Origin of the sequence: Klenkia sesuvii (genome assembly GCF_037083825.1) — a bacterium.
GTDB lineage: Bacteria > Actinomycetota > Actinomycetes > Mycobacteriales > Geodermatophilaceae > Klenkia > Klenkia sesuvii.
This window is the reverse complement of sequence record NZ_JBAPLU010000027.1, coordinates 1-51751: the sequence shown is the minus strand read 5'-3', so window position 1 is coordinate 51751 and position 51751 is coordinate 1. Positions and strand designations below refer to the sequence as shown.

General features: G+C 73.4%; 49 protein-coding genes and 1 riboswitch. Of the genes, 25 read left to right on the top strand and 24 right to left on the bottom strand.

Annotated elements, in window-relative coordinates; all coding sequences use genetic code 11:
- On the top strand, positions 1 to 973 hold a 973-nt coding region (gene ilvA, locus TEK04_RS19170), incomplete at its 5' end, for a threonine ammonia-lyase IlvA (protein ID WP_336405964.1).
- A gap of 122 nt (positions 974 to 1095) precedes the next feature.
- Here ilvA and TEK04_RS19165 read toward each other — a convergent pair.
- Positions 1096 to 3402, bottom strand: a complete 2307-nt coding sequence (locus TEK04_RS19165) for a transketolase-like TK C-terminal-containing protein (RefSeq protein WP_336405963.1) — start codon at positions 3400 to 3402, stop codon at positions 1096 to 1098.
- A gap of 203 nt (positions 3403 to 3605) precedes the next feature.
- Here TEK04_RS19165 and TEK04_RS19160 point away from each other — a divergent pair, with 203 nt between their 5' ends.
- Both TEK04_RS19160 and TEK04_RS19155 read left to right on the top strand, forming a co-directional pair.
- On the top strand, positions 3606 to 4577 hold the full coding sequence (locus TEK04_RS19160; RefSeq protein ID WP_336405962.1) for an AraC family transcriptional regulator: 972 nt from the start codon (positions 3606 to 3608) through the stop codon (positions 4575 to 4577).
- Positions 4578 to 4592: 15 nt separating this feature from the next.
- Positions 4593 to 5507 (top strand): SCO6745 family protein, encoded by a 915-nt coding sequence (locus tag TEK04_RS19155; protein ID WP_336405961.1) that lies wholly within the window; start codon positions 4593 to 4595, stop codon positions 5505 to 5507.
- A gap of 89 nt (positions 5508 to 5596) precedes the next feature.
- Here TEK04_RS19155 and TEK04_RS19150 read toward each other — a convergent pair whose 3' ends face one another.
- Both TEK04_RS19150 and TEK04_RS19145 read right to left on the bottom strand, forming a co-directional pair.
- Entirely contained in the window at positions 5597 to 6616 is a 1020-nt protein-coding gene (locus TEK04_RS19150) for a zinc-dependent alcohol dehydrogenase (RefSeq protein WP_336405960.1), read from the bottom strand.
- The gene (locus TEK04_RS19145) at positions 6613 to 7134 is read right to left on the bottom strand and encodes a DinB family protein (protein WP_336405959.1); all 522 of its coding nucleotides are present in this window, start codon (positions 7132 to 7134) and stop codon (positions 6613 to 6615) included. The genes TEK04_RS19150 and TEK04_RS19145 overlap by 4 nt, the downstream gene beginning before the upstream one ends.
- A gap of 193 nt (positions 7135 to 7327) precedes the next feature.
- Between TEK04_RS19145 and TEK04_RS19140 the strand changes: the two genes are divergently transcribed.
- From TEK04_RS19140 to TEK04_RS19130, 3 genes are read left to right on the top strand one after another with little or no spacing between them, the layout of a single operon-like run.
- Complete coding sequence (locus tag TEK04_RS19140) at positions 7328 to 8530, top strand: CaiB/BaiF CoA transferase family protein (protein ID WP_336405958.1); 1203 nt, start codon at positions 7328 to 7330, stop codon at positions 8528 to 8530.
- Positions 8531 to 9448: a hydroxymethylglutaryl-CoA lyase gene (locus TEK04_RS19135; protein ID WP_336405957.1), complete on the top strand. Its 918-nt coding sequence runs from the start codon at positions 8531 to 8533 to the stop codon at positions 9446 to 9448.
- Positions 9445 to 9978, top strand: a complete 534-nt coding sequence (locus TEK04_RS19130; RefSeq protein ID WP_336405956.1) for an NADPH-dependent FMN reductase — start codon at positions 9445 to 9447, stop codon at positions 9976 to 9978. Before TEK04_RS19135 ends, TEK04_RS19130 begins: the two co-directional genes overlap by 4 nt.
- Before the next feature lie 4 nt (positions 9979 to 9982).
- Here the strand turns inward: TEK04_RS19130 and TEK04_RS19125 are convergent, their stop codons facing one another.
- A complete protein-coding gene (locus TEK04_RS19125) occupies positions 9983 to 10222 on the bottom strand; it encodes a hypothetical protein (RefSeq protein WP_336405955.1) in 240 nt (79 codons plus the stop codon).
- 187 nt (positions 10223 to 10409) lie between these two features.
- Here TEK04_RS19125 and TEK04_RS19120 point away from each other — a divergent pair, with 187 nt between their 5' ends.
- The 4 genes from TEK04_RS19120 (at position 10410) to TEK04_RS19105 (ending at position 15115) form a co-directional block, all read left to right on the top strand.
- Positions 10410 to 11894 (top strand): aldehyde dehydrogenase, encoded by a 1485-nt coding sequence (locus TEK04_RS19120; RefSeq protein ID WP_336405954.1) that lies wholly within the window; start codon positions 10410 to 10412, stop codon positions 11892 to 11894.
- Positions 11895 to 11897: 3 nt separating this feature from the next.
- Entirely contained in the window at positions 11898 to 12380 is a 483-nt protein-coding gene (locus tag TEK04_RS19115; RefSeq protein ID WP_336405953.1) for a flavin reductase family protein, read from the top strand.
- Positions 12377 to 13669: a bifunctional 3,4-dihydroxy-2-butanone-4-phosphate synthase/GTP cyclohydrolase II gene (locus TEK04_RS19110; protein ID WP_336405952.1), complete on the top strand. Its 1293-nt coding sequence runs from the start codon at positions 12377 to 12379 to the stop codon at positions 13667 to 13669. The genes TEK04_RS19115 and TEK04_RS19110 overlap by 4 nt, the downstream gene beginning before the upstream one ends.
- A gap of 246 nt (positions 13670 to 13915) precedes the next feature.
- A complete protein-coding gene (locus tag TEK04_RS19105; protein ID WP_336405951.1) occupies positions 13916 to 15115 on the top strand; it encodes an LLM class flavin-dependent oxidoreductase in 1200 nt (399 codons plus the stop codon).
- Between the two features lie 109 nt (positions 15116 to 15224).
- Here TEK04_RS19105 and TEK04_RS19100 read toward each other — a convergent pair whose 3' ends face one another.
- Positions 15225 to 16283, bottom strand: coding sequence for a zinc-dependent dehydrogenase (locus TEK04_RS19100; protein ID WP_336405950.1), 1059 nt, complete (start codon positions 16281 to 16283; stop codon positions 15225 to 15227).
- Between the two features lie 260 nt (positions 16284 to 16543).
- On the opposite strand from TEK04_RS19100, the gene TEK04_RS19095 reads away from it, so the two are divergent.
- From TEK04_RS19095 to TEK04_RS19085, 3 genes are all read left to right on the top strand, one after another.
- A complete protein-coding gene (locus TEK04_RS19095; protein ID WP_336405949.1) occupies positions 16544 to 18556 on the top strand; it encodes a PTS mannitol transporter subunit IICBA in 2013 nt (670 codons plus the stop codon).
- A 142-nt stretch (positions 18557 to 18698) separates the two neighbouring features.
- The gene (locus TEK04_RS19090; protein ID WP_336405948.1) at positions 18699 to 19442 is read left to right on the top strand and encodes an SDR family oxidoreductase; all 744 of its coding nucleotides are present in this window, start codon (positions 18699 to 18701) and stop codon (positions 19440 to 19442) included.
- Between the two features lie 127 nt (positions 19443 to 19569).
- Positions 19570 to 20691, top strand: coding sequence for an NDMA-dependent alcohol dehydrogenase (locus tag TEK04_RS19085; RefSeq protein ID WP_336405947.1), 1122 nt, complete (start codon positions 19570 to 19572; stop codon positions 20689 to 20691).
- Positions 20692 to 20806: 115 nt separating this feature from the next.
- On the opposite strand, the gene TEK04_RS19080 is transcribed toward TEK04_RS19085, so the two are convergent.
- Together TEK04_RS19080 and TEK04_RS19075 are read right to left on the bottom strand one after the other, a co-directional pair.
- Positions 20807 to 21076: a DUF2277 domain-containing protein gene (locus TEK04_RS19080; protein ID WP_336405946.1), complete on the bottom strand. Its 270-nt coding sequence runs from the start codon at positions 21074 to 21076 to the stop codon at positions 20807 to 20809.
- 77 nt (positions 21077 to 21153) lie between these two features.
- The gene (locus tag TEK04_RS19075; RefSeq protein WP_336405945.1) at positions 21154 to 22344 is read right to left on the bottom strand and encodes an acyl-CoA dehydrogenase family protein; all 1191 of its coding nucleotides are present in this window, start codon (positions 22342 to 22344) and stop codon (positions 21154 to 21156) included.
- Between the two features lie 61 nt (positions 22345 to 22405).
- On the opposite strand from TEK04_RS19075, the gene TEK04_RS19070 reads away from it, so the two are divergent.
- From TEK04_RS19070 to TEK04_RS19050, 5 genes are all read left to right on the top strand, one after another.
- Positions 22406 to 22993, top strand: coding sequence for a TetR/AcrR family transcriptional regulator (locus TEK04_RS19070; RefSeq protein ID WP_336405944.1), 588 nt, complete (start codon positions 22406 to 22408; stop codon positions 22991 to 22993).
- An 83-nt stretch (positions 22994 to 23076) separates the two neighbouring features.
- Positions 23077 to 24210, top strand: a complete 1134-nt coding sequence (locus TEK04_RS19065) for a FecCD family ABC transporter permease (RefSeq protein ID WP_336405943.1) — start codon at positions 23077 to 23079, stop codon at positions 24208 to 24210.
- Positions 24207 to 25292 (top strand): FecCD family ABC transporter permease, encoded by a 1086-nt coding sequence (locus TEK04_RS19060; protein ID WP_336405942.1) that lies wholly within the window; start codon positions 24207 to 24209, stop codon positions 25290 to 25292. The genes TEK04_RS19065 and TEK04_RS19060 overlap by 4 nt, the downstream gene beginning before the upstream one ends.
- A gap of 16 nt (positions 25293 to 25308) precedes the next feature.
- On the top strand, positions 25309 to 26142 hold the full coding sequence (locus TEK04_RS19055; RefSeq protein ID WP_336405941.1) for an ABC transporter ATP-binding protein: 834 nt from the start codon (positions 25309 to 25311) through the stop codon (positions 26140 to 26142).
- A 54-nt stretch (positions 26143 to 26196) separates the two neighbouring features.
- Entirely contained in the window at positions 26197 to 26487 is a 291-nt protein-coding gene (locus TEK04_RS19050) for a DUF1540 domain-containing protein (RefSeq protein ID WP_336405940.1), read from the top strand.
- A gap of 22 nt (positions 26488 to 26509) precedes the next feature.
- Here the strand turns inward: TEK04_RS19050 and TEK04_RS19045 are convergent, their stop codons facing one another.
- From TEK04_RS19045 to TEK04_RS19035, 3 genes are all read right to left on the bottom strand, one after another.
- On the bottom strand, positions 26510 to 26932 hold the full coding sequence (locus TEK04_RS19045; RefSeq protein WP_336405939.1) for a hypothetical protein: 423 nt from the start codon (positions 26930 to 26932) through the stop codon (positions 26510 to 26512).
- A 61-nt stretch (positions 26933 to 26993) separates the two neighbouring features.
- Positions 26994 to 28826 carry a BCCT family transporter gene (locus TEK04_RS19040; RefSeq protein WP_336405938.1) on the bottom strand — a complete coding sequence of 611 codons (1833 nt, stop codon included), beginning with the start codon at positions 28824 to 28826 and terminating at the stop codon, positions 26994 to 26996.
- A gap of 217 nt (positions 28827 to 29043) precedes the next feature.
- Positions 29044 to 30072: an iron-siderophore ABC transporter substrate-binding protein gene (locus tag TEK04_RS19035; RefSeq protein ID WP_336405937.1), complete on the bottom strand. Its 1029-nt coding sequence runs from the start codon at positions 30070 to 30072 to the stop codon at positions 29044 to 29046.
- Between the two features lie 161 nt (positions 30073 to 30233).
- Here TEK04_RS19035 and TEK04_RS19030 point away from each other — a divergent pair, with 161 nt between their 5' ends.
- Positions 30234 to 31139, top strand: a complete 906-nt coding sequence (locus tag TEK04_RS19030) for a mechanosensitive ion channel family protein (protein WP_336405936.1) — start codon at positions 30234 to 30236, stop codon at positions 31137 to 31139.
- Positions 31136 to 31582 carry an Rv3103c transmembrane domain-containing protein gene (locus TEK04_RS19025; protein WP_336405935.1) on the top strand — a complete coding sequence of 149 codons (447 nt, stop codon included), beginning with the start codon at positions 31136 to 31138 and terminating at the stop codon, positions 31580 to 31582. The genes TEK04_RS19030 and TEK04_RS19025 overlap by 4 nt, the downstream gene beginning before the upstream one ends.
- A 179-nt stretch (positions 31583 to 31761) precedes the next feature.
- Here the strand turns inward: TEK04_RS19025 and TEK04_RS19020 are convergent, their stop codons facing one another.
- The 3 genes from TEK04_RS19020 to TEK04_RS19010 all read right to left on the bottom strand — a co-directional run bounded on the left by TEK04_RS19020 (position 31762) and on the right by TEK04_RS19010 (position 33730).
- On the bottom strand, positions 31762 to 32778 hold the full coding sequence (locus TEK04_RS19020; RefSeq protein WP_336405934.1) for an alcohol dehydrogenase catalytic domain-containing protein: 1017 nt from the start codon (positions 32776 to 32778) through the stop codon (positions 31762 to 31764).
- 153 nt (positions 32779 to 32931) lie between these two features.
- Complete coding sequence (tatA, locus tag TEK04_RS19015; RefSeq protein ID WP_336405933.1) at positions 32932 to 33267, bottom strand: Sec-independent protein translocase subunit TatA; 336 nt, start codon at positions 33265 to 33267, stop codon at positions 32932 to 32934.
- Positions 33268 to 33307: 40 nt separating this feature from the next.
- A complete protein-coding gene (locus TEK04_RS19010; protein ID WP_336405932.1) occupies positions 33308 to 33730 on the bottom strand; it encodes a MarR family winged helix-turn-helix transcriptional regulator in 423 nt (140 codons plus the stop codon).
- Between the two features lie 81 nt (positions 33731 to 33811).
- Here TEK04_RS19010 and TEK04_RS19005 point away from each other — a divergent pair, with 81 nt between their 5' ends.
- From TEK04_RS19005 to metX, 4 genes are all read left to right on the top strand, one after another.
- The gene (locus tag TEK04_RS19005; protein ID WP_336405931.1) at positions 33812 to 35611 is read left to right on the top strand and encodes an ABC transporter ATP-binding protein; all 1800 of its coding nucleotides are present in this window, start codon (positions 33812 to 33814) and stop codon (positions 35609 to 35611) included.
- A 20-nt stretch (positions 35612 to 35631) separates the two neighbouring features.
- A complete protein-coding gene (locus TEK04_RS19000; protein ID WP_336405930.1) occupies positions 35632 to 36090 on the top strand; it encodes a DUF6630 family protein in 459 nt (152 codons plus the stop codon).
- A 33-nt stretch (positions 36091 to 36123) separates the two neighbouring features.
- Positions 36124 to 36241: riboswitch (SAM riboswitch) on the top strand.
- Between the two features lie 45 nt (positions 36242 to 36286).
- Positions 36287 to 37573, top strand: coding sequence for a bifunctional o-acetylhomoserine/o-acetylserine sulfhydrylase (locus TEK04_RS18995; RefSeq protein ID WP_336405929.1), 1287 nt, complete (start codon positions 36287 to 36289; stop codon positions 37571 to 37573).
- 1 nt (position 37574) lies between these two features.
- On the top strand, positions 37575 to 38588 hold the full coding sequence (metX, locus tag TEK04_RS18990) for a homoserine O-acetyltransferase MetX (RefSeq protein ID WP_336405928.1): 1014 nt from the start codon (positions 37575 to 37577) through the stop codon (positions 38586 to 38588).
- On the opposite strand, the gene TEK04_RS18985 is transcribed toward metX, so the two are convergent.
- From TEK04_RS18985 to TEK04_RS18935, 11 genes are all read right to left on the bottom strand, one after another.
- The gene (locus TEK04_RS18985; protein WP_336405927.1) at positions 38585 to 40228 is read right to left on the bottom strand and encodes a GMC oxidoreductase; all 1644 of its coding nucleotides are present in this window, start codon (positions 40226 to 40228) and stop codon (positions 38585 to 38587) included. The genes metX and TEK04_RS18985 overlap by 4 nt on opposite strands.
- A 188-nt stretch (positions 40229 to 40416) precedes the next feature.
- The gene (locus TEK04_RS18980; protein WP_336405926.1) at positions 40417 to 40905 is read right to left on the bottom strand and encodes a hypothetical protein; all 489 of its coding nucleotides are present in this window, start codon (positions 40903 to 40905) and stop codon (positions 40417 to 40419) included.
- Positions 40902 to 41264 carry a response regulator gene (locus tag TEK04_RS18975; RefSeq protein ID WP_336405925.1) on the bottom strand — a complete coding sequence of 121 codons (363 nt, stop codon included), beginning with the start codon at positions 41262 to 41264 and terminating at the stop codon, positions 40902 to 40904. The genes TEK04_RS18980 and TEK04_RS18975 overlap by 4 nt, the downstream gene beginning before the upstream one ends.
- The gene (locus tag TEK04_RS18970) at positions 41261 to 41749 is read right to left on the bottom strand and encodes a chemotaxis protein CheX (RefSeq protein WP_336405924.1); all 489 of its coding nucleotides are present in this window, start codon (positions 41747 to 41749) and stop codon (positions 41261 to 41263) included. Before TEK04_RS18970 ends, TEK04_RS18975 begins: the two co-directional genes overlap by 4 nt.
- Complete coding sequence (locus TEK04_RS18965) at positions 41746 to 42129, bottom strand: response regulator (RefSeq protein ID WP_336405923.1); 384 nt, start codon at positions 42127 to 42129, stop codon at positions 41746 to 41748. Before TEK04_RS18965 ends, TEK04_RS18970 begins: the two co-directional genes overlap by 4 nt.
- Position 42130: 1 nt before the next feature.
- Positions 42131 to 42961: a CheR family methyltransferase gene (locus TEK04_RS18960; RefSeq protein ID WP_336405922.1), complete on the bottom strand. Its 831-nt coding sequence runs from the start codon at positions 42959 to 42961 to the stop codon at positions 42131 to 42133.
- Entirely contained in the window at positions 42958 to 44040 is a 1083-nt protein-coding gene (locus TEK04_RS18955) for a protein-glutamate methylesterase/protein-glutamine glutaminase (RefSeq protein WP_336405921.1), read from the bottom strand. Before TEK04_RS18955 ends, TEK04_RS18960 begins: the two co-directional genes overlap by 4 nt.
- 87 nt (positions 44041 to 44127) lie before the next feature.
- Entirely contained in the window at positions 44128 to 45036 is a 909-nt protein-coding gene (locus tag TEK04_RS18950; RefSeq protein ID WP_336405920.1) for a hypothetical protein, read from the bottom strand.
- A 63-nt stretch (positions 45037 to 45099) separates the two neighbouring features.
- Entirely contained in the window at positions 45100 to 46668 is a 1569-nt protein-coding gene (locus TEK04_RS18945; RefSeq protein WP_336405919.1) for a methyl-accepting chemotaxis protein, read from the bottom strand.
- Positions 46669 to 46742: 74 nt separating this feature from the next.
- On the bottom strand, positions 46743 to 47195 hold the full coding sequence (locus tag TEK04_RS18940; RefSeq protein WP_336405918.1) for a chemotaxis protein CheW: 453 nt from the start codon (positions 47193 to 47195) through the stop codon (positions 46743 to 46745).
- Between the two features lies 1 nt (position 47196).
- Entirely contained in the window at positions 47197 to 49572 is a 2376-nt protein-coding gene (locus tag TEK04_RS18935; RefSeq protein WP_336405917.1) for a chemotaxis protein CheA, read from the bottom strand.
- Positions 49573 to 50004: 432 nt separating this feature from the next.
- Between TEK04_RS18935 and TEK04_RS18930 the strand changes: the two genes are divergently transcribed.
- The gene (locus TEK04_RS18930) at positions 50005 to 51585 is read left to right on the top strand and encodes a peptide chain release factor 3 (protein ID WP_336405916.1); all 1581 of its coding nucleotides are present in this window, start codon (positions 50005 to 50007) and stop codon (positions 51583 to 51585) included.
- Positions 51586 to 51751 lie beyond the last annotated feature (166 nt).

Below are 51751 nucleotides of genomic sequence, written 5' to 3'. Positions count from 1 at the left end.
CGTCCGGGGCACGGTCGTCGTGCCGGGCACCACGCCCAAGCAGAAGCGGCAGCGCATCGTGGCCCTCGGCGGCGACGCCGTCACGTTGCGGGTCGAGGGCGACACCTACGACGACGCGGCCCGCACCGCCGCCGAGCTGGCCGCCACGTCGGGCGCCGTCGTCGTCCCGGCGTTCGACGCGCTCTCGACGGTCGCCGGGCAGGCGACCGTCGCCGTCGAGCTGCTGGCCCAGCTGCCCACCGCACCCGACGTCGTCGTCCTGCCCGTGGGCGGGGGCGGGTTGCTCGCCGGGTGTGCGACCTGGCTGCGCGAGTACTCCCCCGCGACCCGCCTGGTCGGCGTCGAACCCGCCGGCGCCGCCGGCATGGCTGCCGCGCTCACCGCCGGGGAGCCGGTGACGCTGGCCGAGATCGACACCTTCGTGGACGGCGCCGCCGTCCGGCGGGCCGGGGAGGTCACGTTCCCGCTCGTCCGGGACGCCGGGGTCGAGCTGGTCGCCGTCCCCGAGGGCGCCGTCTGCACCGAGATGCTCGACCTGTACCAGGTGGACGGCGTCATCGCCGAACCCGCGGGCGCCCTGGCCACCGCCGCGCTGGCCTCGGGTGCCGTGGCCGTGGAGCCCGGGCAGACGGTGCTCGCGCTGCTCTCGGGCGGCAACAACGACGTCAGCCGGTACGCCGAGGTGGTCGAGCGCTCGCTGGTGCACCGCGGGCTCAAGCACTACTTCCTGGTCGAGTTCCCGCAGGAGCCCGGTGCGCTGCGCCGGTTCCTCGACGAGGTGCTCGGCCCGGACGACGACATCGTGCTGTTCGAGTACCAGAAGCGGGACAACCGGGAGACCGGCGCCGCACTGGTCGGCATCGAGCTGGGTGCCGCGGCCGGGCTGACCCCGCTGCTGGCCCGCATCGCCGCCGGCCCGCTGAGGATCCAGCACCTGGCCCCCGGGACGACGGCCTACCGCTTCCTGGTCTGACGGCCCGGGCGACGTGGATCAGCTGGGTTCACGAATGGCCGTCCTGGATCACCGGCGTCGGTGAGCCAGGACCGACGCCGGTGAACCCAGCTGATCCACGCCCGGGCTGCAGCGGGCGGGGCCTAGTCGAGGAGGTCGAGGGCGGCGGCGACGACGGAGTCGGTGTCGATGCCGTGGTGGCGGTACACGCTGGCCAGGTCGCCGCTCTGGCCGAACCGGGTCACGCCCAGGTGCGCGGCGGGCACGCGGTGGACACCGGCCAGGAACGCCAGGGTGTGCGGGTGGCCGTCCAGCACGGTGACCATCGGCGCGGCCCGGGGGTGCGGGAAGACCTGGTCGAGCACGGCGGTGGGGGCGTCGTCCTGGCCGCGGCGGGCCTGCAGCGCGCGGAACAGCAGCCCGGGGCTGGTCACCACCACGACGTCGGCGGGGTGGCCGAGGCCGGTGAGCCGGTCGGCTGCCTGGAGCCCCTCGGTGATCAGCGCACCCATCGTGACCACGGTGACCGCGGGCTCGGCGACCCGGCGCAGCGCGTACGCCCCGGCCACCACCTGGCGACGGCGGCGCTCGCGGGCGGCCGGGTCGGCCGGGACCGCGGCCAACGTCTGGTCGACCGGGCGGGTCGACAACCGCAGGTAGGCGCTGGTGCCACCGGGCTTGCCGAGCCGGCCGAGCGAGGCCAGCAGGCACCACTCGGTGTCCAGCGCGAAGCCGGGCTCGTAGCTGACCACGCCCGGCTGCTCCAGTCCGATCGAGGGCGTGGTGATCGACTGGTGCGCCCCGCCCTCCCCGGCCAGCGTCACCCCCGACGGCGTGCCGACCAGGATCGACTGGCCCCCGGCGTAGACCCCGAAGCTCCACGGCTCCAGCGCCCGGGACACGAACGGGTCGTACATGACCCCGATCGGCAGCAGCGGCTGCTCCCACCGGCTCCAGGTGGCGCCGAGCTCGCCCATCAGACCCACCAGGTTGACCTCGGCGATGCCCAGCTCGACGTGCTGGCCACTGGGTCGCTCGCGCCAGTGCAGGATCGTCTCGGGGTCGTCGGAGAACCAGTCGCGGCGGTCCTCGGCCGACCACACGCCGACCTTGTTCACCCAGCCGCCCAGGTTGGTGGAGGAGGACACGTCGGGGCTGACCGTCACCACCCGGGCACCGGCCTCGGGCGCGGCGCGGTTCAGGTCGAGCAGGGTGCGGCCCAGCGCGGCCTGCGTGGTCGCCGTCCCGTTCGGGGTGCGACCCAGGTCGGTCGGGACGGCGGGGGCCGGCGCGCCCTCGTGCGGCGTCCGGCTCAGCCGGTCGGCCGCCGCGGACAGCAACCGGCCCGGCTCGGACGCCGGGTCGAAGCGGGCCCACGGGTCGGCCGGGTCGACACCCACCCGGGCGGCGAGCTCGTGCAGCTGGGCCTCGGTCAGCAGCGCGGAGTGGTTCTGGGGGTGCCCCTCGGTGGCCAGTCCGTAGCCCTTGAGCGTGTAGGCCAGGACGACCGTCGGGCGGGTGTCGTCGATCTGGGCGAACGCCTGCCGCAGCGCCGCCAGGTCGTGCCCGCCCAGGTTGCGCACCGCGGCGACCAGGTCGTCGTCGGACACCCCGGCGATCAGCCCGGCGATCGCGGCCGCGCCCGCGCCGTCCCCGGGCAGGTGCTCGCGCAGCTGCGCGGCGTCGCGGCGCAGCATGCGCTGGTACTCCGGGTTGGTCATCTCGTCGATCCGGCCCCGCAGCTGCGGACCGCCCTCGCGGGTGTACAGCTCCTCCAGCAGGGCGCCGTACTTGACGGTGAGCACCTGCCAGCCGGCCGCGGCGAACATGCCCTGCAACCGGGTGGCCCCGAAGGTGGGCACCACGCGGTCCAGCGACTGCCGGTTCAGGTCGACCACCCAGCAGACCTCGCCCAGCTCGGCCACCATCGGGTCGACCACGGCCTCCCACACCGCGCCCTCGTCCAGCTCCGCGTCGCCCACCAGCGACCACTGCCGGCCCGCGCCACCGGTGCCGAACTGGGTGTTGACGTACCGGCGCGCGATCGCGCCCCAGATCGGCGCGGTGGCCCCGATGCCCACCGAGCCGGTGGAGTAGTCGGCGGGCACCGGGTCCTTGAGCCGCGAGGGGTAGCTCTGCAGGCCGCCGAACTCCCGCAGCGTGGTGAGCGCGGAGGCCGGCAGCTGGCCCAGCAGGTACTCCAGCGCGTGCAGCACCGGCGAGGCGTGCGGCTTGACCGACACCCGGTCCTCGGGGCCGAGGGTCTCCAGCCACAGCGCGGTCATGATCGTGGTGATCGAGGCGCTCGACGCCTGGTGGCCGCCCACCTTGAGCCCGGTCGGGTTGGGCCGTACCCGGTTGGCGTGGTCGACGATCGCGCTGGCCAGCCAGAGCACGCGCTCCTCGACCTCGCGCAGGGCTGCATCGGGGCGGGTGGTGACGGCGGTCATGGGTCCAGGGTGGCCGACGGGTGCACCCCGGGCCAGCCGCTGCCCGCAGCACAGGATCCGCCAGGTGCGGAGCAGCACGACTGCGCTCAGCGGATACCCGGGCGCACGGAGCGGTTGGCAGATCGATCGCGCACCACCTAGATTCCGGGCGAGCTGTGGTCTGTGCCACAGAGCGAGACGCCGAGGTCCGTGCGGAGGTGCCGGTGATCGAGCCGCTGTCGCGGTTCCCCGTCGTGGGCACGCACAGCCTGGAGGAGGCCCAGGACGCCGTCACCCGCGTCTACCTCGAGCACGACCTCACGGCGCCGGCCGACCAGGTGGACATGCGGCTCAACGCCGTCTCCGACCGCAACTTCACCCTCGGCTACCTGACCTACGGCGCGCAGACCGAGCTGGTCATGCCGCCGACCGAGGACTGCTACCACGTCAACCTCACCACCGCGGGGAGCACCGACGCCGACCGCTCGGACGGCGCGCGCACCCGCACGCTGGCCCGGGTGTCGGGCGCCGTGCTCAACCCGCGCCAGCGCAACACGGTGCGCTGGACCGCGGACGCCGAGCAGCTGATCCTGAAGATCCCGCGCGCCAGCCTCGAGTCCCACCTCGGCGACCTGGTCGGTCGCTCGGTGGCCGAGGTGCTCGACTTCGACTTCGGGCTCGACCTCACCGCCCCGGCCGGGCAGTCGTTGCTCAACTCGGTGGAGTTCCTGGCCCGCGAGCTCGACCGCCCGGGCGGGCTCGCCGACATGCCGCTGGCCCGCGAGCAGCTCGAGGCGTTCGTGATGACCCAGCTGCTGCACGCCGGTCGGCACCAGTTCTCCGACGTCCTCGCCGCCCCGGCCCGGGCGCTGGAGCACGGCCGGCTGGCGCCCGTCGTCGCCTACCTGGAGGAGCACGCCGACCAGGCCCTGACCCCGCAGCAGCTGGCCCGGGTCGGGTGCATGAGCGTGCGCACCCTGCACGCGGCCTTCCAGCAGCAGTACGGCGAGTCCCCGATGAGCTACCTGCGCCGGGTGCGGCTGGACCGGGTGCGCGCCGAGCTGGTGCACGCCGACCCGACCACCGTGCGGGTCACCGACATCGCGATGCGCTGGGGCTTCTTCCACCAGAGCCGTTTCGCCCAGCAGTACCGGGACCGCTTCGGCGAGCTCCCGTCCGCCACCCTGCGCCACTGATCCGGGAGACCCACCGTGGACTACGACGAACTGTCGGCCGCCTTCCTCGCCGAGCCCGCCGCCGGCCGACCCGCCCCCCGGATCCCGACCGGCGCCGCGCGCTCGCTGCGCGACGCCGCCGAGCCGTTGGCCACCATCGGCTTCTGGGGCAAGCCCGCCTACGCCGCGATGGAGGCCCTCGGCCTGGAGTTCCTCACCGGCTACGTCTGGGGCCGCAGCGCGCCGATGGGCGAGCCGAGCGCACCGGTCGTGGTCGCGGCGTTCGGGGTGTTCGAGCCCGGGCTGGTGACCTCGCTGTACGACCAGGCCCGGGGCATCGCCTCGCGCGAGGACGTCCTGGCCGCCCGCGAGCGCGGTGCCGTCGAGTCGCTGCACGAGGTGCTCGGCGACGTCCCGACGTCGGAGGTCGAGACCGCCGTGGCCCAGCTGCGCCTGGCCACCGACGTGGCCGTCGCCGACGTGGCCGGCCGACCGCTGGTGGCCGGGCTGGCGTCGCTCCCGTGGCCGGCCGACCCGTGGGGCCAGCTCTGGCACGCGCTGAACATCCTGCGCGAGTACCGCGGCGACACCCACCAGGCGGCCAACGTCGCCGCCGGGCTGACCGGCGTCCAGATGAACCTGGTGACCGAGTACTGGATCGGCTGGGAGCCGCGCGCCTACGCCGGCACCCGCGCGTGGTCGCCCGAGGTGATGGACGCCGCCGACGCCGACCTGCGCGAGCGCGGCTGGCTGGCCGACGGCGAGCTGACCGCCACGGGCCGCGCCGAGCGCGACCGCATCGAGCAGGTCACCGACGAGGCCATGGCCCGGGTGCTCGCCCCCATCGGCGACGACGTCGGTGCGCTGACCGAGCAGCTGGACGGCTGGAGCAACCGCGTCGTGGCCGCCGGCGCGGCGCCGTCGGACCCCTACAAGCGCGTCTCGGGCTGACCCTGCCGCAGGCATGGGAGCCCATGCACCCACCCACGGTCCCCGTGCGCGGGTGCATGGGCTCCCATGCCTGCCGGAGCAGCAGACCGTCAGGGCTCCAGCAGCACCTTGATGGCGCCGTCGCGCTTGGTGCTCGCGACCTCGAACGCCTCCTCGGCGTCGTCGAGGGGGAACCGGTGCGTGACCAGTGGGCTCAGGTCGACCCGGCCGGCGCGGATGAGCTCCAGCGAGCGCTCGTACTGCCCGCGCCCGCCGTTGCCGCCGACCCCGAACACGGTGGCGGTCTTGAGCATCATCGGGACGACGGGGATGCCCGGCAGGTCGTTGGCGTAGCCGATGAACGACGCCTTGCCCTCCTTGCGCACCAGGTCGATCACCGACGCCGAGGCCGCCGGCGCACCCGAGGTCTCGACGACGATGTCCGGGCCGGTGCCGCGGTGCATCTCGCGGATGGTCTCCACCAGCCCTTCGGTGCGGCTGTCCAGGCAGTCGGTGGCCCCGAACGCCCGCGACACCTCGAACACCTCCTCCCGGACGTCGGTCACGGTCAGCCGGCCGGCACCGCTCAGCGCCGCGAACCGGGCCACGGCCAGGCCGATCGGGCCCTGGCCGAGCACCAGCACCGAGTCGCCCAGCTTGATCTGCAGCCGGTCGATGCAGTTGAGCGCCACGGCGAAGGGCTCCAGCAGCGCCGCACCCCAGATCGGCACGCCGTCCGGGATCGGCACCAGGTTCACCCGGGGGACGGCGACCAGCTCGGCGAAGCAGCCGTCGCTCCACAGCCCGATCAGCTTCTTGTTCGGGCAGTCGAGCGAGGGCCCGTCGACGCACGCGGCGCAGGTGCCGCACGGCAGCGAGGGCTTCACGGCGAACTGCCGACCCACCAGCGACTCGTCGACGCCCTCGCCGACCGAGACCACGGTGCCGGCGAAGTCGTGCCCGGGCACCCTCGGGAAGGGCGAGTCGATGCGGCCCTCGAACTGGTGCGCGTCGGTGCCGCACAGCGAGGCGACGTCGACGTGCACGACGACGTGCAGCGGGTCGGCGGTGGGGTCGGGCCGCTCCTGCACCTCCACCCGGCCGACCCCGGTCAGGACGACGGCCTTCACGCCGCGTCCTCGCCGGTGTACCCCTCGGGCACGACGAACCGCTCGGGCAGCTTGCCGCGCGAGGCCAGGACGGCATGCAGCTGGTCGCGGTGGTGCACCACGTGGCCGACGACGATCGGCAGCCACTCGGCCACCGTCATCCGGCCCAGCGTGGTGATCTCCACCGACCGCTCGAGGATCTCGGGCGTGTGCATCGGCAGCGTCGTCACCATGGTGCGGCGCAGGGAGGCGATCTTGTCGGCGGCCTCGGCGGCGGTGGGCGGGACCGCGCCGATCGTGTCGTGCCCGATCTCCTCCCGGTAGAAGAAGTCGAGGTCGGGGTCGGCCTGCAGCCGAGCGATGTCGGCCACCCAGAGCAACCCGGCCAGGGTCATGTGGCTGACCACCGTCGCCCCGGTCCAGCCGCCGCCGGGGTCGGCGACGTGCAGGTCGCCGTCGTCGATGCTGCGCAGCAGCTCCTCGACGGCGGTGAGGGTGCGGTCGGCGATCCGCGTCTGCGTCTCGACGATGTCGGACATGGTTCTCCCGTCGTCGTCGCCGGGCTGCGGTGCCCGGCGTCACACGGGAAGGTAGGGCGCAATGCATGTCTCGTCCAGGAGGTGCGGGCGACCGTGCACGGAGCGGATGGAGGTCCGCCGGGCGCGGATGGTCGACCACCTGACCCGCACCTAGCGTCAGGCCGGACCGCCGCACGACGACGTGAGGAGCTGCATGTCCGCCGGAGCGCTCGACGGCATCCGCGTGCTGGAGATCGGCACGCTCATCGCCGGCCCGTTCGCCGGGCGCCTGCTGGGCGACCAGGGGGCCGACGTCATCAAGGTCGAGGCCCCCGACCGGCCCGACCCGCTGCGCACGTGGGGTCAGGCGCACGAGGACGGCCGCGGCTTCTTCTGGACCGTGCACGCCCGCAACAAGCGCTGCATCACCCTGGACCTGCGCAGCGAGCGCGGGCAGGAGCTCTTCCTGGAGCTCGCCGCGGGCGCCGACGTGGTGGTGGAGAGCTTCCGACCGGGCACCCTCGAACGCTGGGGCCTGGGCTACGACCGGCTGTCCGCGGCCAACCCCGGCCTGGTGCTCGCCCGCGTCTCCGGCTACGGCCAGACCGGGCCCCTGGCGGCGCAGCCGGGGTACGCCAGCGTCGCCGAGGCCCGGGCCGGCCTGCGCTTCGTCACCGGCTTCCCGGGCCAGGCCCCGGTGCGCATGGCGCTGTCGATCGGCGACTCCCTGGCCGGCATGTTCGCCTGCCAGGGCATCCTGACGGCGCTCGTCGCGCGCGCCCGCACCGGGCAGGGGCAGGTCGTGGACGCCGCGCTCACCGACTCGTGCCTGGCGGTGACCGAGTCGATGGTGCCCGACTACTCCCGCGCCGGGCTGGTGCGCCAGCCCAGCGGCACCCGGCTGGACGCCATCGCCCCCTCCAACAGCTACGAGACCGCCGACGGCACCTTCGTGATCATCGCGGCCAACCAGGACACGCTCTTCCGCCGGCTGTGCGCGGCGATGGACCGGCCCGAACTCGCCGACGACGTCCGCTACGCCACGCACACCGCCCGGGCGCGGCACCAGGACGAGCTCGACGGCCTCATCGGGGCGTGGGCGAAGGACCTGCCGCCGGACGACGTCGTCGCCCGCTGCAGCGCGGCCGGCGTCGTCGTGGGCCCGGTGGCCACCGTGGCCGACGTCGTCACCGACGAGCAGTTCCTCGCCCGGGACATGCTCGTGCCCCACCACGACCTCGGGGTGGACGCCGACGTCCTGGGCCCGGGCGTGACCCCGCAGCTCTCGGCGACCCCGGGTGCCGTGAAGTGGGCCGGGCCGCCGTCGCCCGGCTCCCACAACGCCGAGGTCTACGGCGAGCTGCTGGGGCTGGCCGACGACGACCTGGCCGCGCTGGCCGCCGAGGGGGTGGTCTGAGTGGAGCTGCCCGCATCGGTCGACGTCCGCGAGGTCGGCATGCGCGACGGCCTGCAGCTGGAGGACCCGATCCCGCTGGCGGCCAAGCTCGCAGTGCTCGACGCACTGGTGGCCACCGGGGTGCGGCGCATCGAGGTGACGTCGTTCGTGTCATCGAGGGCGGTGCCGGCGCTGGCCGACGCCGACCAGGTGGCCGCCGAGCTGGGCCGGTACGACGGCGTGCACTTCTCCGCCCTGGTGGCCAACCTCCGCGGGGCGCAGCGGGCGGTCGACGCCGGCATCCCGCACCTGGAGTACGTGGTCAGCGCCGCCGACTCGCACTCCCGGGCCAACGCCGGCCGGCCCACCGCCGAGGCCGGGGCGGCGATCGCGGCGATCGCCGAGGTCTCGCACGCCGCCGGCGGCACGCTCGAGGTCATCATCGCCACCGCGTGGGACTGCCCGTTCGACGGACGGACCGATCCGTCCCGCACGCTGGACGTCGTCAGCACCGCGGTCGCCGCCGGCGCCGACCAGCTGTGCCTGGGCGACACCATCGGCACGGTCACCCCGAGGCGCGCGGTCGAGCTGCTCGACGCCGTCCGGACGGCGGCCCCCGGGCTGCCGCTCGGCGCCCATTTCCACGACACCCGCGGCACCGGCCAGGCCAACGCGCTGGCCGCCGTGCTGGCCGGGGTCACGCAGCTCGACGCCTCGGTCGGCGGCCTGGGCGGCTGCCCGTTCGCTCCGGGGGCCAGCGGCAACATCGCCACCGAGGAGCTGGTGTACTGGCTCGCCGACTCCGGCGTGGAGACCGGCATCGACCTGGACGCCGTGCTGGCAGCGGCCGCGGTCACCGAGCGGGCCGTCGAGCACCCGCTGCCCAGTTCGCTGTACCGCGCCGGCGGCGCCAGCCGGCCCCGGGGGGAGTTCTCGTGAAGGTGCTGGGGATCGTGGGCAGCCCGTCGGTCGGCGGCCGCACCGAGGCCGGGGTCGCGGGTGTGCTGGCCGGGTGCACCGGCGCGGAGACCGAGAAGCTGAGCCTGGCCGACACCGACGTCGCCACCGCGCTCGACGCCCTGGAGGCCGCCGACGCGGTCGTGTTCGGCAGCCCCACCTACCGGGCCTCGTTCTCCAGCCTGCTGCGCAGCCTGTTCGAGAACGCCGAGCGCGGCAGGTACACCACCGAGACGAAGGCGCACCTCGCCGGGACGACGGCGGCGATCGTGATGACCAACAACGCGCCCGAGCACTTCCTCGCCCAGGACTCGCTGCGCAGCCTGCTCGCCGGCTTCTACGGCTGCCAGGTGCTCAGCCCCGGTCTGGTGCTCACCCACCCGCACTTCGACGGCACCGAGCTCACCGCCGACGCCGCGGAGCTCGCCGCCTCCCACGGCCGCGCCCTGGTCGACCTCACCGCGGCCGTGCAGGGCTCGCCCGCGATCCGGGCGCTGCAGCCGCAGGTGTGAGCCCTCAGTTCGCGACGGCGTAGAGGATCGACCACACCAGACCGACCACGGCGATGGCCGTGAGCACGACGGCGGCCACCAGGCGCAGCCCGTGGCGGCCGCCGCTCGCGGGACGGACGCCCTTGCGGCCACGCCGGGCCAGGTTCCCCTGCGCCCGCGTCCACCGCAGGGTGTTGCCGATCCAGACGGCGGCCAGCACCGCCACGGCCGCGAAGAAGACGACCGCCCACCAACCCGTGTCCATGCGACTCCTCGAGGACGTGACCGGCGATCGCCTCGATCTGGACAGCACCGTCGTCCCCAGCATGCGCCGGGTGCCCGTCGTCCGCACTCTTCGGACACTCGTGCGCCGACAGCGGATGGTGACCGCCGGACGCCGTCCCTACCGTTCGACGTGACCGCCGCCACCCCCCGCACCTGAGGAGCCGTCGATGACGACCGCCACCGAGCTCGAGACCTTCGGACTGTTCATCGGCGGGGAGTCCGTCGCCGCGAAGTCCGGCAAGACCTTCGAGTCGCAGAACCCCTACACCGGGCAGGCCTGGGCGGTGCTCGCCGACGGTGCCCCCGAGGACGTCGACGTCGCGGTCGCCTCGGCCCGGGCCGCCTTCGACGGCGAGTGGGGTCGGATGACCGGTTTCCAGCGCGCCGCGATCATGCGGAGGTGCGGCGACGCGATCCTCGCCAACGCCGAGCGCCTGGCCCAGCTGGAGGTCAACGACTCCGGCAAGCTCATGCGCGAGATGCGCGGCCAGCTCACCGGCCTGAACCAGTGGTACTACTACTTCGCCGGGCTGGCCGACAAGATCGAGGGCCGCACCGTGCCCCCGGTGAACCCGAACTACTTCGGCTACACCGTGCGCGAGCCGGTCGGCGTCGTCGGGGCGATCACGCCGTGGAACTCCCCGCTGCTGCTGCTGACGTTCAAGCTGGCCCCGCTGCTGGCCGCCGGCAACACCTGCGTGGTCAAGCCCTCCGAGCACTCCCCCGCCTCCACCGTCGCCTTCGCCCAGGTGCTGCACGAGGCCGGGCTGCCCGCCGGCGTGCTCAACGTCGTCACCGGCTGGGACCGCGCCACCGGCGAGGCGCTGGCCTCGCACAGCGGCGTGGACAAGGTCGCCTTCACCGGGTCGACCGCCACCGGTGCCGCCGTCGCCCGCGCCGCGGTGAGCAACCTCAACCGGGTGACCCTCGAGCTCGGCGGGAAGAGCCCGCAGATCGTCTTCCCCGACGCCGACCTCGACGCCGCCGCCAACGGCCTCGTCGCGGGCGTGTTCGCGGCCACCGGCCAGACCTGCATGGCCGGCTCCCGGCTGATCGTGCACGCCGACGTGCACGACGCCCTGGTCGAGAAGATCGCCGCCCGGGCGAACGAGATCGTGCTCGGCGACCCCAACGAGGCCGACACCGAGATGGGCCCGGTGGCCAACCGGCCGCAGTACGAGAAGGTGCTGGGCTACCTGCAGGGCGCGGCCGCCGAGGGCGCGACCTTCGCGTGCGGCGGGGAGCCGGCGGCCGAGCTCGGCGGGTTGTTCGTCAAGCCCACCGTGGTCACCAACGTGACGCCGGAGAACACCATCGTGCGCGAGGAGGTGTTCGGCCCGGTGCTGGCCGCCTACACCTTCACCGACGAGGACGAGGCGCTCAAGCTGGCCAACGACACCCCCTACGGCCTGGCCGGCGCCGTGTGGACCAAGGACGTGCACCGCGCGCACCGGGTCGCCGCCAAGCTGCGGGCCGGCACGGTCTGGGTGAACGCCTACCGCGTGGTCGCCCCGAACATGCCCTTCGGCGGGTTCGGCAACTCCGGCATCGGCCGCGAGAACGGCGTCGACGCCGTCAACGAGTACACCGAGAACAAATCGGTGTTCATCGAGCTGACCGGTGGCACCCGCGACCCGTTCCAGCTGGGCTGAGCCGTGCTGGCGGAGCACTTCCGCGAGGTGATGGCCGGGGTCGCCACCCCGGTCTCGGTCATCACCGCGGTGTCGGCCGACGGCGTCCCGCACGGGACGACGGTGTCGGCGTTCGCGTCGCTGTCGATGGACCCGCCGATGGTGCTGGTCTCCCTCGACCGCGGCTCGGACCTGCTGGCCCTGGTGCGGGAGACCGGCCGGTTCGGCGTCAACGTGCTGGGCTCGACGCAGTCGGCGCTGGCGCTCTCCTTCGCCCGCAAGGGCCCGGACAAGTTCGCCGACGTCGACTGGGCCGGCGACCACGGCCTGCCCCGGCTGCCCGACGCGCCCGGGTGGCTGGCCTGCGACGTGGACTCCCTCGTCGCGGGCGGTGACCACGTGGTGGCCCTCGGGCTGGTGCGGGCCGCCGCCACCGTCGACGGCGCACCGCTCACCTACCACTCGAGGGTGTTCGGCACCCACGCCGCCCTGGAGGCCATCTCGTGAAGCGCACCCCCAGCGAGGCCGTGCAGACCGCCGTCGCCGCCCTGGCCGCCGGCGGCATGGTCGTCGTGGTCGACGACGCCGACCGGGAGAACGAGGGCGACCTGGTCGTGGCCGCCGAGCTGTGCACCCCTGCCCAGATGGCCTTCCTCGTGCGGCACACCACCGGCATCGTCTGCGCCCCGATGCCCGCCGCCCGGGCCGCGGAGCTGCAGCTGCCGCTCATGGTCACCGACAACACCGACGCCCACGGGACGGCGTTCACCGTCACCGTCGACCACCTGTCCACCTCCACCGGCGTCTCGGCCGCCGACCGCGCCGCCACCGTGCGCGCGCTCACCTCGGCGCCGGCCGGCGAGTTCCGCCGTCCCGGGCACGTGTTCCCGCTCATCGCCCGCGACGGCGGGGTGCTGGTGCGCGCCGGGCACACCGAGGCCGCCGTCGACCTCACCCGCATGGCCGGCCTGTCCGGGGTCGGGGTGATCGGTGAGGTCGTCGACGAGGACGGCTCCATGCGCGCCGGCGCGTCGTTGACGGCGTTCGCGGCCGAGCACGGGCTGCCCGTGCTGGCCATCGCCGACCTCGTGCGGCACCGCCGGGCCACCGAGAGCCTCGTCGAGCTGGTCGGCTCGGCGCAGATGCCCACCGAGTTCGGCGACTTCCGGGCGCTGGCCTACCGCAGCACCCTCGACGGCACCGAGCACCTGGCCCTGGTGATGGGTGACCTGGCCGCCGCCTCCCGCACCCCCACCGGCGCCCTGGTGCGGGTGCACTCGGAGTGCCTGACCGGCGACATCCTCGGCTCGCTGCGCTGCGACTGCGGCGGCCAGCTGGAGACCGCGCTGGCCACCATCGCCGCCGAGGGCGCCGGCGCGGTGGTGTACCTGCGCGGTCACGAAGGGCGTGGCATCGGGCTCGGGCACAAGATCCGGGCGTATGCGCTGCAGGAGGAGGGCCTGGACACCGTCGACGCGAACACCGCCCAGGGCCTGCCCGTCGACAGCCGCTCCTACGGCGTCGGCGCGCAGATCCTCGGCGACCTCGGCGCCACCCGCATCCGGCTGATCACCAACAACCCGGCCAAGTACGGCGGCCTGGAGGGCTACGGCCTCACCATCACCGGCCGGGTGCACCTGCCCACGGCGGAGACCCCGCACAACGTCCGCTACCTGCGCACCAAGCGGGAACGGATGGGTCACCTGGGTGCGGCGGCACCAGGGGCGTCCGGGTCGTCGTCCGGGTCGTCGTCCGGGCTGTCCGCCGTCCTGGACCTGCCCGTCGCCGGCACCTGACCGGCGCACTCCACCCGCACCCCGATGATCACGGACCTGGGGCCCCGACACGCCGTCCACGGGTGTCCCCAGGTCCGTGATCATCGGGGTTCGTGCTGTTCAGGGGCCCGCAGTCAGGTCTGCGGCGAGCGGTCGCTCAGGTGCGCTGGGCGGCTGTCCCGGGCTCCCGCGCGCTCCTAGCGTCGTCGTCGAACGTGGCCCAGGGCACACCGCGCCCCGGGCCGACGACCTGCTGAGGAGCCCCGCGTGACGACCACCGACGACCGTCCCACCCAGCGCGCCAACGAGCGGCTGGGCCTGGCCCCGACCGACCCGCGGCCGCCGGCCGAGACGAAGCCGCAGGCCGACCGCACGACGACCAACCCGCTGTTCAACGACCAGGGCATGAAGCTCGGCCTGTTCGGCACCAACTGCTCGTACGGGCTGATCATGAGCCACGCGGCCAGCAGCTACGAGATCACCTGGGAGCACACCAAGGCGATCGCGCAGAAGGCCGACCGGCTCGGCTTCGAGGCGATGATCCCGGTCGCCCGCTGGAAGGGCTTCGGCGGCTCCACCAACTTCAACGGCAACTGCTTCGAGACCTACACCTGGGCCGCGGGCCTGGCCGAGGCCACCGAGAACATCGCGATCGCCGCGACCTCGCACCTGCCCACCATGCACCCGATCGTCTCGGCCAAGCAGGCCACCACCATCGACCACATCTCCGGCGGTCGCTTCGCGCTGAACCTGGTCATGGGGTGGGTGACCCCGGAGATGGAGATGTTCGGCCGCGAGCAGCGCGAGCACGACGAGCGCTACGCCTTCGGCCAGGAGTGGCTGGACTTCGCGTTCAAGCTGTGGGCCGAGGAGGGCAGCTTCGACGTCGACGGCAAGTACTTCCACGGCATGGACGTCGAGGCCTACCCCAAGCCGGTGCAGGGCCCGCGCCCGGCGCTGATCAACGCCGGCAACTCCCCGGCCGGCATCGAGTTCTCCGCCCGCAACGTCGACGTCAACTTCGCCTCGCTGGACACCCTCGAGAACGTGAAGAGCTACACCTCGTCGCTGAAGGAGAAGGCGAAGAGCGAGCACCAGCGGTCCATCCAGACCATGACCTACGGGCTCATCGTCTGCCGCGACACCGAGGACGAGGCCAAGGCCGCGTTCCAGAACGTGATCGACGAGGGCGACTGGGGCGCCGCCGGCAACGTCATCAAGATCGCCAGCTCGGGTGCCTCGCAGTCCTTCGACCACGTGGTGAAGGAGTACCAGGAGCGGTTCATCGCCGGCTGGGGCGGCTACCCGATCGTCGGGACGCCCGAGCAGGTCGCCGAGGAGCTCGTGAAGCTCAACCAGGCCGGCATGGACGGGATGATCATGGGCCTCATCGACCCGCTCGAGGAGCTCGGGATGTTCGAGAGCGACATCCTCCCGCTGCTGGTGCAGGCCGGCGTCCGCCACTAGCCGTCCGCGGCGTGGATCAGCTGAGTTGATCCAACTCCGTCCTGGCTCACCGACGCCGGCGAGCCAGGACGGCCTCTGCTGAACCCAGCTGATCCATGCCGGGCACGGGTCACGGCTCGACGGTGACCTTGATGGCCTTGCCGCTCTTGACGATGTCGAAGGCCTCGAGCGCGCGCCCGAGCGGGATGTGTTCGGTGATGAGGTCCTTGACCGGCACCTGACCGGTGGAGATGTACTCCAGCGCCCGCTTGTTGTGCGAGGGGGCCGAGCCGTTGGCGCCGTGGATGTGCAGCTGGCGGTAGTGCACGACGTTGGAGTCGCAGGTGATGGTCGGGTTGGTCTTGGGCAGCCCGCCGAAGAAGGAGATGCGGCCGTTGCGGGCGGCCATCGCGATGGCCTGCTCCTGGGTGACGTTGGCCGCGGTCGCGGTGATGACGACGTCGGCCCCGCGGCCGCCGGTGAGCTCCATGACCCGCTCGACGACGTCGACCTCGGCGCCGTTGATGACCTCGTCGGGCTGCACGGCGTCGGCGCTCATCTGCAGCCGCTCGGCGTTGACGTCGACCAGGAAGACCTTGCCGACCTTGTGCACGCCGCGGGCGATGCGGATGTGCATGCACCCGATCGGGCCGGCGCCGAAGACGACGAGGGTGTCGCCCTCCTCGATGCCCAGCAGCTCCTGGGCGTTGATCGCGCAGGCGAAGGGCTCGGCGGCCGAGGCCTCGTCGTAGCCCACGTTGTCCGGGATGCGGTTGAGGCCGTCGACCTTGAGCACCTGCTGCGGCACGACCATGTACTCGGCGAAGCCGCCGTCGTACTGGTAGCCGACCGACGTCTGGTTCTCGCAGACGGCCATCCAGCCCTTGCGGCACTCGTGGCACTCACCGCACGGGACGGCGGCGATGACCTGCACGCGGTCACCGGGGGCCCAGCTGCTGCCGTAGGTGCTGTTGACCTCGGCGCCGACCTCGACGACCTCGCCGGCGACCTCGTGGCCGATGGTGCGCGGCGGCGTCAGGTTCTGGTGCCCGTTGTGGAAGATCTTGACGTCGGTCCCGCAGGTGGAGCAGTTCTTGACCTTGATCTTGACCTCGCCGGGGCCGCACTCGGGCTCGGCGACGTCCTCCTGGCGGACGTCCTCGGGGGCGTAGAAACGCAGGGCCTTCATGTGTCCTCCACGGGGTCTCGACCGCACCGGTGTGCCCGGAATCACTGTAGTGACGGGCGCCTTCTCATCGAATCGTACGCATCCGGGTCCACTCGGGCCCTTCCTGACCCGTCAATCCAGGCTTGACCGGGCGAGAAGCGACGTATACAAACGAATTCACAGATCCGTGACAGCTGTCACAGGCTGTGCCTACGATCCGAACCAGAACCGTCCGCACGGGGTCGGTCAGGTCCACCCCCTCACCACGAAGAAGGTCCTCGATGGCCACCACCACGGACGGGGCGCCACGCACCAGCGCCCGGCTGCGGGTCCAGCGGTTCGGCACGTTCCTGTCGAACATGGTCCTGCCCAACATCGGCGCGTTCATCGCCTGGGGCCTGATCACGGCCCTGTTCATCCAGACCGGCTGGATCAAGCTGATCGGCGACGCCTTCGGGTACGAGGGCAGCTACGGCTTCGTGGCCCAGCTGGGCAACTGGTCCAACCCCGACGGCACCCCGATGTTCGAGAACAACACCGGGATCGTCGGCCCGATGATCACCTACCTGCTGCCGCTGCTCATCGGCTACACCGGCGGTCGGATGGTCTACCGGGACACGATCCGCGGCGGCGTCGTCGGCGCCATCGCCACCATGGGCGCCATCGCCGGTGCCAGCGTCCCGATGTTCCTCGGCGCCATGGTCATGGGCCCGCTTGGCGGCTGGTCGATGAAGAAGCTCGACGCGCTGTGGGCGCACAAGATCCGCCCCGGCTTCGAGATGCTCGTCAACAACTTCTCCGCCGGCATCTGGGGTGGCTTCCTCGCCGTCGTCGGCTTCGTGGTGGCCGGCCCCTTCGTGCAGGGCTTCAGCAACATCGCCAGCAACGTCGTCGACTTCCTGGTCGAGCGCAACCTGCTGCCGCTGACCTCGATCTTCATCGAGCCGGCCAAGGTGCTGTTCCTCAACAACGCGATCAACCAGGGCATCCTGACCCCGTTGGGCACCACCCAGTCCCAGATCGACGGCCAGTCGATCCTCTTCCTCCTCGAGGCCAACCCCGGCCCGGGCCTGGGTCTGCTGCTCGCCTTCGCCGTCTTCGGCCGCGGGGCCGCCAAGTCCTCGGCCCCCGGCGCCATCCTCATCCAGTTCATCGGCGGCATCCACGAGATCTACTTCCCCTACGTGCTCGCCAAGCCGAAGCTGATCGCCGCGGTGATCCTCGGCGGCATGGCCGGCGTCGCCACCAACGTCGCGTTCGGCTCGGGCCTGCGCTCCCCCGCCTCGCCCGGCTCGATCATCGCCGTCTGGGCCGCCTCGCCCCCGAGCAGCCTGCTCGGCGTCACCGCCTCGGTCGTCGTGGCCGCCGCGGTCTGCTTCCTGGTCGCGGCCGTGCTGCTCAAGACCGACAAGAGCGGTGACGACGGCGACCTGTCGGCCGCCACCGCGCAGATGGAGGCCAACAAGGGCAAGAAGTCCTCGGTCTCCGGCATGCTCGGCGGCTCGGCGGCGGCCTCCACCGGCCCCATCCAGTCCATCGTGTTCGCCTGCGACGCCGGCATGGGCTCCTCGGCCATGGGCGCCTCGGTGCTGCGCAAGAAGGTGCAGGGCGCCGGGTTCTCCGACGTCACCGTCGTGAACAAGGCCATCTCCAACCTGACCGACGACGTCGACCTGGTGGTCAGCCACCGCGACCTCACCGACCGGGCCCGCCAGAAGACCCCGTCCGCCGCGCACGTCTCGGTCGACAACTTCATGGGCAGCCCCCGCTACGACGAGATCGTCGAGCTGCTCCGCGAGCGGAACACCAGCGGCGCCGCCGAGGGTGCCGCCGCCGCGGAGGCGGCGCAGACCGGCGGCACCGCCGGCCTGCTGGCCCGCGAGTCGATCGTGCTCGACGCCTCGGGCGACCGGGCCGGCGCCATCCAGCAGGCCGGTGAGCTGCTCGTGGCCGCCGGTGCCGTCGACCACGACTACGTGCGCGCCATGCACGAGCGCGAGACGTCGGTGTCGACCTACATGGGCAACCTGCTGGCCATCCCGCACGGCACGAACGAGGCCAAGCCCTCGATCCGCCGCTCGGCGATCTCCTTCGTCCGCTTCCCCCAGGGCGTGGACTGGAACGGCAACCAGGTGCGCTTCGTGATCGGCATCGCCGGCGCCGGCGACGACCACCTGGCGCTGCTGTCCCGCATCGCCGAGGTGTTCAGCGACTCCAGCCAGGTCGCCCGCCTGGAGCAGGCCCGCACCGCCGACGACGTCCTCGCCGTCCTGGGGGCCATGCAGCCCGCCTGAGGCACCGCGCAGCGGCCCCCGGTTCCCGAGCGGAACCGGGGGCCGCTGCCGTTCCCCCACCGAGGCAAGGGATCCCTTCCACACCGTTCGGCAGCCACCCGGTCAGGAGGGGCTCCCTTGCCTCGACAGGAGGATGGGCGCCATGACCTCGCGACCACTGACCGTCGTCACCGGGGGGAGCCGCGGCATCGGGGCGGCCACGGTCGCCGCGCTCGCCCGGGCCGGGCACGACGTCGTCGTGGGCTACCGCACCGACGCCGTCGCGGCGGCCCGCGTCGTCGCCGACGCCGCGGCGGTCGGCGCGCGGGCGGTGGCGGTGCAGGCCGACGTCGCCGACCCCGACGACGTCGACCGGCTCTTCGCCACCGACCTCGGGACGCCGACCGGGCTGGTCGCCAACGCCGGCCTCACCGCCCACCTCGGCGACCTGGCCGACACCCCGGTCGACGTCGTCCGCACCGTGCTGGACACCAACCTGCTCGGCGTGGTGCTGTGCTGCCGCCGGGCCGCGCAGCTCATGTCCACCGACCGCGGCGGGGCCGGCGGCGCGGTCGTCTGCGTCTCGTCGTCGGCGGCCACCCTCGGGTCGCCCCACGAGTACGTGCACTACGCCGCGGCGAAGGCCGGCGTCGACGCCCTCGTGGTCGGGTTGGCCAAGGAGCTGGCCACCTCCGGCGTCCGCGTGAACGGGGTGGCCCCGGGCCTGGTGCGCACCGACATCCACGCCGGCGCGGGCGACCCCGGCCGCCTGGACCGGGTCACCGCGCGGGTGCCGATGGGTCGGGCGGGCGAGCCCGCCGAGGTCGCCCCGGCGGTGGTCTGGCTGCTCGGGGCCGACGCCGGTTACGTCACGGGCACGGTGCTCCGGGTGGCCGGCGGGCTGTAGACCGTTGCGGCACGTTGCACGGGCGGAATTGGTCGTGACCGGGGTCACCATCGTCTGACCAATGCGTTTATGGTCACACCGGCACGTGACACCAAGTGCCGTCAGGCCGAGCGAAGCAGGAGCAACGATGCCCACGACCACCCGCGCCTCGATCATCCGCCAGTCCCCGGGCGAGTACGAGACGGTCACCCTCGAGCTGGACGACCCGAAGAAGGGCGAGGTCCAAGTCAAGATGGCCGCCTCGGGCCTGTGCCACTCCGACGACCACCTGCAGACCGGCGACCTCCAGGTCATGACCTACCCGTTCTGCGGCGGCCACGAGGGCTCCGGCGTCATCACCAAGGTCGGGCCCGACACCCCGGGCTTCGAGGAGGGCGACCACGTCGTCTTCTCGTTCGTGCCCTCGTGCGGCCAGTGCTCCGCCTGTCGACGCGGCGACTTCAACCTCTGCGACAAGGGCGCGCTGCTGCTGGTGGGCTCGCGGGCCGACGACGCCGAGGACTTCCGGATGAAGCTCGACGGCCAGAACGTGGGCCAGATGTGCGGCATCTCGACGTTCTCGGAGTACACCACCGCCGACGTCGCCTCGGTCATCAAGATCGACAAGGACATCCCGCTCAAGTCCGCCGCTCTCGTGGGCTGCGGTGTCCCGACCGGCTTCGGCACCGCGGTCAAGGCCGGCGGGGTCAAGCCCGGCGACGTCGTCATCGTCATGGGCATCGGCGGCATCGGCATCAACGCCGTCCAGGGCGCCGCGCACGCCGGCGCCACGCGCGTCATCGCCGTCGACCCCACCCCGTTCAAGCGCGAGATGGCGCAGGAGTTCGGCGCCACCGACGTCTTCGAGAACATGGAGCAGGCGACCGAGTTCGCCCAGTCGATCACCGAGGGCCAGGGGGCCGACGTCGCCCTGGTCACCGTGGGCGTGCTCGAGGCCGACCACCCGGCCCAGGCCCTGGCCTCGATCCGCAAGGGCGGCACCGTCGTCGTCACCGGCCTGGGCAAGATGACCGAGCTGACGCCGATCTCGGCCTTCGACCTCACCCTCATGCAGAAGAGGCTGCAGGGCGCGATCATCGGCGCGCAGTCGCCGCACTCGGACATCCCGAAGCTGCTGCGCATGTACCAGGCCGGTCAGCTCAAGCTCGACGAGCTGATCACCAAGGAGTACACCCTCGACCAGGTCACCGAGGCCTACAAGGACATGCACGAGGGCAAGAACATCCGCGGCGTCATCGTCTTCGACTGATCGGCCACGGCGTCGATCAGCTCAGCTGATCGAACTCCGTCCTGGCTCACCGGCGTCGGTGAGCCAGGACGGACATCGGTGAACCCAGCTGATCCATGCCGCGGGCGCGGTGCGGTCAGCGGGCGTAGCGGGCGGCGGCCTTCTCGCGCGCACGGGCGGCGAGCACCTCGCGGTCGCGCGGGGGCGCCGACGTCACCAGGTCCGCCAGCAGGTGCCTCGTGGCGTGCGCGATCTCGGCGACCGCCCGGTCGAAGGCCTCCTGGTTGGCCTGCGACGGCTTCACCGACCCGCTCACCTTGCGCACGAACTGCAGCGCGGCGGCGTCGACCTCGTCGGGCGTCGTCGCCGGCTCGAGGTTGTGCAGGACCCTGATGTTGCGGCACATGCCCGCAACGCTAGGTGCGCCGCACCCCCGCAGGCCAGAGCTCAGGCCAGAGCTCAGGCCAGAGCTCAGGCCAGAGCTCAGGCCAGGGCGAACTCCGCCGGGGCCACCGCCGTGGTCACGGCACCGCCCTTGGCCAGCGCCCGGCTGATGACCAGCCGCTGGATCTGGTTGGTGCCCTCGAAGATCTGCATGACCTTGGCCTCGCGCATGTACCGCTCGACCGGGAAGTCGCGGGTGTACCCGTACCCGCCCAGCACCTGGACGGCGTCGGTGGTCACCTTCATCGCGTTGTCGGTGGCCACCAGCTTGGCGATGGAGGCCTGCTGGGAGTAGGGCAGGCCGGCGTCCTTGAGCCGGGCCGCGTGCAGCGTCATCGCCCGGGCGGTCTCGGTGCCGGCGGCCATGTCGGCGAGCAGGAACGCCAGGCCCTGGTGCTCGACGATCGGCACGCCGAACGTCTCGCGCTCCTTCGCGTAGGCCAGCGCGTCCTCCAGCGCCCCCTGCGCCAGCCCGACGGCGACGGCGGCGATGCCCAGCCGGCCGGCGTCCAGCCCGGCGAGCGCGATCGGCAGGCCCTCGCCCTCCTCGCCCAGGCGCCGGTCGGCGTCGACCCGTACGCCCTCGAACCGCATGAGCGCGGTGGTCGAGCCGGTGAGCCCCATCTTCCGCTCCGGCGGGTCGGCCACCAGTCCGGGGGCGTCGGCCGGCACCAGGAAGCAGGAGATGCCGCGCGAGCGGTGGTCGGACGTGCGGGCCATGACCTTGTAGAAGTCGGCCTGCCCGCCGTGCGTCGTCCAGGCCTTCTCCCCGGTCAGCACGTACGAGTCCCCGTCGCGCACCGCCGTCGTGCGCATCGCCGCCGGGTCGGAGCCGGCGTGCGGCTCGCTCAGGCAGTACGCGCCGAGCAGCTCGCCGCCGAGCATGTCCGGCAGCAGCCGCTGCTTCTGCTCGTCGGTGCCCTTCGTCGCCAGCCCGAAGCACGAGAGCCCGTGCACGCTCACCCCGACGCCGACGCTGGCCCAGACCGCGGCGATCTCCTCCAGCACCTGCAGGTAGACCTCGTAGGGCTGCCCACCGCCGCCGAACTCCTCGCCGTAGGGCAGGCCCAGCAAGCCGGCCCGGCCGAGGGTGCGGAAGACCTCGCGAGGGAACTGCTCGTCGGCCTCGGCCGCGACCACCTTCGGCGCCAGCTCGTCGCGGGCGATCTGGCGGGTGAGGTCGAGCAGGTCGGCGGCCTCCTGCGTGGGGACCAGACGCTGGACCGGCATGACGGACACCTCTCATCGGTACTGCAGGACAGCGAGCAGTACCGAAGATATCCTGGACGACGTGACCAGCGCGCGGACGGCGACCCGGGGGCCCGCCCGCCGCGAGGCCGTCCTCGACGACCTGGTCACGCTCTTCCTGGCCGAGGGGTTCGCCACCGTCACCCTCGACGAGCTCGCCCGTCGGCTGCACTGCTCCAAGTCGACGCTGTACGCGGTCGCGGGCAGCAAGGAGCAGCTGGTGGTGGCCGCCGTCCGCCGGTTCTTCGCCCGGGCCACCGAGGCCGTCGAGGCCCGGGCCGCGCAGCCCGCCGCCGCCGGTGCCCGCATCGAGGCCTACCTGCTGGCCGTGAGCGAGCAGCTGCGCCCGGCGTCGGCCGCCCTCTTCGCCGACCTGGCGGCGTTCGCCCCGGCGGGCGAGGTCTACGCCCGCAACACCCGGACGGCGGCCCGGCGGGTGCAGCAGCTGGTCGACGAGGGCGTGGCCGCCGGCACGCTGCGGCCGGTGCACGCCTCGTTCGTGGGCGCCGCCGTCACCGAGGTCATGGCGGCCATCCACGCCGGGCGCATCGCCGCGGCCACCGACCTCGACGACGCCGCCGCGTACGCCGAGCTGGCCGCGCTGGTGGTCGGGGGCCTGCACCGACCCTGAGGGGCTTGACGGCCGCCGGTAAGGTGAGGCTTACCGATCATGGTCCTCCGGGGCCTGCCGACCGCCGCCCGGAGGAGACACCCGTGCCCGACCGCGCCGCCGTCCCCGGGCAGCCCCCGGTCGCGGACCTCGCGCGGGTCGACGAGCGGCCGCGCCGGGCGCCCGAGGAGCTGGCCGCCGACGCCGCGGACGAGCACCGCCGGCGGGGCCTGCTGCGCGGCCCGGCCACCCGGCTCGGCGGGCTGTGGCTGCTGCTGCTCCTGGTCGTGGTGGCCTGCCTGCTCAGCATCGCCGTCGGCAGCCGGTCCATCCCGGTCGGCACCGTCTGGCAGACCCTCACCGACTCCCGGGCCATCGGCGACGACGCGGTGGTCATCCGCGAGCTGCGCATCCCGCGCACCGTGCTGGGCGTGCTCGTGGGCCTGGCCCTGGGTACCGCGGGGGCGCTCATGCAGGGGCACACCCGCAACCCGCTGGGTGACCCCGGGCTGCTCGGCGTGGCCGCCGGCGCGTCGGCGGCCGTCGTCCTGGCCATCTTCGTGCTCGGCATCGGCAGCCCCTCGGGGTACGTCTGGTTCGCCTTCCTGGGCGCGATGCTCGGCTCGGTCGCGGTGTTCGCCATCGGCTCCAGCGGGCGCGGCGGGGCCACCCCGGTCAGCCTCGCACTCGCCGGGGCGGCGCTCTCCGCCCTGCTCTACGCCCTGGTGCAGGCCATCCTGGTGACCGACTCCTCGACCCTGGACAGCTACCGCTTCTGGGTGGTCGGGTCGCTGTCGGGGCGCGACTCCGCCATCGCCTGGCAGGTGGCCCCGTTCATCGTGGCCGGGCTCGTGCTGGCGCTGGCCAACTCCCCCGCCCTCAACCTCCTCGGCCTCGGCGAGGACGTCGCCCGCGGGCTCGGCCAGAACGTGCTGGTGGCCCGCGTCGTGGGCATCGCCGCCATCACCCTGCTGACCGGCGCGGCCACCGCCGCCTGCGGGCCCATCGGCTTCGTCGGGCTGGTCGTGCCGCACGTGGCCCGCGCGGTCACCGGCCCCGACCACCGCTGGCTGGTGCCCTACTCGGCCCTCATGGGCGTGGCCCTGCTGCTGCTGGCCGACGTCGTCGGCCGGGTGGTCACCCGCCCCGGCGAGCTGCAGGTCGGCATCGTGCTGGCCCTGGTCGGGGCGCCCTTCTTCATCGCCCTGGTGCGCCGTCGGAAGATGGCCAGCCTGTGACCGCGCAGCTCACCCGCCCCCGGCTGGGTCCCGACCGGCGGCGCACCGTGCGCGTCGGCCCGGCCTCGGGGGTCGTGCGCACCCGGCAGCTCGTGGTGCCGGTGGTCGCGCTCGTGCTGCTGGTCCTGGCCGCCGCCGCGAGCATGGGGCGCGGTGACTACCCGATCGGCCTGGTCGACGTGCTGGGCACCCTCGTGGGCGCCGGCGACCCGACCCAGCAGTTCATCGTCACCGAGCTGCGCGCCCCGCGGGTCGTGGTGGGCGCGCTGGTCGGCCTGGCCCTGGGCCTGTCGGGCGCGCTGATCCAGACCTTCGCCCGCAACCCGCTGGCCTCCCCCGACACGCTCGGCATCAACGCCGGCGCCTCGGCCGCGGCGGTGGGCGCCATCGTCCTGGGCGGCAGCGCCACCACGTCCGGCCAGCTGCTGGGCGGTCTCGGCCTCCCGGTGGCCGCCCTGCTCGGCGGGCTCACCAGCGCCCTGCTCATCTTCGGCCTGGCCTGGCGCACGGGCGTCGACGGCTACCGGCTGATCCTGGTCGGCATCGGCCTGTCCGCGGTCGGGGTCGCCGCCGTCGACTGGCTGCTCACCCGCTCCACCCTGCAGGACGCCTCCGCCGCCACCGTCTGGCTCACCGGGTCGCTCAACGGCCGCACCTGGGACCAGGCCTGGCCGCTGGGCACCGTGCTGCTCGTGCTGGTGCCGGTGGCCCTGGCGTGCTCCCGCCAGCTCGGCGTCCTCCAGTTCGGCGAGGACACCGCCCGGGCGCTGGGCGTGCGGGTCGGGCCCACCCAGGCGCTCGTCGTCCTGGTCGCGGTCGCCCTGGCCGCGGTGTCGGTCTCGGCCGCCGGGCCGGTCGGCTTCGTGGCCCTCGTCGTCCCGCAGGTCGCCGTCCGGCTGGTCGGCGGCTCGCGGCCCCCGCTGCTGGCCTCGGCCCTGCTGGGCGCCCTGCTCGTCGTCTCGGCCGACCTGCTCACCCGCACCGTCCTGCCCGTCACCCTCCCCGTCGGCATCGTCACCGCCGCCGTCGGGGCCCCCTACCTGCTCTGGCTGCTCGTCCGCGGCCGCCGCGCCCTGACGTAGAGACGAGGTTCCCTTCATGACCGCTGTCCTGAGCCACCCGACCGACCTGCAGCGAACCGCGCCGCGGGTGCGGCTGGCCGCCGAGCAGGTACGGCTGGCCTACGGTGACCGGGTCGTCGTCGACTTCCTCGACCTCGAGCTGCTCGACGGGTCCTTCACCGCGGTCGTCGGGCCGAACGGGTGCGGCAAGTCCACCCTGCTCAAGGCGCTGGGCCGGCTGCTGCGGCCGAGCTCGGGCCAGGTGGTGCTCGACGGCAAGCCCATCGCCAAGACCCCGACCCGCGAGGTCGCCCGGGTCCTCGGCATGCTGCCGCAGACCCCGGTGGCCCCCGAGGGCCTCACCGTCGCCGACCTGGTGGCCCGGGGCCGCCACCCGCACCAGACGTGGCTGCGGCAGTGGTCGCGCGACGACGAGGACGTCGTGGCCGAGGCGCTGCGCTGGACCGACATGGCCGAGCTGGCCGACCGTCCCGTCGACGCCCTGTCCGGCGGCCAGCGGCAGCGGGCGTGGATCTCGATGGCGCTGGCCCAGGGCACCGACCTGCTGCTGCTCGACGAGCCCACCACCTACCTCGACCTCTCGCACCAGATCGACGTGCTCGAGCTGGTCGCCCGGCTGCACGCCGAGCGCGGCCGCACCGTCGCCGTGGTGCTGCACGACCTGAACCTGGCCGCCCGCTACGCGCAGCGCCTGGTCGCCATGAAGGACGGCGTCGTGGTGGCCGCCGGGACCCCGCACGAGGTGCTCACCGAGCAGCTGCTGGCCGACGTCTTCGACCTCGAGGCGCGCGTCGTGCCCGACCCCGTGTCGGGCACCCCGATGGTGGTCCCGGTCCGCCGCCTGCGCTGAAGGCAAGCCTTCGTTTCGTGGCGGAGCTCCGCGACGGCTGCCATCGTGTCGGCCATGACCTCCACCCAGCAGTTGCCCCAGGTCCAGGACTGCTCCGTGAGCAGCTGTTCCTACAACGCCGAGTCCAGCTGCCACGCTGGTGCGATCACCGTCGGCGGCGAGCACGCGCACTGCGGCACCTTCGTCGAGATCTCGTTCCGCTCGGGCCTCGAGCGCACCGGCGTCGTCGGGGCGTGCCACCGCACCGACTGCAGCCACAACGAGAAGCTCGAGTGCACCGCAGCGGCCGTGCAGGTCGGCGCCGCGGCCGACAAGGCCGACTGCCTCACCTACTCCGCCCGCTGACCCCCGTGCGGGCGCCGCTGGCCTAGCCGGCCAGCAGCTCCGCTGCGTCGGGCAGCTGCTCGAGCTCGACCCGGCCGTCGGCCTCGACCCGCAGCACGGCGTCGGCGACCGCGAGCACGGCCACCGGGTCGGCGTCGTCCACGACGACCGTCGCACCCCGGTCGGCCAGCGCGCGCAGCGCACCCACGACGGTGCGGCGCTGCCCGGCCTCCAGACCTTCGGTCAGCCGGTCGACCAGCACCACCGGTGCAGCGACGGCGGTCACCAACCCGAGCCGGTAGGCCACTGGAGCCCCGGCCGGCGCGGTGAGCCGGGCGACCTGCAGCCCGGCGTGCCCGGCGGAGCAGCGGGCGCTGTCCTCGTCGAGGGCGCCGCAGACGGCCGAACGGACGGCGGCCGGGCCCAGCAGGGCGACGACGGACGCGACGGGCAGCTTCAACGGCACGGGACGGACCTCCAGGACGGGTGAGGTCAGGCTAACCTGACCTCACCCGTCCTGTCGAGGTTCAGTCCCTCGGCTCCTGCGGTCGGCCCGCACCCACCGGCTCGTCGGTCGCGGCGGACCGGGACGGCGGGGTGTCCGCCGGCTGCTCGTCCGTCGGGGTGGGGCCGTCGACGACGGCGACCCCCTGCCCGTCGGGCGCCTGCTGCACCGTGAGCACGAAGTCGCCGCCGTGGTTCTGCAGCCCGTGCACCACGGCCTGCTCCACGGCCTCCGTGGCCACCATGCTGCGCAGCATCATCGGGTCGGTGCGCAGGTCCTTGGCCAGCGCCACGGCCAACCCGACCATGACCAGCGCGAAGGGAAGCGCCGCGATGATGGTCAGGTTGCGCAGCCCGGTGAGGGCGTCGGCACCGCCGACCAGCAGCATGATGGCTGCCACGGCGCCCATGACGACGCCCCAGAACACGACCACCCAGCGGCTGGGCTCGAGCCGGCCCCGCTGGGACAGCGTGCCCATCACGATGGATGCGGAGTCCGCGCCGGTCACGAAGAAGATCGCGACCAGCACCATGATCAGCACCGTCGCCACCGAGGACAGCGGGTACTGCTCGACGACGGAGAACAGCTGCGCCTCCGGGCTGGCCTCGTCCGCCAGACCCGACCCGGCCTGCTGCGACGCGATGCCCGCGCCACCGAAGATCGCGAACCAGACCAGGCTGACCACGCTGGGCACCAGCAGCACGCCGGTCACGAACTGGCGGATCGTGCGGCCCCGGCTGATCCGGGCGATGAACATGCCGACGAACGGCGTCCAGCTGATCCACCACGCCCAGTAGAAGACGGTCCAGCCGCGCAGCCAGGTCGCCATGGCGTCGCCGCCGGAGGCCTCGGTGCGGGCGGTCATCTCGGCCAGGTCGGAGAAGTAGCTGCCGACCGCGCTCGGCAGGAGGTTGAGGATCAGCACCGTCGGGCCGACGACGAACACGAACACGGCCAGCACGAGCGCCAGCACCATGTTGGTGTTGGACAGGTACTGGATGCCCTTGGCCACCCCGGACACCGCCGAGGCCACGAACGCCAGGGTGAGCACGGCGATGATCACGACGAGCACGGCGTTGCCGACGTCCCCGGCCCAGCCGAGGATCTCCACGCCGGAGCCGATCTGCAGCGCACCGAGCCCCAACGAGGCCGCGGTGCCGAAGAGGGTGGCGAAGATCGCCAGGATGTCGATGACCCGGCCGAGCGGGCCGTCGGTGCGCCGCTCACCCAGCAGCGGCGCGAAGGCCGAGCTGATGAGCTGGCGCCGCCCGCGGCGGAAGGTGCCGTAGGCGATGGCCAGCCCGACGACGCAGTAGATGGCCCACGGGTGCAGGGTCCAGTGGAACAGCGTGGTCGCCATCGCCGTCTCGACGGCCTCGGGCGTCTCGCCGTCGACCGTGCCCGGCGGGGGCGAGGTGTAGTGGGTGAGCGGCTCGTTGACGCCGTAGAACATCAGCCCGATGCCCATGCCGGCGCTGAACATCATCGAGATCCACGAGATGGTGCGGAACTCGGGCCCCTCGTCGTCGCGGCCGAGCGGGATCCGCCCGTACCGGGACGCCGCCAGCCAGAGGACGTAGACGACGAACGCCGACGCCAGGACGACGAACAGCCACCCCAGGTTGGTCTCGATCCAGTCCAGGGCACCCGAGCTGACCGAGCCCAGGCCGGTCGGCGTGGCGAACCCCCAGACGAGGAAGGCCAGCGCCAGCGCGCCGGAGACCCCGAAGACGACCTTGTCGAGGTGGCCCTCCCGGTCGGCGGTGGCGGGCGGGAGGTCGAGGACCGCCGGGTGCGCCTCCGTGGCGGACGAGCCGTCGGCGGCGTCCTGCGGGCGGTCTTCGGTAGCGGTCACGATCGGTTGCTGCGCACGGTCTCGGCGCCCCTCCATCCGGGCTCGGGAACACGGTCACGACCGCTGCCCGCGCAGGTGCGCGGGAGCGGTCGACTCCCCAGCGTCGACCCGGCCGACCCCGGATGGCAAACCGGGGACGGCGACAGCAACCCTTCCGTGACCTGCCGGCACCCCGTCCCGGGACGTGGGGCGGGGTGCCGGAGGAGGGTGCCGGCGATCAGCTGCCCAGGGCCTCCTGGACCTGGGGCACCAGCTGGTCGAGCGCGAACGGCACGCTGAGCACGTCGTTGTAGCTGAGCGCGCCACCACCGCTGAGCGGGTCGACGTAGATGATCCGGCCGGCCTGCACCGCGGGCACGGTGGCGAAGACCGGGTCGGCCTCCAGCGTGCCGCGGGTCTCCTCGATGCTGGTGAGGGCCAGCACGACCACCAGGTCGGCGTCCAGCAGCTGCACCTGCTCGGGCGAGACGGTGACGAAGAACCCGCCCTCGGCGTCGAGGTCGGCGATGCCGGGGGCGAGCTCGAAGCCGAGGTCCTGGAAGAATTGCGTGCGGGTGTCACCCTCGACGTAGGCCGAGTAACCGCCGCTGCCGTCGGTGGCCGGCAGGGCGACGACGACGCTCTGGCCGGCGAACGAGGGGTTGGCCTCGCGGGCGTCGGCGAAGTCCTGGTCGACGGCGTCGACGAGCTCCTGCGCCTGGTCCGCCTTGCCGACCGCCTGGCCGATGGTCAGCGTGGCCTCGTCCCGGTCCACCAGGTAGGCGGTGGAGCCCTCGGGCCGGGCCAGCACCGGCACCAGGGCCGACAGCTGGTCGTACTCCTCCTGCTCAATGCCACTGCTCACCGCGACCACCAGGTCCGGCTGCAGGGCGAGGACCTCCTCGACGCTCGGGGTGGCCGAGACGGGGAACAGCTCCATCTCGGCGTCGCCGGCGAGGTCCTCGGCCCACGGCCCCAGGCCCGGGACGGCGGCGTCGGGGAAGGTGACGAACTCCTGGAAGGCGACCGGCTGGACGCCGAGGGCCAGCAGCGGGTCGACGTCGGTGTACCCGATGACGACGATGCGCTCGGGAGCGGAGTCGATGGTGGTCTCGCCGAAGGCGTTGGGGATGGTGACCGGGAAGGCGCCGTCGCCGGCCGCCGCCCCGGAGGTCGCGTCGGCGGAGTCGTCGGACGAGCCACCGCAGGCGCTCAGGACGAGGGCGGAGACGGCGGCCAGGGCGGCCAGGGCGGAGCGGCGGGACACGGTTCTCCTCGGACAGTGGGTGATGGTTAGGAGAGCCTTGCCTGCCCACGTCGTCCTGGCCAGCGTCGATACCGGATCGTGATGCACCCACCCGACCGGACACGACGACGAGCGGCACCGGGCGCGCCGTCCGCAGGCCGCGCGCGGCACACTGGACGGCGATGGACGTGCTCGCGATCGCGCCGCTGACCAACCTGACCGACTGGGTCCGGGGCCGAGGTCTGGCGGTGCTGCTCATCGTCGTCGGGGCGGTGCTGCTGGCCCGGTTCGTGACCTGGCTGGGCGCCCGGGTCACCGCGCGCATCGACGCCGGCGCGGCCGGCGGCGACGCCCTGGTGCGCTCGGAGGCGGCCAAGCACCGGCACTCGCTCACCCAGGTGCTGCAGTGGGTCGCCGTCGTGGTCGTCTACACCGTCGCCACGGTCACCGTGCTCTCGACGCTGGGCCTGCCGGTGACCAGCCTGGTCGCACCGGCCACCGTGCTGGGCGTGGGGCTGGGCTTCGGCGCGCAGCGGGTCGTGCAGGACGTGCTCGCGGGGTTCTTCCTCATCACCGAGCGCCAGTACGGCTTCGGCGACGTCGTCGCGATCAACGTGGTCGGTGGCGGCGACCCCGCCGAGGGCACCGTGGAGGACGTCACCCTGCGCATCACCCGCATGCGGTCGCTGAACGGCGAGGTCGTGACGATCCCCAACGGCCAGATCGTCAAGGTCGTCAACCTCTCGCGCGACTGGGCGCGGGCCGTCATCGACGTCCCCGTGCCCGCCTCCACCGACGTCACCCACGTGCAGGACGTGCTGCGCGAGGTCGGTGAGCAGGCCTTCGCCGACGAGCACCTGACCAAGCTGCTGCTGGACGCACCAAGCGTCATGGGCGTCACCAGCCTGGGGCTCGACGAGGTCAACGTGCGCATCGTCGCCCGCACGCTGCCGGGCAAGCAGTTCGACGTCGGCCGCGACCTGCGCTCGCGGATCGCCCTGGCGTTCCGGCGGGAGGGCATCGTCGTCCGGCCGCAGACCCCCGAGGACCCCATCACCGCCCACGACCCCCGCGAGGTGACCCCGTGAGCGAGCAGCCGACCACGCCCGCGCCGGTGGTCACGGCCGAGCCGGCCACCCGCCGATCCCGGGTCTGGCCGCGCCGCGTGCCCAACCGCATCGGGCGCGCCCGCACCTCCACCCTGGTGCTCGCGGTGGTCTTCGTGGCGGCCTTCTTCGCCTGGGACCCCTCGGCGATGTCCCGGTCGATCACCGACCCGGCGCCGGCCACCACCGAGCAGCCGGCCCCGACCGAGGAGTCGCCGGCGCCCACCACCGGCGAGCCGTCGCCCACGACGAGCCAGGCGCCCAGCACCAGCGGTCCGGCCACCACCACGCGGCCCACCACGACGCCGCCGACCACCACGGACGACGAGGGCACACCGCCGCCGACCACCACGGCCCCCGAGCCCACGTCGTCGGCCCCGCCCACCACGCAGGCACCCCCACCCACCACCGACCCGACCGGCTGACCCCGCCGTCCACCGGGTCCTCGCCCCGGAAGAAGGGGCGGAGCGGGTCGGCCGCGACGCCGCCGCGGTGCCCGCACGCGGGCGCTGCAGCGAGTGGCGTCCCACGGTCGGCGAGGGCGGCGATCCCGACCCTGGTCCGCCACCCGATGCGCCGGAGCCAGGCGAACGACCCGGCCGGGTCAGAACGAGGTGACCACCGCGATGCCGGGGGTGCGGCCGACGGCGACCAGGGCCTCGGCGGCCTGGTCCAGGGACAGCTCCCGGGTGACCAGGTCCTGCGGGCGCAGCCGGCCGGCGGCGATCATCGACAGCATCGCCGGGTAGTCGGCGGCGGCCATCCCGTGGCTGCCCAGCACCGCCAGCTCCCGGGCGACCACCAGCTCCATGGGCACCTGGGCCCGACCCTGCGCCGGTGGCAGCAGCCCGACCTGCACGTGCCGGCCCCGTGGGCGCAGCGCGCGGACCGAGGCCTCGCAGGTGGCCGGCGAGCCCAGGCAGTCCAGCCCGACGTGGACGCCGCCGGCGGTCAGCTCGGTGACGCCCTCGGCCGAGGGCAGGGCGTGCTCGGCGCCCATCGCGACCGCCAGCTCCCGCGCCCCGGGCGAGGGGTCGACGGCGACCACCCGGGCCCCGACCGCGACGGCGACCTGCACGGCCGACAGCCCCACCCCACCGCACCCGAGGACCAGCACCCACTCCCCCGGCGCTGCACGGCCCACCCCGGTGACCGCGCGGAAGGCGGTGGCGTACCGGCACCCCAGCGCGGCCGCGGTGGTGGTCGTCAGCTCCTCGGGCAGCGCGACCAGGTTGACGTCGGCGGCGTCGAGGGCCACGTGCTCGGCGAACGAGCCCCAGTGGGTGAACCCGGGCTGGGTCTGGCGCAGGCACACCTGGCCAGCGCCCTCGCGGCACGGCGGGCAGGTGCCGCAGGCGCACACGAACGGCGCGGTGACCCGGTCGCCGACCGCCCAGCCGCGCACCCGGTCGCCGACCGCGGCGACGGTGCCGGCGAACTCGTGGCCGGGCACGTGCGGCAGGACGACGTCCGGGTCGTGGCCCGACCAGGCGTGCCAGTCGCTGCGGCACACGCCGGTGGCCCCCACCGTGACGACGACGCCGTCGGGCCCGGGGGTCGGGTCGGCCACCTCGCGGACGGTCAGCGGGCCACCGAACTCCTCGAACACCAGCGCGCGCACGCCGTCACCCTCTCAAGCCCGCCGCGCGCCCCGCCCCCGCAGCCCAGACTCCCGCGGTGCAGGGATCCTGTGCCGCTGCAGGGCCACAGAATCCCTGCACTGCCGGAGTCCGCGGCGCGGGCCGGGCGGCGGCGGGCCGGGCGGCCCGGGCGGTCAGGCGGTGCGGTGGGCGGCATCGGCGCGGGCGCGGGCAGCGCGGGCGCGGGCCTCGAGCGCGGCGGCCTCGGCCTCGACGGCGGCGACCTCCAGCGCCTCGGGGCCCAGCTGCTCGGGACGGACCACCCCGGCGTCCGGGACCGCGAGCGCCGGCGCCGAACGGTCCGCTGGCTCGGCGGGCGTGCGCTCGTCGTCGGTCATGCCCTTCATCTCGCCCTTGAAGATCCGCAGCGAGCGGCCCAGCGAGCGGGTGGCGTCGGGCAGCTTCTTGTAGCCGAACAGCACGAACACCGCCAGCACGATGAGCGCGATCTCCGGGGCACCGAGGTTCATGCCCCCAGGGTGCCATCCGTTCCTGTGGGTCCCCCGTGGGTCAGCCGTCGGCGAGCAGGCGTCGCAGCAACCGGGCGAGCTCGGCCCGCTCGTCGGCGGGCAGCCGGGCCAGCACGGCCTGCGTGTCGGCGCGGCGCGCGGCGTGCACCTCGGCCTGCACCTGCTGGCCCTGCTCGGTCAGCTCCACCCGCACGGCCCGCCGGTCGGCCGGGTCGGGCACCCGCGCCACCAGGTCGCGCGCGACGAGGGCGTCGACCACCTCCGTGGCCGACCGCGGGGCGATGTGCAGCGCCGCGGCGAGCTCGGACGGCCGCATCCCCTGCGCCCGCGCGACGACCAGCAGGGCGCGGGCGTGGTGCGGCGACAGCTCCCAGGGCTCGAGCACCTCGCGCCACCGCCCGCGCAGCGTGCGGGCCGCCCGCAGGAGCAGCTCGCCGACATCGTCGGGCTCGGGTCCGGCCACCCGGGAATGGTAGCGCAGGCAGCGAGGTTGCCTCACCGTGAGGTAACCTCAGCATCAGCACCGGCAGAGAGGGAGACGTGCATGCCACGCCCCGGCACCCGGCCCGACCCGGCCGACAGGACCCAGCTCCAGCGCTCACCCGTGCCCCTGCGACGCGTCGTGGGGCTCTTCGCCCCCTACCGGCTCCAGGTCGGCACCGTGGTGGCGCTCATCGTCGCCAGCTCCACCGTCGCCCTGGCCACCCCGTTCCTCGTGCGCACCGTCATCGACGACGCGCTCCCCCAGCAGGACGTCGCCCTCCTGGCCTGGTGCGTCGCCGGCATGGTCGCCGTCGTCGCCACCACCGCCCTGCTCGGCGTCGTCCAGACCTGGTTGTCCACCACCGTCGGCCAGCGGGTCATGCACAGCCTGCGGACGGCGGTCTTCAGCCACCTGCAGCGCCAGTCGCTCGGCTTCTTCACCCGCACCCGCGGGGGCGAGGTGCAGTCGCGGCTCACCAACGACATCGGGTCGATGCAGTCGGTGGTCACCACCACCGCCACCAGCCTGGCCGCCAACGCCACCACCGTCGTCGGCACCGTGGTCGCCATGGCCGCGCTGAGCTGGCGGCTCTCGCTGCTGTCCCTCGTCGTCCTCCCCCCGGCGGTCTGGCTGACCCGCAAGGTCGCCCTCATGCGCCGCGAGGTCACCGCCGCCCGGCAGGCCCGCATGGCCGACATGCAGACCCAGGTCGAGGAGGGCCTGTCGATCTCGGGCGTCCAGCTGGGCAAGACGCTGGGCACCGGCCCGGCGCAGTCGGCCCGCTTCGCCGCCACCTCCCAGGAGCTGGTCGGCCTCGAGGTGCGCTCGCAGCTGGCAGGCCGCTGGCGCATGGCCACGATGAGCATCGTGTTCGCCGGCATCCCGGCACTGATCTACCTCTTCGCGGGCCTGCCGGCGACCTCCGGCGGCATGACCATCGGTACCCTCGTCGCGTTCACCGCCCTGCAGGGCACGCTCTTCCGGCCGCTCATGGGGCTGCTCGACGTCGGCGGTCAGCTCATCACCTCGATGGCGCTGTTCAGCCGGGTCTTCGAGTACCTCGACCTGCCCGTCGACATCGCCGACCCGGTGCGACCCCGCACGCTGGGCGTGGCCCGCGGCGAGGTGCGGTTGGAGCACGTCGGGTTCAGCTACGACGGCGGCCGGCCCGCCCTGTCCGACGTCGACCTCGTGGTGCCGGCCGGCAGCACCCTGGCGCTCGTCGGCGAGACCGGCTCGGGCAAGTCCACGCTCGCCTCGCTGGTGAGCCGGCTCAACGACGTCACCACCGGCCGGGTCACCATCGACGGCGTCGACGTCCGCGACCTCCCCCTGGCCGAGCTCGCCCGGGTGGTCGGCGTGGTGAGCCAGGAGACCTACCTGCTGCACACCACCGTGCGCGAGAACCTGCGCTACGCCCGACCCGACGCCACCGACGCCGAGGTGGAGGACGCCGCCCGCCGGGCCCAGGTGCACGACGTCGTCGCGGCACTGCCCGACGGCTACGACACCGTGGTCGGCGCCCGCGGGCACCGGTTCTCCGGCGGGGAGAAGCAGCGGCTGGCCATCGCCCGCACCCTGCTGCGCGACCCGCGGGTGCTGGTGCTCGACGAGGCCACCAGCGCGCTGGACAACGAGACCGAGCGGGCCGTGCAGGCGGCGCTGGACGAGGTCGCCCGCGGCCGCACGACCATCACGATCGCCCACCGGCTGTCGACGGTGCGCGACGCCGACGCGATCGCCGTCCTGTCGCACGGGCGGGTCGTCGAGCAGGGCACCCACGACGAGCTGGTCGCCGCCGGCGGCCGCTACGCCGCGCTGGCCGGCTCGGCCACCGGTGCGGTCGCCGTCCCGGCCTGAGCGGGGCTAGCGTCGTCCGGGTGGCTGTCGACGACGTGACCATGACCCGCTGGCGTCGCCTCTGCGCCCTCCTGGACGACGACCCCGAGCTGTGGCCGAGCGTGCAGGCCACCCTCGAGGACCCGCCGGCCGACCCGTGGACCAGCCTGCTCGACGGCCTCGACGACGCCGGCGCGCTGGCCTACCTGGACCGGCAGGACCAGGGGTCGGAGCTGGCCGACGCACTGGCCGGCGTCCCCCGGGTGCGGGACGCGCGCCTGGACGGCGCGCCCCTGGACCTCGGCCCGGTCACCGACACCGACGGCGACGTGCCGACCGCGGTGCGCGCCGCCGACCGGGTGCTGGCCCCCGCGGGGCTGTGCCTGCTCCACCTCGACGAGGACTCCGACGCCTACCCGTTGGTCGTCGTCCGGGCCGTCGACCGGCCCGAGATCGAGCAGCTGGTCGCCGAACTGGGGCACACGACCACCCTGCGGTGACACCCGGGCCGGGCACCCCTACCATCGGACCTGGCTCACGAGAGGCAGCGACAAGCACCTGGCTGGCTGCCCGGCAACCGCTACTCCGTCTGCGGTGCTCCAGGGGAAGAGCCGGTGTGCCCGGCACCCGCCGGGCGCGCAAGCGACGGAGTGCCCGAGCGCCCGGGCCCTCCCGACACCGAGGAGGACGGCGCACATGAGCGAATCCTGGAGCTTCGAGACCCGGCAGATCCACGCCGGCACCAGCCCCGACCCCACCACCGGGGCCCGCGCGCTGCCGATCTACGCGACCACCAGCTACCAGTTCCGCGACTCCCAGCACGCCGCGGACCTGTTCGCCCTCGCCGAGATGGGCAACATCTACACCCGCATCATGAACCCGACGCAGGACGCGCTGGAGCAGCGCGTGGCCTCCCTCGAGGGCGGCGTCGCGGCCCTCGCGGTGGCCAGCGGCCAGGCCGCGGAGACGCTGTCGATCCTCAACCTGGCCGAGGCCGGCGACCACGTCGTCGCCTCCGCCAGCCTGTACGGCGGCACCTACAACCTGCTGCACCACTCGCTGCCCAAGCTCGGCATCACGGTGTCCTTCGTCGAGGACCCCGACGACCCGCAGGCCTGGCAGTCGCTCGTGCAGGACAACACCCGCGCCTTCTACGCCGAGACCATCGGCAACCCGAAGGGCGACGTCCTGGACATCTCCGCGGTCAGCGAGGTCGCGCACCGCAACGGCGTCCCGCTGATCGTGGACAACACCATCGCCACGCCGTACCTGATCCGGCCGATCGAGTTCGGCGCCGACGTCGTCGTGCACTCGGCCACGAAGTACCTGGGCGGGCACGGCACCGCCGTGGCCGGGGTCGTCGTCGACAGCGGCAACTTCGACTGGACCGCCGGCAAGCACCCGATGTTCACCACCGCCGACCCCACCTACCACGGTGTGGTCTACGCCGACCTGGGTGCGCCGGCCTACGCCCTCAAGGCCCGGGTGCAGCTGCTGCGCGACCTGGGCCCCGCGATCAGCCCGTTCAACGCCTTCCTGGTCGTGCAGGGCATCGAGACGCTGTCGCTGCGGCTGGACCGGCACGTGGCCAACGCCCAGGCCGTCGCGGAGTGGCTCGAGGCCCGCGACGAGGTGGAGTCGGTGCACTACGCCGGCCTGCCCTCCTCCCCCTGGCACGCCGCCGCGACGAAGTACGCCCCGAAGGGCCCCGGCGCCGTGCTCGCCTTCGAGATCGCCGGCGGCGTCGACGCCGGCAAGGCGTTCGTGGAGGCCCTCGAGCTGCACAGCCACGTGGCCAACATCGGTGACGTGCGCAGCCTGGTCATCCACCCGGCCTCGACCACCCACTCCCAGCTGACCCCCGAGGAGCAGCTCACCACCGGTGTGACCCCGGGCCTGGTGCGCCTGGCCGTGGGTCTCGAGGGGATCGAGGACATCCTGGCCGACCTCGAGGCGGGCTTCCGCGCGGCGAAGAGCGCCTGAGGTGGCGGGCGCCTGGCGGGAGGGGGACCCGCCCGGCGACCGCCGGTTCGTCGACCTCGGCCGGCTCGACCTGGAGCGGGGCGGGTCGCTGCCCGCCGTCCGGGTGGCCTACGAGACGTGGGGCTCCCCCGGCGACCCCGCGGTGCTGGTCGAGCACGCGCTGACCGGGGACAGCCACCTGCTCGGCGCCGCCGGCCCCGGCCACCCCACCCCCGGCTGGTGGGAGGGACTGGCCGGGCCGCTGGCCGGCCAGTTCGTCGTGTGCGCCAACGTGCTGGGCGGCTGCCAGGGGACGACCGGTCCGGCGTCCCCGGCCCCGGACGGCGCCCCCTGGGGCGACCGGTTCCCCGAGGTCACCATCGCCGACCAGGTCGAGGTCGAGGCCCGGCTCGCCGCGGCGCTCGGCATCGACCGGTGGGCCGCGGTGCTGGGCGGCTCGATGGGCGGGATGCGGGCCCTGGAGTGGGCGGTGTCGCGGCCGGCCCAGGTGGAGCGGCTGCTCTTCCTGGCCTCCGGGCCGGTGGCCACCGCCGACCAGATCGGCACCCAGACCACCCAGCAGGCCGCGATCGCCGCCGACCCGGTCGCCGGTCTGGGCATCGCCCGCCGCATCGCGCACCTCACCTACCGCAGCGCGTTCGAGCTGGGCACCCGCTTCGGCAACGACGTGCAGGACGACGGCCGCTTCGCGGTGGCCAGCTACCTGCAGCACCACGCGGACAAGCTGACCGCCCGGTTCGACCCGCGCAGCTACACGGTGCTGACGCAGGCCATGAACACCTGGGACGTCGGGCGCGGCCGCGGTGGGGTCGAGGCGGCCCTGGCCCGGGTGACCGCCCGCTGCCTGGTGGCCGGCGTCGACTCCGACCGGCTGTACCGCATCGCCGAGCAGCGGCGGGTGGCCGACGCCCTCGGTGTGCCCCTGCGCGTGATCGCCAGCCCGTACGGCCACGACGGGTTCCTGGTCGAGGTCGACGCCGTCGGCGGCCTGGTGCGGGAGCTGCTCGCCGACTAGAAGACCGTCCCGGCGTCGGTGGCCAGCAGTCGGTCGGTGGCCCGCTCGACGACAGCGGCGATGGTCAGCGAGGGGTTGCAGGCTGCGGTGTTGCCGGGGATGAGCGCACCGTCGAGCACGTAGAGCCCCCGCTGCCCCGCCACCCGACCCTCCAGGTCGCACACCGACCCCATGGCCGCCCCGCCGAGGGGGTGCCAGGTCGAGGGGGCAGGGGTGGTGGTGTCCAGGACGAGCGCGCCCGGGCCCGTGATCTCGGCCATGCGGGTGCGGATGCGGGTCGCGAGCCGGGCGTCGGCGAACGGCGACCAGTCCAGGACGGCGTCGTCGCGCAGGTGGTCCCAGCGGAAACGGCCACGACCCTCGCTGATCCCGTACCCCACGACCATGGTGACCGGCACCTGCGGCAGCGGCGGGATCGAGGCCTGGATGATCGTGTTGGCGGTGGCCGGGTCGTCCCACTCCTTGCTGCAGTACACGACCGGCCCGCCTTGCGGCATGGTCAGCTCCTCGCCAGGGCCCAGCCACACGCAGATCCGGTCACCGTTGGAGCCCCACCCCTCGCCCAGGCCGTCGGGCAGGTCGGGGATGCCACCACGCTGCTGGGCGCGCATGAGCAGCCGCACCGTGCCCGCCGTCCCGGCCGCCATGACCAGCGCGGTGGTCGTGACGACCTTGTGCTCGAGGACGGTGCCGTCCAACGCCAGCCGATCGACCAAGAGCTGCCAGCGCCCGTCGCCGAGCCGGACGACGTCGGTGACCTCGTGCTGGGCGGCCACCGTGACCCGACCGGTGGCCTCGGCCTGGGCCAGGTAGGTGACGTCGACGGAGTTCTTGCCGCCGTTGTTCACCCCGAAGCCGCAGTCGCCGTTGGACATCGACGGCGGCATCTCCCCGTCCAGCTCGCGCTGGGCGTAGCTCCAGTCCAGCGGCATAGGCACCTTCTCCACCGCGTACCCGGCCGCCTGCGTGCGCCGCGCGAAGGTGCGCGGCGTCGTGTAGTTGGGCGTCTCCACGATGGAGTCCGGCGCAGTGGCCAGCCGCAGCATCTGGGCGACGCGCGGGTAGTGCACCCGGTCGAGCTCGTCGTAGTCGAGCCCGGCGGGCATGGTCGCCTCGAACAGCGGTCGGGTGGGCTGCAGGCTCATGCCCTGGTAGGCCAGCGACCCGCCGCCGACCCCGGCGGCGCACATGATGTCCATGCCGTTGCCGGCCACCCGCTCGAGCAGGCCCAGGTGCGGGCCGGCCAGCGGCGAGGGCAGGCCGAGCGGGTTGCCACCGGGCCCGATGAGCCCCAGCAGTGCGTGCACCGAGTTGAGCGGGCCGGCCAGCGGTGCAGCCAGGCTGTTCTTCCAGGCGATCCGCTCGTCGAGGCCGGTGCGGAAGCTGGGGAAGGTGTCCAGGCCCGGCCCCGCGACCCACCGCTTGCCCCGCTCCAGCACGAGCACCGGGATGCCGGCCTGGGCGAACCGCAGCGCGGTCACGCCGCCGCCGAACCCCGACCCGACCACCACCACCCGGTGCTCCTCCCGGGTGGTCGGCACCCGCCGCGGTGCGGCGGAGGCGACTCCCCGGGAGGCGAGCAGGGTGAGGCCGGCAGCGGCGGAGCCGGCGAGGACGCTGCGGCGGGTCAGCTCAGGCATGCCGAGCACCGTAGGTGCCCGTTACCCGAAGTACCAGCTACCGTTTGACACGCCCATCTGCTAGCGATGAGACCCGCACGGTGCCCACCAGCCCGTCGAGCTCACGCGAGATCGCCGAGGGGTCCTCGGGCCCTCGACACGTCGACCCGGATGCCGTCCGGGGGCCGTGCGTGCTGCTCGAGCGTGCGTCAGGCCAGGATGATCGACAGCGATCCCTTGCCGTAGCCGGCCACGGTGACGTCGAGGTCGACGCGGTTGGTGGAGGCGGTCAGCCCGCCCAGGTCGGCCGGCAGGGCCTCGCCCGGGGCGTAGAGCTTGTCCAGCTTGGAGTGCAGCACCCCGCCGGCGTTGAACAGCGACGCGGCGACGTTGACCACCTCGTGCAGCACCTCCACCTGCATGTCGGTGAGCTCGCCCTCCTCGACGGAGTCCTCGCACCCGCCCTTGGGGAGCAGGGCCAGGGCCCCGGCGCACCACGCCGACAGCGGCAGGTCGACCAGGATGATCGCGTTGAGCCCGTACGAGGGGTCGACGTAGGAGGCGACCGCCGCCGGCCGCGACGCCGACGGGGTGACCGGGGCACCCGGCCCCACCGTGATGTCCCGGCCGAGCAGCCCCTGGAGCAGGTCCAGCACGGCCTTGTTGCTCGGCAGCGAGGTCGCGACCGGGGCGCTCACGCCAGCACCGGGTCCAGCGCGTCGCGGAAGGTGTCCGCGGTGAACGGCTTGGCGATGAGGAACAGGGCGCCGGCCGCGGCGGCCTCGTCGCGCATCTCGGGCGAACCCTCCGAGGTGACGAAGCCGAAGGGCACCGAGGAGCCCTGGGCCCGCAGCGCACGCAGGCAGTCGATGCCCAGCATGTTCGGCATGTTCCAGTCCGACAGGACCAGGTCCGGCGACTCCGTGCCGACCTTGGCCAGGCAGTCGGCCCCGTCCTCGGCCTCGACGACGTCGACGTCGTCGTAGCCGGCCTGGCGGAGCGTGCGGACGACGATCTGCCGCATCACACGGCTGTCGTCGGCGACGAGGATCTTCACTGGGTGACCTCCGTGGTGAACACGGGCGCCTGCTGGTTCTGCCCAGGGGCGCCCTGGATGGTGATGGCGAGGGGGTGGCCGCGCCAGCTGACGGCGACCGTCGAGCTGCCCGGGCGGGCAGCCGGCGGGGTGCCGGTCTCCGGCAGGCCCAGCGAGGAGGGGCCGGGCAGGAGGGACTTGACGTTGCCGCCGAGGATGTTGGCCAGCTCGCGGAGGACGTCGTCGACGTCGCCGTCGTCGGGCGTCTCGTCGGGGCCGAGCTGCAGCACCGCGCGGGCGAGGTCCTCGGTGGCCGACACGCTGCAGGTCAGCACGACGGCGCCGTTCCACGGGCCGGTGACGGTGACCCAGGCGCTCAGGCCGGCGGGGACCTCGGCGCCGACGGGCACGAGCACCTCGTCCGTGCCGACCATGGCGCTCCACACCTCGCCGGCCACCTCGGTGACCGTCTCCGGCGTGATGAGCGCGGCGATGGTGGCGGTCATGCCGGCACCCCGGTGGGCATCAGGCCCAGCAGCGACAGCTTGTCGCCGATGGCGTCGGCGGTGAACGGCTTGATGACGTACTCGTGGGCCCCGGCGGCCAGGGCCTTGACGATCTGGCCGTGCTCGCTCTCGGTGGTGACCATCATGAGCGTGACCGACCGCCAGGCCGGGTTGGCACGCACGACGGAGACGAACTGGAGCCCGTCCATGACCGGCATGTTCCAGTCGATGCAGGCCAGGTCGGGGACCCAGCCCTCCTCGAGCACGTCCAGGGCTTCCCGGCCGTGCCCGGCGGGGCGGGTCTCGTACCCGAACCCCTCCAGGATCGAGGCGACGATCCGGCGCATGGCGCGGGAGTCGTCGATCACCAGCGCTCGCATGTCAGTTCCCCTTCATCGGTCGGTAGGCGGAGCCGCGGCCGCAGGGGACCCGCTCCCAGGTGTCGTCGACACCCAAGGTCGTCTCGGCTGCGCCCAGGAAGAGCCAGCCGTCGGGGCGCATGACCTGCCGGACCTTGCGCAGGATGTCGCGCTTGGTCGACGGGTCGAAGTAGATGAGCACGTTGCGCAGGTAGACCACGTCGAAGGGACCGAGCCGGGGCAGCGGTCCGGCGAGGTTCAGCTCGCTGGCGGTCACCATCTGGCGCAGCGCGGGGGCGATCTCCCACTCGGGGCCGACCCGCTGGAAGTGCCGGATCAGCATCGGGGCGGGCAGGCCGCGGTTGACCTCGAGCTGGCTGAACCGGCCGGCCCGGGTGCGCTCCACCATCGACCGCGAGATGTCGGTCGCGGTGATCTTGACCCGGCTGGTCGCGTTGGGCAGCGCGTCGGCCAGCAGCATGCCGATCGTGTAGGCCTCCTGCCCGCTGGAGCAGGCCGCCGACCAGATCTTGATCTCCTCGGTGGGCCGGCGGGCGGCCTGCAGGGCCGGCACCACCGTGCTGGTGAGGGTCGTGAACGGGTCGCCGTCGCGGAACCACGAGGTCTCGTTCGTGGTGAGGGCCTCGACGATGCTGCGGACGGCGGCCGGGTCGGGTCGGGCCCGCACCCGGTCGACGAGCTCGCCGACCCCGGGCAGGCCCATCTGCCGGGCCAGCGGCATGAGCCGGGCCTCGACCAGGTACTCCTTGCCCGGCGCGAGGACGATCGCCGACTCCCGGCGGACGAGCTGGCAGACCCAGTCGAAGCCGGACGTGGCCAGTGCGGTGGTCATGGGCGGGCTCCGACCAGGGTCGAGGGGCGGGGGGCGGTGAGGCGGAGGATCGACTCGGCGACCCGGTCGAGCGGTACGACCTCGTCGGCGTGCCCGGCCTGGGTGACGGCGCCGGGCATGCCCCAGACGACGGAGGTCGCCTGGTCCTGGGCGACGACGGTGCCGCCGGCAGCCCGGATCTGGCCGGTGCCGAGCTTGCCGTCCGAACCCATGCCGGTGAGGACGACGGCCAGCACCGCGCCGTCGTAGGCCGCGGCGGCCGAGCGGAAGAGCACGTCGACGGCGGGCCGGCAGAAGTTCTCCGGGGCGGCCTGGTCCAGCGCGGTGCGGCGGACCCCGGCACCGGGGGCGACGGTCAGGTGGAAGTCACCGGGGGCGATGTGCACCGTGCCGGGGGTGATCGGGACGCCCGCGGTGGCCTCGACGACGGAGAGCGCGCTCAGCCGGTCCAGCCGGCCGGCGAACTGCTTGGTGAAGACCGGGGGCATGTGCTGCACGACCAGCACCGGCAGCGGGTAGTCCCGCGGCAGCCGCGGGATGACCTTGGTGAGGGCGTCGGGCCCGCCGGTCGAGGAGCCGATGACCAGGACCGCCGGGGTCTTGCGGGCGCCGCGGGGGGACGGTGCCGGCGGGGGGACGAGGGCACGCGGGGCGGCGGCCGGGGTGAGCGGCCGACCGGTGAGCACCTTGATCCGCGGGATGAGCTGCTCCCGCACGCTCTCCTTGGACTGCTGCACGCTGCCGACGTTGGCCGGCTTGGTGACGTAGTCGTCGGCGCCGGCGGCCAGGGCGTCGAGGGTGGCGGTGGCGCCGCGCTCGGTCAGCGTGGAGAACATGATGATCGGGGTGCGTCGTCCCGACTTCCGGATCGCCGCGACGGTCTGGATGCCGTTCATCTCCGGCATCTCGATGTCCATCGTGATGAGGTCCGGGCGCAGCGCGTCGACCTTGGCCAGGGCGACCTTGCCGTTCACGGCCGTGCCCACCACCTCGATGGCGGGGTCCTCGGCGAGGACGTCGGTGACGATCTTGCGGACCACGATCGAGTCGTCGACCACCATCACGCGGATCGGGGGCACGGCATCCTGCTCTCTGCTGGTGCCGGCCAAGGGGCGGGCAGTGGTGTGGTCATCGGCACGGAGGGGGTCGGGGTTGAGCCGGGCGGGCTAGCTGGTGGTGGGGTGCACCCCGGTGGGGTGGGTCCCCTCGGCCAGCAGCCAGGGCAGCAGCAGCTGATCGAGCGCGGCGCCGTCGAGGAGGTCGGTCATGGCCACCCCCTGCACGACGCCGGAGAAGGCGTTCCACACCCCGCGGGCGCCGTCGCCGGGGGTGAAGCCGGCGGCCCGGAAGGCGCCGACGGCCAGCAGCTGCGCCGCCCCCAGGGCCCGGGTGCGGCCCGAGACGTGCGCGGCCCAGGCGGCGCCGTGCATGGCCGCGGCCCACGAGCGACGGGCCTCCCGGACCTCGTCGACGGCCACCCGCCAGCGGCCGCGGCGCAGCTCGTCGAAGCCGGCCACGGTGTCGGTCAGCTCCAGCAGGGCGTCCCCGGCCGGGCCGAGGTCCGGTGGCGGCACGGGGCCGACCCGGTCGACCAGCGCCGTGACGGCCCTGCGGTCGCGGTCGGCGACCGCCGCGGCGGCCCAGCCGGCCACGGCGGCGTCGGCCAGCACGTCGGCGGCCAGCTCGCGCACGTCGGCGCCGACCTCGACGGCGGACCCCGACTCGGGGCCCAGGACGTCCTCCCTCAGCAGCCGTTCCAGGGACGCAGCATCCCCGATGGTGCCCTGCTCGAGCAGCGCCACGAGGGCTTCGGTGCGGGCCTCGGGGTGGGCCTGGGCCGACCGGAGGTCGACCACCCCGGTGGCGGCCACCTCACGGATGCGGGCGGCCCGGTCGCTCCACCGGTGGCGTTGGGCGGTCGAGCCGCTCACCACCGGGTGATGGGCGGCCCACTGCTGCAGGTGCTCGGGCCCGGCGCCGAGGCCGGCCAGCAGGACGGTGGCGACGTCGGGGCCCCCGGGCAGGCGGACCAGGTCGAAGCCGAGCGTGGCGGCGCTGACCAACGAGTACGGCACGTGGGACCCCGGTCCTGGAAGTGGTGCGACGCGGGGGGAGGGCTGCCCCTCCCCCCGCGTCGATCAGTAGGTGAAGGTGGAGACGCTGGTGCGCAGGTCGGCAGCCATGCGCGACAGCTCGTCGACGGCCACCCGGGTCTGGGACAGCGCCTGGGTGGTGGAGGTCGCCGCCGTGGAGACCCCAGTGATGTTCGCGGCGATCTCCGTCGTCCCACCCGCGGCCTCAGCCACGCTGCGCGACATCTCATTGGTGGTCGCCGTCTGCTCCTCCACCGCGCTGGCGATGGTCAGCTGGTAGTCGTTGATCTGCCCGATCACCTCACCGATCCGACCGATCGCAGCCACCGCACCACCGGTGTCGGCCTGGATCGCCTCCACCCGACGCGCGATGTCCTCCGTCGCCCGCGCCGTCTCCTGCGCCAACTCCTTCACCTCGTTCGCGACCACCGCGAACCCCTTGCCCGCCTCACCGGCCCGGGCGGCCTCGATCGTGGCGTTGAGCGCCAGCAGGTTCGTCTGCTCGGCGATGCTGGTGATCACCTTCACCACGTCCCCGATCTCCTTGCTCGACAGACCCAGCTTCTGGATCGTCTGGTTCGTCGCCTCCGCCTCGCTCACCGCACCCGCGGCCACTCGGGCGGCCTCGTTGGCGTTCTGGGCGATCTCCCGGATCGAGGCGCTCATCTCCTCCGCACCCGCCGCCACCGTCGCCACGCTGCGCGACACCTCGTCCGCGGCACCCGACACCACGCCCGACTGCACGCTGGTCTCCTCCGACGACGCCGAGATCTGCGCCGCCGACGCCGACAACTCCTCGCTGGAGGCCGCCACCGCATCCGCCGAGCTCACCACCGACGCCATCAGCGCACGGAGGTTGTGCTGCGCCGCGTCCAGCGCGGTGGCCATCCGGCCCACCTCGTCACGCTGGTCGAGGCCGGTCGGCCGAGTGAGATCACCCTCGGCCAGGCCGGCGACGACGTGCTCGACGGCGAGCAGGCTGCGCCGGACGCCCCGGGCCACCGCCCAACCCGCACCCAGGGCGAGCAGCGATCCCAGGACGAGCGCGATCAGCAAGGCGGCCCGAGCCGAGGAGCTGTCGTCCTGCGCGGCCTGCGCGGCCCGGCGAACTGCACCGACCTCGGCGGCGACCAGGTCGTCCAGCCCGTTCGTCAACCGAGCGAGCGACGCCTGGGCGTCGGTGTACGCGGCGGTCGCGCGGGGGATGTCCCCGGCGGTGTAGGCATCGGTGGTCGCAGACAGGGAGGTCGACCAGGCGTCGTAGTCCTCGAGCGCCGCTGTCGCCCGGTCGACCTGCGCAGCCGCCCGAGCGGTGTCCAGGTAGCTCTGGCCGGCCGCGGTGAAGGCGGCGGCCGCGGTGCTCGCGCCGTCCACGAGTGCCTGCTGGTTGGCAGCATCGTCATTGGGCAAGAGCGCGGCCGTCTGGTTGAGCTGCAGGCTCAGCAGCTGGGTGCGCATCTCCTCGGCCTGCACCAGGCCCTGGATGTTCTCCCGGTAACTGGTGTCCGCCCGTTCGGCGGCGCCGTCCAAGGCAACCGCACCCACCCCGGCGACGGCCACACCGGCCAGCACCGCGACGGATACGCAGGCGAGGATCTTGCGTGAGATGGACATGTTCGTCAGCCCGCGTGGGGCGGAGAGCGCCATGGTGGATGACCTCGGTTGTCCGGTGAGCGAGAACGACGGGATCAGGTGCCGACGGCGCGGGCGACGTCGAGGGCGAGCAGGAGCCGGCCGTCGAGCTTGTAGGCGCCGCGGATGAGCTCGCGGGCCCGACCGTCGAGGGTGTCCGGCGGCTGCTCGAAGTCTGCCGCGTCGACGTGCACGACGTCGGCGATGCCGTCGACGAGGAAGCTGACGGCCTCGCCGTGCATGCGGACGACGATGACCACGCTCTCGGCGTCGTCGCCGCGGGCCGGGCGGCCCAGGCGCTCACGCAGCTCGATGGCGGTGACCACCTGGCCGCGCAGGTTGATCAGGCCGGCCACGGCCGGCGGGGCCAGGGGCACCCGGGTGAGCTTCTGCGCCCGCAGCACCTCCTGCACGTGCTCGACCTCGACGCCGTAGAGGTCGCCGTCGAGCCAGAAGGTGGCCAGCTGGGCGGTGCCGGTGGTGCTCGCGGTGGTGGTTGCCGTGCTCATGTCAGACCGCCATCAGGTCGTCGGAGGCCGCCGGGGCGGTGGTGTCGAAGGCGTAGAAGCCGGGGTCGGCCGCGAGGATCGCGGCGCGGACGTCGAGCAGCTCGGTGACCTTGTCGCCGAAGACGGCGGAGCCGAGCAGGCCCATGTCGTCGATGTCGGAGTGCTTGGCCTCGCTGTCGTCGATGATGTCCAGGATCTCCTCGACGACGATGGCCACGCTGCGGTCGCGGTCGGCGTACACGATCACCTCGAGGGTGTCCTTGGCCTCCTCCTCGCCGTAGCCGTAGGAGGACGTCGCACCCAGGTGCCGGTCGAGCCGGACGATGGGCAGGATCGCGCCGCGGTACTGCACGACCTCCCGGGAGCCCACCCGCTCCACCGTCGCCGTCTTGATCTGCTCCAGGCGGGTGACGGTGTCCAGCGGGATGGCCACCCGGCGTCCGCCGCCGATCGCGGCCAGCAGCATGCGCGAGCGGTCCGCGGTCGCCGCGTGGGTCGCCGCCGTGGCGGCCGCGGTGCGCTGGTCGGCGCGCTCGACGGTCTCGGCCCGCAGGGCGCGGCGGGCCAGGGCCTGCACGTCGAGGATCAGGGCGACGGTGCCGTCGCCCAGGACCGTGGCCCCCGAGTAGAGGCCGATGGACTTGAGCTGGGCGCCGACTGCCTTCACGACGATCTCCTCGGTGTTGATGACCCGGTCGACGACCAGGCCGAAGCGGCGGCCCTCGGACCGCAGGACGGCGATGACGACGTGGCCGTCGTGCCGGTCGGAGGTGAGGCCGAAGACGTCGGCCAGCTGCACGAGCGGCAGCAGTTCCCCGCGCAGGCGGTAGACCTGGGCGCCGCCGATCTCCTCGACCGCGGTGGCGGCCTTCTCGGCGTCCAGGCTGACCAGCTCCTGCAGGCTGACCTGCGGGATGGCGTAGCGGTCGCCGGCGCACTCGACTGTCAGCGCCGGCACGATCGCCAGGGTCAGCGGGATGCGCAGCCGGGTGCAGGTACCGCGGCCGGGCTCGGACTCGATCTCGATCGTGCCGCCGATGGCCTCGATGTTGGTCTTGACGACGTCCATGCCGACCCCGCGGCCGGACACGTTGGTGACCGCGGCGGCGGTGGAGAAGCCGGGGGCGAAGATCAGCTGCAGGACGTCGGCGGTGGCCATGCGGGCCAGCTGCTCGGCGGTGACCAGGCCCTTGCGGATCGCGCTCTCGCCGATCTTGGCCGGGTCGATGCCGGCGCCGTCGTCGATGACCTCGACCACCACCTGGCCGGACTCGTGCCGCGCCCGCAGGCTCAGCACCCCCTCCGACGGCTTGCCGGCGGCGCGGCGGGCCTCGGGGGTCTCGATGCCGTGGTCGACCGAGTTGCGCACCAGGTGGGTCAGCGGGTCCTTGACCGCCTCGAGCAGGGTCTTGTCCAGCTCGGTCTCGTTGCCCTCCATGGCCAGCCGCACGGTCTTGCCGCACTGCATGCCCAGGTCGCGGACGACGCGGGGCAGCTTGGACCAGATGTGGTCGATGGGCTGCATGCGCGTCTTCATGACGCCCTCCTGCAGCTCGCTGGCGATGAGGTTGAGCCGCTGGCCGGCGCGCACCAGGTCGGTGTCGGCCTGTCGGGAGACGTACTGCACGATCTGGTTGCGGGTGAGCACGAGCTCGCCGACCAGCTGCATGAGGGCGTCGAGCAGGTCGACGTCGACGCGGATGGTGGAGTCGGCGACCGCGCGGCGCGGGGCCTCGCCGTCCTCGCCGGCCGCGGCCGGCTTGGCCGCCGGCTTCGGGGCTGCGGGCGCCGGCGCCGGCGCAACGGCAACCGGTGCGGGCGCGACCGGTGCGGGCACGGCCGGTGCCTCGACGACGGCCGGCGTCTCGAAGGGGGTCTCGACGGCGGCCGGGCTCTCCTCGACGGCGTCCGCGTCGGCGGCCGGGCTGTCGGCGGCCGGGCTCTCGGCGGCCGAGCTCTCGTCGGCCGGCGCCGCGGCGGCGTCCTCGGCCGGCTCCTCCAGGGCCGCACTGATCAGCGCGACGGCCAGCTCGACGTCGACCGAGCCCTCACCGCCGGTGGTCTCGATCGACCCCAGCAGCTCGCGGACGGTGTCGACCATCGTCAGCAGCGCGTCGGTGCGGCGCGGGGTCAGCTCGAGCGCGCCGTCCCGGAGCCGGGACAGCATGTTCTCGCCGACGTGGGCGACCTGCTCCAACTTGCCGAAGGCCAGGAAGCCGCTGGTGCCCTTGATCGTGTGGATCGTGCGGAAGATGCTCGACAGCCGCTCCCGGGAGTTGGGCTCTTGCTCGAGCGCCACCAGGTCCCGGTCCAGCTGGTCCAGGTTCTCGTGGCTCTCGACGAGGAAGTCCTCGACGATGTCGTCCAAGCCGTCCACGCTCGTCCTCTTCCTGCCGTCCTCGCGGGGCACTCCCCCCGACCGTCAGGCTCGATTACGGCAGCCCGCCCACGTTGTTCACTCGAACCCGTACAGAACGGGCGCATTTTTTCCGATGTGCACGCGGACCCGACGGGGACCATTCGGTGAATGGTCGGTCACCGCTCGTCACCCAACGGGGTGACCGCCTCATCACCCTGGCGAGCGACGATGAAATGCCAGGTCGGAACGGTCAGTGTCGACTTCGTGGGTCACGGGCGGAGCGGTCGGTGACCACCCGGGTCGACGAGTCGACCCCATTCCGACGTTGACCTGCACGCCCGTGTCGACAATTGTCCGGTTTCCATTCCTGCACCCACCCGGGGGCAGTGGCTGACCATTCCCTGCAGCACGCGCGTCGGCCCGCGTGCGCACCGCCGTAGACTTGCGGGAATGAGCACCACCGCCGGCGAGGCCGCGCGCCGTCGGACCTTCGCCGTCATCAGCCACCCCGACGCCGGCAAGTCCACCCTCACCGAGGCCCTCGCCCTGCACGCGCACGTGATCGGCCGCGCCGGGGCGGTGCACGGCAAGGCCGGCCGGGGCGCCACCGTGTCCGACTGGATGGACATGGAGAAGGCGCGCGGCATCTCCATCACCTCGGCGGCGCTGCAGTTCGCCTACCGCGACGCGGTGGTCAACCTGCTCGACACCCCCGGCCACGCCGACTTCTCCGAGGACACCTACCGGGTGCTCACCGCCGTCGACGCCGCGGTGATGCTGGTGGACGCCGCCAAGGGCCTGGAGACCCAGACCATGAAGCTGTTCGCGGTCTGCAAGCACCGCGGCATCCCCATCATCACAGTGGTCAACAAGTGGGACCGCCCGGGCAACGAGGCGCTGGCCCTGATGGACGAGATCGCCGAGCGGACCGGCCTGCAGCCCACCCCGCTGACCTGGCCGGTCGGCATCGCCGGCGACTTCCGCGGCGTGCTGGACCGCCGCGACGGCAGCTACCGCCACTTCACCCGCACCGCCGGCGGCGCCACCATCGCCCCGGAGAAGGTGATGGACGCCGACGCCGCGCTCGCCCAGGAGGGTGACGCCTGGACGACGGCGCTGGAGGAGAGCGAGCTGCTGGCCGAGACCGGCGCCGAGCACGACCAGGAGCTGTTCCTGGCCGGGGCCACCACCCCGGTGCTGTTCGCCTCCGCGGTGTCGAACTTCGGGGTCGCGGCCCTGTTGGACACCCTGGTCGACCTGGCCCCGCCGCCGGCCGACCGGCCCGATGCCGACGGCAAGCCGCGCTCGCTCGACGACCCGTTCAGCGCGTTCGTGTTCAAGGTGCAGGCCGGCATGGACACCGGCCACCGCGACCGGCTGGCCTACATCCGGGTCTGCACCGGGATCTTCGAGCGCGGCATGGTCGTCACCAACGCCGCCAACGGCCGACCCTTCGCCACCAAGTACGCCCAGCAGGTCTTCGGCCGCGACCGCGAGACCATCGAGACCGCCTACCCCGGCGATGTCGTCGGCCTGGTCAACGCCAGCGCGCTGGGGGTGGGCGACACCCTGTACGTCGATTCCCCGGTGACGTATCCCCCCATCACCACCTTCGCCCCCGAGCACTTCGCGGTCGCCCGGGCGGCGGACACCAGCAAGTACAAGCAGTTCCGCAAGGGGATGGACACCCTCGCCGGGGAGGGCGTCGTCCAGGTGCTGATCTCCGAGCGCCGCGGGGACGGCGCCCCGGTGCTGGCCGTCGTCGGGCCCATGCAGTTCGAGGTGGCCAGCCACCGCATGGAGCACGAGTTCGGGTCCAAGGTGCAGCTGGAGATGCTGCCCTACTCGGTCGCGCGCATCACCGACGCCGAGTCCGCACCCGAGATCGCCAAGGCCCGCGGCGCGGAGGTCATGACGCGGCCCGACGGCGAGGTGCTGGCCGTCTTCACCGACAAGTGGTCGCTGCGGGCGCTCGAGCAGAACAAGCCCCACCTCACCCTCACCCCGCTGGTGGCCGCCCAGCTCGCCTGAGCCTCGGGAAACCCCGGTTGCACGCCGGGGTGCAACTAGCCCGGGGCTTTCACGCCGGTCCGTGATCGTTCCGCTCCGGACGTAGGAAAGGTGCTCCTGACCTGCGAGGATCGAGATTGTCTAGGTCTTGATCAACGCAGGAACCGGAGCACCTTTCTGGTGAAGA

Bases quoted from the DNA above. Each gene is read 5' to 3' on its own strand.
- TEK04_RS19165 (WP_336405963.1), bottom strand. From the start codon at position 3,402: ATGACCGCCGTCACCACCCGCCCCGATGCAGCCCTGCGCGAGGTCGAG.
- TEK04_RS19145 (WP_336405959.1), bottom strand. From the start codon at position 7,134: ATGTCCGACATCGTCGAGACGCAGACGCGGATCGCCGACCGCACCCTC.
- TEK04_RS19140 (WP_336405958.1), top strand. From the start codon at position 7,328: ATGTCCGCCGGAGCGCTCGACGGCATCCGCGTGCTGGAGATCGGCACG.
- TEK04_RS19125 (WP_336405955.1), bottom strand. From the start codon at position 10,222: ATGGACACGGGTTGGTGGGCGGTCGTCTTCTTCGCGGCCGTGGCGGTG.
- TEK04_RS19120 (WP_336405954.1), top strand. From the start codon at position 10,410: ATGACGACCGCCACCGAGCTCGAGACCTTCGGACTGTTCATCGGCGGG.
- TEK04_RS19100 (WP_336405950.1), bottom strand. From the start codon at position 16,283: ATGAAGGCCCTGCGTTTCTACGCCCCCGAGGACGTCCGCCAGGAGGAC.
- TEK04_RS19095 (WP_336405949.1), top strand. From the start codon at position 16,544: ATGGCCACCACCACGGACGGGGCGCCACGCACCAGCGCCCGGCTGCGG.
- TEK04_RS19090 (WP_336405948.1), top strand. From the start codon at position 18,699: ATGACCTCGCGACCACTGACCGTCGTCACCGGGGGGAGCCGCGGCATC.
- TEK04_RS19085 (WP_336405947.1), top strand. From the start codon at position 19,570: ATGCCCACGACCACCCGCGCCTCGATCATCCGCCAGTCCCCGGGCGAG.
- TEK04_RS19080 (WP_336405946.1), bottom strand. From the start codon at position 21,076: ATGTGCCGCAACATCAGGGTCCTGCACAACCTCGAGCCGGCGACGACG.
- TEK04_RS19075 (WP_336405945.1), bottom strand. From the start codon at position 22,344: ATGCCGGTCCAGCGTCTGGTCCCCACGCAGGAGGCCGCCGACCTGCTC.
- TEK04_RS19055 (WP_336405941.1), top strand. From the start codon at position 25,309: ATGACCGCTGTCCTGAGCCACCCGACCGACCTGCAGCGAACCGCGCCG.
- TEK04_RS19050 (WP_336405940.1), top strand. From the start codon at position 26,197: ATGACCTCCACCCAGCAGTTGCCCCAGGTCCAGGACTGCTCCGTGAGC.
- TEK04_RS19030 (WP_336405936.1), top strand. From the start codon at position 30,234: ATGGACGTGCTCGCGATCGCGCCGCTGACCAACCTGACCGACTGGGTC.
- tatA (WP_336405933.1), bottom strand. From the start codon at position 33,267: ATGAACCTCGGTGCCCCGGAGATCGCGCTCATCGTGCTGGCGGTGTTC.
- TEK04_RS19005 (WP_336405931.1), top strand. From the start codon at position 33,812: ATGCCACGCCCCGGCACCCGGCCCGACCCGGCCGACAGGACCCAGCTC.
- TEK04_RS18995 (WP_336405929.1), top strand. From the start codon at position 36,287: ATGAGCGAATCCTGGAGCTTCGAGACCCGGCAGATCCACGCCGGCACC.
- TEK04_RS18985 (WP_336405927.1), bottom strand. From the start codon at position 40,228: ATGCCTGAGCTGACCCGCCGCAGCGTCCTCGCCGGCTCCGCCGCTGCC.
- TEK04_RS18970 (WP_336405924.1), bottom strand. From the start codon at position 41,749: ATGACCGCCACCATCGCCGCGCTCATCACGCCGGAGACGGTCACCGAG.
- TEK04_RS18965 (WP_336405923.1), bottom strand. From the start codon at position 42,129: ATGCGAGCGCTGGTGATCGACGACTCCCGCGCCATGCGCCGGATCGTC.
- TEK04_RS18960 (WP_336405922.1), bottom strand. From the start codon at position 42,961: ATGACCACCGCACTGGCCACGTCCGGCTTCGACTGGGTCTGCCAGCTC.
- TEK04_RS18945 (WP_336405919.1), bottom strand. From the start codon at position 46,668: ATGTCCATCTCACGCAAGATCCTCGCCTGCGTATCCGTCGCGGTGCTG.
- TEK04_RS18940 (WP_336405918.1), bottom strand. From the start codon at position 47,195: ATGAGCACGGCAACCACCACCGCGAGCACCACCGGCACCGCCCAGCTG.
- TEK04_RS18930 (WP_336405916.1), top strand. From the start codon at position 50,005: ATGAGCACCACCGCCGGCGAGGCCGCGCGCCGTCGGACCTTCGCCGTC.